Origin of the sequence: Tropicimonas sp. IMCC34011 (assembly GCF_003390865.1) — a bacterium.
Classification (GTDB): domain Bacteria; phylum Pseudomonadota; class Alphaproteobacteria; order Rhodobacterales; family Rhodobacteraceae; genus Tropicimonas_B.
Genome location: NZ_QMEJ01000002.1, coordinates 504,614 through 559,028 on the forward strand (window position 1 = coordinate 504,614; position 54,415 = coordinate 559,028).

Consider the following 54,415-nt stretch of genomic DNA (forward strand, 5'->3'; position numbering starts at 1 on the left):
TCCTGGTTCTGCCCCAGCGAGGACAAGCTCTGGCCAAGGCTCAGAAGCGCCTGCGGCGCGACGGAACTGCCCGGATCGGCGCTGAAGCTCTCGAGATAGGCCCGCGCGGCCGGAGCGGTTTCGCCGAGGCCCGCGAGGGCCTCGCCGCGGTAATAGTTCGCCTGCGCGTTCAGCGGTCCGCCGGGATAGGTTTGGGTGAAGGTCGCAAAGAGGTCTGCGGCGCTGCGAAAGCTACCGGAGTCGAGGGCCTCCTTCGCCCGGTCGAAGTCCTGCTGTTCGCCCACGGCAAGCTGTGCGCCGCCACTCTCCGCGCCGGACGCGGCCCCGCTACCGCCATCGATCGGCGAGGCGATGTCACCCGCCCCGATCTCACTGCCGCCGAAGGCCGGCGCACCCGCCGCGCCGCCGCCGGTCGCCGGCATGTCGCCGCCGCCGATGGTCAGCGTCTCGCCCACCTCGGAGATATCACAACCCGGCTCCAGCTCGCAGATCCGGAATTCGAGATCCCCGACGCGGTTGGTCCCGTCCGTGACGACGCGGTCCACCCGAAACTGGAGCTCCTCGGCGCGGGAGGTCAGGCTCTGGAGCTGCTGCTCCATCACGTCGACCCGCTCGAGGACGGAGGCCGGCAGGGTCTCACCGCCCGCGGCCCCGGTGGTGGAGAGCTCTCGCTGGAGGCGCTGGAACTCGACGAAGAGCACCGAGAGTTCCTGCCGGAGATCCGCCAGCGTCCCGGCATCGGCCTGTTGCGCGTGGCTCGCCCCCGGAAGGGCGAGCGCCGCGGAGAGCAGGAGGGCGGCTGCGAGCTTCATCGGATCAGAACCCCGCGCCGCCGCTTGCGTTCAGCACTGTGACTGCACGGCGGTTGCGGCTGTAGCAGGCTTCGGTCGAGCACACTTCGATGGGACGTTCCTTGCCGTAGGAGACCGTCTTCAGGCGCGATCCGGCGACGCCCTGGCTGATCAGGTATTCCTGGACCGAGTTGGCGCGGCGCGCGCCGAGCGCGAGGTTGTATTCCCGCGTGCCCTGTTCGTCCGCGTGGCCCTCGACGGTGGCGGCGTATTCCGGGTTGCGCTGCATCCACTGCGCCTGCTGCGTCAGGGTGTTGCGTGCTTCGCCCGTGAGCGTGGACTGGTCCACCGGGAAGAGAACCCGGTCACCGATCGTCTGCTGGAAATAGGCCGTGGAGGTCGGATCGTTCGCGCCACCGGCCAGCGGATCGACGACGGTGCCGGGTCCGCCCGGGCCGCCGCCCATGGTCCCGTCCCCGAAGCGATCCGCGTTCTGGCAGGCCCCGAGGCCGAGCGCGCTGAGGATCACCAGCGCTTTGATCGCCGTTCTCGCCATCCCGTTTTCCTTCTCTTTTCTATTATCGGGCGGCGCCGGTTTCTGCCGGCGGCCGCGTCCCGATCACGTTAACAACTCCCCCCGGTGCCGCCTAGGCGCCGCCGGGGGCATTTCGCCAAATCAGGGCAGAAGCGGCGACCAGGCCGGGTCTGACGCCGCGCCGGGCGTGGAGACCTGCTTGAGGTTCCGGCCCGAGATGTCCACCGAGAAAAGCTGCGCCGTACCGCCGGCACCGGCGCTCTCGCGGGTGAACATGATGACCCGCCCGTTCGGCGCCCAGGTCGGACCCTCGTCGAGGAAGGAGGCCGTCAGGAGCCGCTCCTCGGAGCCATCGGTGCGCATCACGCCGATGTGGAAACGGCCCTCGTTCTGCTTGGTGAAGGCGATGTAATCGCCCTGCGGGGACCAGACGGGCGTTCCGTAGCGGCCCGGGCCGAAGCTGATCCGCTGCGCTTCACCGCCGGAGGCGGGCATGATGTAGAGCTGCTGACTGCCGGAGCGGTCGCTTTCGAACACGATCTGCGAGCCGTCCGGCGAGAAGCTGGGCGCCGTCTCGATGGCCGGTGTGCTCGTCAGGCGGATCGGCTGACCGCCACCGAGATTCATCGCGTAGATGTCGGTGTTGCCGCCCTGGCTGAGCGAGAAGACGACCGAATCGCCGGAGGGCGAGAAGCGGGGCGAGAAGGTCATCGCATCGCCCGGCACCGGGATCCGCTGACGCTGCACCGAGCCCACGTTGAGCACGAAGATCTCCGGCTGGCCGGTCTCGTAGGATGTGTAGAGGACGCGGTCGCCGGAGGGCGAGAAGCGCGGTGCGAGCACGATGGACGCGCTGTCCGTCAGGTACTGCACGTTCGCGCCGTCGTAATCCATGACGGCAAGGCGCTTGCGGCGGGCATCCTTCGGGCCTTCCTCGGAGACGAAGACGACGCGGCTGTCGAAATAGCCGCCCTCGCCCGTGATCCGGGAATAGACCTGGTCGGCCACCTTGTGCGCGAGGCGGCGCCACGCATTCGATCCGCCGTCGAGCTGGAGCCCGTCGCCGAGCTGCGCCTCGGAGAAGACGTCGTAGAGACGGAACTTCACCGTGACGTTCCCGGCGCCGTCCACGTTGACCGCGCCCGTGACGAGCGCCTGCGCGTTGATCGCCTTCCAGTCCGCATACTGGATCGTCTGATCGAATGCCGAAACGCCGGAGATATAGGCGCTCTGCGGGATCTCGCGGAACAGCCCGGTGCCGGTCAGGTCCGCCGACACGACGCGGGTGAGGTCCGCGGCCAGCTGCTCGGCCGCCGGGCTTTCCGCGATGAAGGGCGGGATCGCGACGGGGAGCGGCTCGATCACACCTTCGGTGATCTCGATCCGGAGCGGACCGCCCTGGGCGTTTGCCGGAGCGGGAAGGCCCGGCATCGCCAGCGCGGCCGTGATGGCGAACGAGGCAAGAAGTCGCGAGAGGGTCATGGACGGGCCTTTCCTGATGCGGGCCGAACGAAGAACGCGAAGAGGGGCTGGGGCCATTACCTGACCCTCATGTTGTCGGGGTTGAATACCATTTCGATCTCCGCCCAGGCCCCATACTTTTCGGCCGGGAGGGAGAAGCCGGACGCGCCGCAGCGGATGATCGCGCGGCGTGCCGCCTCGAATGCCTGCCGCGCGGCTGTTTCGCTGCCGCCGGAGAAGTCGGTCATGCGGATCGTGCCCGTGTCCGGCGTCGAATCCTCGTTCATCGTGACGAGAACGGTCACCGTTGTGCGGAGCGCCTCGGTCGAGAGCGAGCCCACGTTCCAGCAGCGCTGCACCGCCACGCGCAGCGCATCCTTCTCGCCGGCGGTCATCGGCGGGCCGCTATACTCGGACGGAGACGGGGACGGCGCAGGGGCGGCATCGCTGACGGCGTCGGCCACGGCATCGGCGATCGCGTCGGCCATCGGGTCGGCGGCGGGCTCCGGCTCATCCTGCGTTTCGGGTTCGGGCTCGGCGGCCGCAACCTGCTCGGGTTCGGGTTCGGGCTCCGGCTCGGGGGTTGGTGCCGGCTGCGCGGGGCGGGTGCGAGGACGCGGCGAGCCTGCGGGCGCGAGCGCGGCCACGACCTCCCCGGCCTCCTGCGGCTCGTCCGCCTCCGTCACCGTCTCTGTCGTCGCCTCCTCGGGAGCGGTCGCGTCCTGCGCCTCCTCCACGGGGGTTTCGGGCTCCGCCTCGGCATCGGGGTCGACCGCGGCCTGCACGGTGTCCGACACCTCTGCCTGGGCGTCGGGCTCTGGCGCGGCGAGGGGCGCGACACGTGGCGCCTCGCGGGGCACAGGCGTCTCGTCCGGGGCGAAGGTCACGGCGGCCCCGTCGGGGCTGTCGGGGGCGGGCTGCTGCCCGGGGGCGTCCGGCTGGACCTCGGCCTGGGGCGCTGCGACGCCGCTGACATCGGGCGCCGGGTCCGGATCTTCCGCCGGCGTCGCCTCGGGGGCGGGCTGCGGCGCGGGCGCGCTGTCCGCGGCGGGCACCTCCGGCGCCTCCGCGGCCTCCTCCGGCGCGGCCGGAGCCGCGGGCTCCTCGCCCACCTGGGGCGCATCGGGCGCGCCGCCGCCGGCGACCAGCGCGGCGAATTCCTCGCCGGAGATCACGGTCACATCGGTGAAATCCGCCTCGTCCGGACGACGGTCGGGAAGCCAGCCGCCCACGAGCAGCCAGACGGCGAGCGCGAGATGCCCTGCGCCGGAGATCTGGACGCCCCTGCGCATGGGTCTCAGCCGCCTCCGCCGTCGAAGGTGGGCCCGCCCGTCTCGGTCACGAGGCCTATGTTTGAGAAGCCGCCACGGTTCAGGGCGCCCATGACCTCCACCACGCGGGCATAGGGAATGGCCCCGTCCGCGCGGAGATAGATCTTGTCGTTCTCACGCTCGGCGGCGATTCCCTGCAGCCGACCGATCAGCTCGTCCGCCGCAACCTCGGTGGTCTGGATCGCGATCCCGCCATCGGCCGTCAGCGTCACCGCCAGCGGCTCCTCGGGATCCTGCGGAAGCGCCTCGGCGGCGGTCTTCGGAAGCTCGACGGGCACGCCAACGGTCAGGAGCGGCGCGGCCACCATGAAGACGATGAGGAGCACCAGCATCACGTCCACGAAGGGCGTGACGTTGATCTCGGACATCGCACCGGCCCGACCCCTGCGACGTCCGCGGCGCCGGCCGCCTCCGCCGCCGGCCGGTTTGATGACACCGGCTCCCATGTCAGGCGACCGCCTCGAGTTGCCGGGAGAGAATGGTGGAGAACTCGTCCGAGAAAGCCTCGTAGCCGCCGATCAGGTGGTCCGCGTCGGCATTCAGCTTGTTGTAGGCGATGACCGCCGGGATGGCCGCGAGAAGGCCGAGGCCGGTGGCGAGGAGCGCCTCCGCGATGCCCGGCGCGACGACTGCGAGCGACGTGTTCTGCTGTTCGGCGATCTCGACGAAGGCGTTCATGATGCCGAACACGGTCCCGAAAAGGCCGATGAAGGGCGCGGTGGACCCCACCGTCGCGAGGAAGCCGAGCTGTGAGTTCAGCTTCTCGGATTCGCGGGTGATGGCGACATCCATAGACCGCTCGATCCGGCTTTCGGCGCCGGGGATCAGCCGCCCGTCGGTGCGATGACTGCGCTGCCACTCGGTCATGCCGGCGGCGAAGATGCGCTCCGACGCGCCGGCCGGTTCGGGGCCGAGGCGCTCGTAAAGCTCGTCCAGCGGCTCGCCGGACCAGAACGCCTGGTCGAACTCCGCCTGCTCGGCGCGGGCTTTTCGGAACGCGATGATCTTCTGAATGATGATCGCCCACGCCCAGAAGGACGCGCCGATCAGCATCAGCATCACCAGCTTCACCGTGATCGTGGCGCGGAAGAACAGCGCCCAGAACGAAAAATCGATCTCGGAGGCCGCTTGAAGGGTCGAGGGGTCCATCTGCCTGCTCTGCTCTGCTTTGCCACTCTGGCGGTGGCACTGTTAGGCGTGTTTTTACAAGCTTTGCACGTGGAATGCCAACACGATGGCGTTATTCCGCTCAAAAGGGTCTGCGAGGCCCGATGCGCGGGCCACGGGCCCCATGCCCCGGGGGCATCCGCGCCACCGCAAAAGCCACTCAGGTGGCGCCGCTCAGGACATCCCGAAGCATGGCGGGAAGGCGCGTCGGGCGTCCGGATGGGCCCATGGCGACAAGGGTGACGCGGGCATCGAAGAGCACCGTCTCACCGCGCAGCACGCTCTGTCTCATGTCGCAGCGCGCGGGGCCGATGCTCCGGATGCGGGTCTCCACGACCAGATTATCGGCGAACCGGGCCGGAGCGAGGTAATCCGCCTCGATCCGCCTGACGGCGAAGACGGTGCCCGTTTGCCTCAGCGCCTCCTGGTCGATGCCGAGCTCGGCGATCCACGCGGAGCGGCCGCGCTCGACGAACTTGAGGTAATTGGCGTGATAGACGATGCCGCCCATGTCCGTGTCTTCGTACCAGACGGTCACGGGAAGCCGGTGCGCCGCACTCACCCTGTCGCTCCCATCCGGGCGAAGAGACGAAGGGCGTGCGCCGGATCGTCCGCCATGTCCGGCATGACGGGATCGTAGGCCGCCCGGATCACGTCCGCGATCTCGGGCCGCAGGATCGTGTGCCCGGCCTCGGTGCGTGCGAGCGGCGAGGTCCCCGCAAAGGCCGTGTCCGACCAGAGGAGAGCGGACTGGACGACCTGGCCAAGCGCGATTGTCTCGGCCGGCAGCTCCGCCAGATGCGCGTCCATGCGGATGAACGCGAAGCAGGCCCGGATGGCACCGGCGGCGTCGAAGCGGAAGACGCGGTACTGATTGGCCTCGGCCGACGTCAGCCGCGGCAGGAGGCCGCCCAGGTCCGGCACCAGGCGATCGAGGTCCGGCACGTCCGCCAGCTCGTCCCATCCGGAGACGAAGAACATCATCAGGTTGCTGCCGAGTTCGGGATCCGTCTCGGCGAGGGTCCGACCAGACAGTCGTGCCACGGCCTCGGCGGCGCCCTTGACGACCCCGAGCGTCGCATCGTCGGTGCCGAAGACCACCGGTGCGACGGGACGGCCCCACCGGGCGAATCGGTAGGAGCCATCGCTGCGGGTGAAGAGGGCCTGGATCTCGTCGGGTGTCATGAGCCCTACATGCCGGCTCGGCGTCCGGGCGTCCAGACGCCCTGCTCCTCCGCACCGCTTGACCGCGCGGGCGCCCTCCCCTACCCGGCGTGAACCTCAAGCCGCGGAGCCCCCGGATGCCGACTTATACCGCTCTCACCACCCTGCCCGGACAAGATCAGGCCGAGGCGCTCGGCGACGCGATGGAGCGGCTGGACCCAGAGCCCACGGGCGTCGGCGTCTTCGAGATGGAGGACGGGTCGGGCCTGTGGGAGATCGGCGGCTACTTCACCGAGGAACCCGACGAGACCGGCCTCGCCCTTCTGGCGGCGGCGTTCGGCGCGAAGCCCTTCGCGGTGTCCGAGCTGCCGCAGACGGACTGGGTGGCCAAGGTGCGGCGGGAGCTGACGCCAGTGAAGGGCGGGCGCTTCTTCGTCTATGGCAGCCACGATGCGGACCAGGTCCCGGAGGGGAGCGAGCCCCTGCTGATCGAAGCAGCGATGGCGTTCGGCACGGGGCACCATGGCACGACGCTTGGCTGCCTCGAGACGCTGGACGCGATGATCGAGGACGGCACGGCGCGGACGCCGGTTCTCGACGTCGGCTGCGGCACGGCCGTTCTGGCCATGGCGGCGGCGCGGGTTCTCGACGGGCCGGTCGTGGCCTCCGACATCGACGAGGTCGCGGTCGAAGTGGCAAAGGCGAACCTCGCGGCGAACGGGCTTTCGGAGCGCGTGACCTGTGTCGAGGCGGCGGGCCTCGGCCATCCCGACATCGCGGCCCATGCGCCCTACCGCCTCGTGCTGGCCAATATCCTGAAGGCACCGCTGATCGACCTCGCCCCCGATATCGCCGGCGCCCTCGAGACGGGCGGACACGCCGTTCTGTCCGGCCTGCTCCTGCGGCAGGCGGACGAGGTCATCGAAGCCTATGACGCGGCTGGGATGCAGCTTCGGTCGCGGCGGGAGATTTCGGGCTGGGCAACGCTCTGCCTCGAAAAGGTCTGAGGACAATCGGGACCCGGCGCTCCCCGCGCCGCTTGCAAAAGTCAAAGGCGCCGGATCCGATGATCCGACGCCTTTTTTTCGTGTCAGGCGACGTCCGCTGCGGCAGAGGGGCGGTTGGGGCTGCTCCCCCCGGCGCCCGTCTTTGCCGCCTCGGCGTCAGAGGCTGCGGATCGCGCGGCGCGGCATCGCTTCGATCTGGCCGCGGGTCAGGCCGATATCGTCGAGAGCGTCGTCGGACAGGGCAAGCAGATGCTTGCGTGTCACGGCGGCATCGCGCCAGGATCGGAAGGTTTCGAGGGCGTCCATGACGAACGGGCGGATGGAGATTGTTTCGCGCGGGGCGCGGGGGGTGAGAAGCGCGTAGGACATCTGGTGGTCGCCTGTGAATCGAAGTGTGTCGGGCCTGTTTCGGAGAGGCGCAGGTATCCGTGGCTCTACGCCCGTTCAAGAGGCATAAACGCCATATGTTAAAGGCCGGTAACGGTCCCTGGGAGGCCGCTTGGACTGGAAACGACACCCCGGATGTCGCTTTCGTTCTGCCGCGCCGCGGCATTGCCACGAAGCGTCGTTTTCGGACCGTACACGCCGCGCTGCGCGCTGGCCGATGTTCGCGCTTCGTGCTAGAAGGAAACAAAACGTGATAATAAAAGAGGCAGAGACATATGCGGGTCATCGGGATCGATCCGGGGCTGACCGCCCTGGGATGGGGCGTGATCGAGCAGGTGGGCAGCCGCCTCGTTCATGTCGCGAACGGCATTTGCCGCACCCAGCCGGGGGTGCCGCTGGCCGTCAGGCTCTGCGCGCTGCATTCGGGACTGACCGCCGCGCTGAGGGAGCACGCGCCTGACGCGGCCGCAGTGGAAATGACGGTGGTGAACCGGGACGGCGCGGGGACGCTGAAGCTCGGCCAGGCCCGCGGGATCGCGATGCTGGTGCCGGCGCAGGCCGGGCTCGACGTCGGTGAATATGCGCCATCCGCCGTCAAGAAGGCGATGGTCGGCACCGGCCGCGCGGCGAAGGCCCAGATCGACCACATGGTCCGCCTGCAGTTCCCCGGCATCGAGCTGGCCGGCGCCGATGCGGCCGACGCCCTGGCGATTGCCGTCTGTCACGCGCACCACCTGCAAACGGGCGGCAAGCTCGCAGCCGCGATGGCCCGCGCATGATCGGGCGCGTTGCCGGCCGGGTGGTGCACAAGGGCCTCGACCACGCGATGATCGACGTGGGTGGCCTCGGCTATGTCGTCTATTGCCCCGAGCGGGTGCTGGCAGGGCTCGCGGTCGGTGAGGCCGCGGCGCTCTGGACCGAACTTGCTGTCAGGGAAGATGCGCTGACGCTCTACGGCTTCCCGACCCTGCTGGAGCGCGAATGGCACCGGCAGCTGATCTCCGTGTCCGGCATCGGCGCAAAGGCCTCGCTCGCGATCCTGGGTACGGTGGGCGCCGAGGCGCTCGGCCGGGCCATCGCCACGGGGGACTGGGCCATGGTGAAAGCCGCGCCCGGGATCGGCCCCAAGATCGCCCAGCGGGTGGTGAACGAGCTGAAGGACAAGGTGGGGCATGTCATGGCGATGGGGGGCCTTCTGGAAAGCGAGGCGCCCGCGCTGGTTGCGTCCACGCCCTCACAAAGCGCCCCCACCCCTGCGGATCCCGCGCCCGCCTCTCGCGGGGCGTCCGAAGCGGATGCCCTGTCGGCCCTCGTCAATCTCGGGTATGGGCGGAGCGAAGCGGCCGGGGCGGTGGCGAGCGCCGCGGGAGACGATCCCGAGGCCGGGGCCGCCGGCCTGATCCGGTCCGCGCTGAAGCGGCTTGCGCCGAAGGAATGACCCCGTGACGGACGACCCCGACCCGATCCTGCGCCCGGAGCCGCTCGAAGACGACGGCCCGGCCCTGCGCCCGCAATCGCTGGATGACTTCACCGGCCAGGCGGAGGCGCGGGCGAACCTGCGCGTCTTCGTCGAGAGCGCGAAGCGGCGCGGCAAGGCGATGGACCACGTCCTCTTCCACGGCCCTCCGGGTCTCGGCAAGACGACGCTGGCCCAGATCGTCTCGAAGGAGCTCGGCGTCGGCTTCCGCATGACCTCCGGACCCGTCCTCGCGCGGCCGGGCGACCTCGCCGCGATCCTGACCAACCTCGAGGCGCGGGACGTTCTCTTCATCGACGAGATCCACCGCCTGAACCCTGTGGTCGAGGAAGTCCTCTACCCGGCGCTCGAGGATTTCGAGCTCGATCTTGTGATCGGCGAGGGGCCAGCGGCCAGGACCGTGCGGATCGAGCTCCAGCCGTTCACCCTCGTCGGAGCGACGACGCGGCTTGGCCTTCTGACGACCCCGCTGCGGGACCGTTTCGGAATCCCGGTGCGCCTCGATTTCTACACCGAGGACGAACTCGCGAGCATCGTCGCCCGCGGGGCGCGCCTGTCCGGGATGGGCGCCGATCCGGACGGAGTGCGGGAGATCGCCCGGCGCGCTCGCGGCACGCCCCGGATCGCCGGGCGGCTCTTGCGCCGCGTGTCCGATTTCGCGCTGGTCGAAGGGGACGGGACCATCACCCGCGCGCTCGCGGATCGCGCCCTCACCCGCCTCGGCGTCGATGCGCGCGGCCTTGATGGGGCGGATCGGCGTTATCTGAAGCTCATCGCCGAGCATTACGAGGGCGGGCCAGTCGGAATCGAAACGATGTCGGCCGCCCTGAGCGAGAGCCGCGACGCACTCGAAGAAGTGATCGAGCCCTATCTGCTGCAACAGGGGCTCATCCAGCGCACCCCCCGCGGACGCATGCTGACACAGGGGGCATGGTTGCATCTGGGGCTTCCGGCCCCCACCCCCGAAGCGCCGCCCCGGCAGGGCGGCCTCTTTTCGTGACGGTTTCTTAACCCAACACTGTCAGTTTCGGGGAACATCGGCGCGCGAGACCACTTGTCGATGAAGGAGCCCTTAGCCGACAGGAGCGGCCGATGACCCAAGTCGATCGCCTGAACCGGCTGGCAGAGGATGCCGGCCGAGCCTTCGCAAGATTTCCGGGCGATGCGCCGATGGAAGCGCTGGCTCGCCACCTGCTCCTGCTGAAATCCCGCGCGGAGTGGTTTCCCGAAACCGCCGAGACCGACATCGCTACGGACCCTCACTGAGCCGTTCCGCCGGCGAGTGATGCGCGGGCGCGACCAGCGCGCGCCTCATCTCGTTTTGCGGGGTTACTTAAGCCCTCAGGACACGCCGACGCCGGTGCCCACCGGGCAGGTCACTCCGGTGCCGCCGATGCCGCAATAGCCGCCGGGGTTCTTGTTCAGGTACTGCTGGTGATACTCTTCCGCGAAGTAGAAGGTCGGCGCCGGGACGATCTCCGTCGTGATCCCGTCATAGCCCTTCTGCACCAGCTCCTCACTGTAGGCCTTCCGCAGGCGCCTCGCCGCTTCGGCCTGCGCGTCGTTGAAGGTGTATATGCCGGAGCGGTATTGCGTACCGGCGTCATTGCCCTGCCGCATCCCCTGCGTCGGATCGTGGCCTTCCCAGAACGTCTTCAGAAGCTGCTCGTAGCTGATCACGGCCGGATCGTAGACCACGCGGACCACCTCGTTATGGCCCGTCATGCCCGTGCAGACCTCCTCGTAGGTCGGGTTCGGCGTGTAGCCCCCGGCGTAACCGACCATGGTCGAATGCACGCCCGGCAGTTTCCAGAAGATGCGCTCGACGCCCCAGAAACAGCCCATGCCGAACATCGCCTGCTCGAGCCCCTCCGGAACCTCGTGCGCCATCTTCGTGCCGAGAACGGTGTGGGTACCGGGGTTGGTGATCGCGGTGTCGCGGCCGGGAAGCGCATCGGCTTCGCTGACCATCTCCATCTTCTTGCGCTGGAAGAGAAACATCGGGGACTATCCTCCTGAGGGCCTTGGCACCGGATATAAGGCGCCCCGGGCGGATTTACAGCCGCCGCCCGGCTCACCGCCGCGTCAGTAGAAGCTCTGCGGATCGATATCGACGGCGAGGCGCAGGTTCGTCGGCAAACGGAACTGCGCCACCCACTCCGCCACGGCCGGCTGGAGCGGCGCGCCCTTCGCCGCCTTCACCAGAAGGCGCACCCGGTGCCGCCCCCTGATCCGCGCGATCGGAGCGGGCGCCGGCCCGAAGACCTGTGCCCCGATCTTCCTGAGAGGCCCGTCCTGCCGCGCCATCGCCGCCCCGAGGTCGAACACGGACGCGACATCGGGGGAGGACAGCACGATCCCCGCCATGCGGCCGTAGGGCGGCATGCCGGCGGCGCGCCGCTCCTCCGCCTCCGCCTGCCAGAACCCCTCCTCGTCCCCCGACAGGATCGCCCGGATCACCGGATGCTCCGGCTGCCAAGTCTGAAGGAGCGCGGCCCCCTCGCGGCCCGCCACCCGCCCGGCGCGCCCTGCGACCTGACGCACCTGCTGGAACGTGTGCTCCGCCGCGCGCAGGTCCGACCCCTGCAGCCCCAGATCGGTGTCGATGACGCCGACGAGGGTCAGGAGCGGAAAGTTATGCCCCTTCGCGACGAGCTGCGTGCCGATGATGATATCCGCCCCGCCCTCGGCAATGTCCGCCACGCGGGCCTTCAGCGCCCGCGCCGAGCCGAAGAGGTCGGAGGAGAGAACGGCGATCCGCGCTTCGGGCCAATGCGCCGCGGCTTCCTCCGCCAGCCGCTCGACGCCGGGACCGACCGGAGCGAGCTTGCCCTCGACCTCGCAGGCGGGACAGGCCGGCGGGATCGGCTTCGTCTCACCGCATTGATGGCAGACGAGACGCTTCTGGAACCTGTGCTCCACCATCTTCGCGTCGCACTGATCGCATCCGATCTGGTGCCCGCAGGCCCGGCAGACGGTCACCGGCGCATAGCCCCGGCGGTTGAGGAAGAGGAGCGCCTGCTCTCCCTTCTCCAGCCGCGCCGCGACGGCACCCTTGAGCGACGGAGAAATCCAGCTGGACGCCTCCATCGCCTCGGCGCGCATGTCGATCGCGTCCAGCCGGGGCATCCGCGCTTCGCCGTGACGGGCGGCGAGGTCGAGCCGGTCGTACTTTCCCGCCTCGGCGTTCGCCCATGTCTCGAGCGACGGCGTCGCCGAGGCGAGGATCACGCGTGCACCGTTCAGCGAGGCGCGGAGCACCGCCATGTCCCGCGCATTATAGAGGACGCCGTCTTCCTGCTTGTAGGATCCGTCATGCTCCTCGTCGACGACGATGAGGCCGAGGTCATGGAACGGCAGGAAGAGCGCCGAGCGCGCGCCGACCACCAGCGAGGCCCCGTTCGCCGCGACCATCCGCCAGACGCGGCGTCGCTCGGTCTGCGTCACACCCGAATGCCACTCCGCCGGCTTCGCTCCGAACCGCGCCTCGACGCGGGAGAGGAACGCGCCCGTCAGCGCGATCTCCGGGAGAAGGACGAGCGCCTGCCGCCCCCGCGCGAGGCATTCGGCCACCGCTTCGAGATAAACTTCCGTCTTGCCGGACCCGGTGACCCCCTTCAGGAGGGTCGTCCCGTACTGCCCCGAGGCCACCCCCTCGCGCAGTATCCCGGACGCCGCGGCCTGCTCCGCGCTCAGCTCCACGCCCGGTCGGCTCGGATCGAGCGTCGGGAACGGCCCGTCCCGCGGCGTCTCCACCTCGGCGACGACGCCCTGCTTCACCAAGCCCTTCACGACGCTCGTGCCGCAGCCCGCAAGCTGTGCGAGTTCGCCAAGGGCGAACGGCAGCCCGCCATATTCGTCCAGCACATCCAGAACGCGGCCGCGGGCCTCGGTCATCCGGTCCGGCTCGCCCTCGCCCCGGACATAGACGCGCTTGAGCGCCTCCCCCTCCCCGAGGCCCGGCGCACGGGTGGCAAGCCGGAGCATCGAGGGAAGCGGTGTCAGCGTGTAGTCCGCGGCGCGGGCGATGAACTCTCGCAGCTCGGTCCGCACCGGCTCCGCCTCGAGACAGCCGGAGACAGGGCGCAACCGGGCGCGATCGACCTCCCCCGTCCCCGGGCCCCAGATCAGACCCATCACCTGGCGCGGCCCGAGCGGCACGGAGACGAACGCGCCGAGGGTGCAGCCGCCCTCCGGCGCGAGATAGTCGAGCGGACGTCCCAGGGGCTGGGTCGTCAACACCGACACCGGAGCGCCGGCCGGGAAATGCCGCTGATCGTCGTCGTGGGAGCGCAAGGCGGGTCGCCCTCCGGCCGCATGGGGGATGGGAACGGCGAAAATGCGCCCCGTGAGGCCGGACCGCAACCGCCTGCGGACGCCGCCGGGGGTTTTTATGCCCCGGCGATTGCGCTACCTCCAGACGGGAAACGGCGGCGCCGACGGCGTGTCGCCGATACGACAGGAGTACCCGAGATGAAATTCTTCGCCGACACCGCCGACGTCGACGCGATCCGCGAGCTGAACGATGCAGGTCTGCTCGACGGCGTGACCACGAACCCCTCGCTGATCATGAAATCCGGCCGGGACTTCAAGGAAGTCGTGACCGAGATCGCGGGCTTCGTCGAAGGCCCCGTCTCCGCCGAAACCGTCGCCACCGATCACGAGACCATGCTGGCCGAGGGCCGTGAACTGGCCAAGATCGGCGACAACATCGCGATCAAGGTGCCGCTGACCCTCGACGGCCTGAAGACCTGCAAGGTGCTGTCGGGCGAGGGCCGCATGGTCAACGTCACGCTGTGCTTCTCCGCCAACCAGGCCCTCCTCGCGGCGAAGGCCGGCGCGACTTTCATCTCCCCCTTCATCGGGCGCCTCGACGACATCAATCTCGACGGCATGGAGTTGATCTCCGACATCCGGACGATCTACGACAATTACGGATTCGAGACCCAGATCCTGGCCGCCTCCATCCGCACGGTGAACCACGTCACCGAGGCTGCGCGGATCGGCGCCGATGTGGCGACGATGCCACCCGAGGTGATCAAGAAGCTCGCCGACCACCCGCTGACGACCAAGGGGCTGGACACGTTCCTCGCCGACTGGGAAAAGACCGGCCAGAAAATTCTCTGACCTGTCGGCCTCTTGACGGGCGGAGTTGAAGCGATGGACGAGATGGGTGACAGCATGACGGACCCTGCGGTCGATCTGGGGGAGCTGCGCGACCGGATCATCGACGCGCCGGACGTGATCCTTGAGGATCGCGACATCATGCGCGCCCTCATCGCTGCCAACGAAAAGAGCATGGGCCACAACATCGTGGATCTGCGCGGCATCGCGATGGAGCGGCTCGAGGCGCGGCTCGACCGGCTGGAGGATACCCACCGGTCGGTCATCGCCGCGGCCTACGAGAATCTCAGCGGCACCAACCAGATCCACCGTGCCGTTCTGGCCCTGCTCGCCCCGGCCGATTTCGAAGGCTTCCTCGCCGCTCTCGGCGGGGAGGTCGCGGCGACCCTCCGGGTGGACGCCGTCCGTCTCGTTCTCGAGAGCGCGTCCGAGGAAGGCGACGCCGCGATCCAGCGCCTCGACGATGTGCTGACCGTGGTGCCGCCCGGGTTCATCGAAGGCTACGCCTCCGGGCGAGGCTCCGCCCCCGTCCGTCCCGTCACCTTGCGGCAGGCCCGCCCCGAGGAGGGCACCCGGCTCTATGGCGGCACGGCGGAGTGGATCAATTCCGAGGCGCTGCTGCGGCTCGATCTCGGCCCCGGCCGCCTGCCGGGCATGCTCGCCCTCGGCGCCGAGGACCCGCACCAGTTCAAGCCGAGCCAGGGAACGGATCTCCTCGGCTTCCTTGCCAGCGTCTTCGAGCGGCAGATGCGCCGCTGGCTGGGCTGACACACCACGCCCTCTCCCCCGCCCTGTCGGACGCGCTCGTCCGCTGGCTGGACCATCTCTCCGCCTCCCGCGGCGCGGCCGCCCATACCGTCACAGCCTATCGCAGAGACGTCTCGCAGTTCCTCGGTTTCCTCGCCGGGCATCTGGGCGGCGCTCCGGGCCCGGCGGATCTGGAAACGCTGCGCACCGCCGATATCCGCGCCTTCATGGCGCACGAGAGGGAGCGAGGGACCGGCGCCAGAAGCCGCGCCCGCGCCCTCTCCTCGGTCAAGAGCTTCGCCGGCTGGCTGGCGGAGCGGGAGGGGCTGGACCTGACCGCCATCCTCTCCGCCCGCGCCCCGGCCCATCGCCGCCGCCTGCCTCGCCCGCTCGAAGAGGAGGCCGCGAAGACCATGCTGTCGGCCATCGGGGACGACGCCGCGGAGCCCTGGATCGCCGCGCGGGACATCGCCGTCGTGACCCTTCTCTACGGCTGCGGCCTGCGGATCTCGGAGGCGCTCTCCCTTGTGGCCGCCGAAGCGCCGCTCGGTGAAACGCTGCGCATCCGCGGAAAGGGCGGCAAGGAGCGGGTCGTTCCCGTGCTGCCCGCTGCCCGGGACGCGGTCGAAGCCTATCGCCGCCTCCAGCCCTTCCCGCTCCGGGCCGCGGACTACCTCTTCCGCGGGGCCCGCGGCGGCCCGCTCAATCCCCGTATCCTGTCGGGCGCCATGGCCCGGACCCGCGCCGCGCTCGGCCTGCCCGCCACCGCGACGCCGCACGCCCTGCGGCACAGTTTCGCGACCCACCTGCTCTCCGCCGGCGGCGATCTGCGGGCGATCCAGATGCTGCTCGGCCATGCCTCCCTGTCCACCACGCAGGCCTATACCGCCGTGGACACCGCCCGCCTGATGGAGGTGTACGACGCCGCCCACCCGCAGGGCCGCAGGGACTGAGCCTCCCGCAAGGGGGCCGAGTTGCTGCCATTGTGGTTTGCACAGCGTTCCGCTTTCCTCCATGACAACGGGATGACATCAGCCGCCAGAGCCGCCCTCAGCGTCCACCTTCTCACCGCCACCGGCGCGGTCTTCGCCATGCTGGCGATGCTCGCCGCAACCGTGGGGGACTGGTCCACCATGTGGACATGGCTCGTCGTCGCCTTCGCGGTAGACGGCATCGACGGCCCGCTCGCGCGGAAATACGACGTGAAGACCAACGCACCGCAATATGACGGTGTGCTGCTCGACCTGATCATCGACTACCTGACCTACGTCTTCATCCCCGCCTACGCGCTCTTCATGTCCGGCCTCCTGCCGGGCTGGACCGGATGGCTCGCGATCATCGTGATCACCTTCGGATCGGTGGTCTATTTTGCCGACACGCGGATGAAGACGACGGACAATTCCTTCGCCGGCTTCCCGGGCTGCTGGAACATGATGGTCCTCGTGATCTTCGCGGTGGAGCCGAACTTCTGGGTGATCCTGGGGCTCGTCATCGCGCTCACCGCGGCGATGTTCACCAACCTGAAGTTCATCCACCCGGTGCGGACGAAACGCTGGCGGGCCGTGTCGCTGCCCGTCGCGCTCGCGTGGACGGCGTTTGGCGCGTGGGCGGCTTGGCTGGACTTCACCCCCGGAAGCTGGGCGTCCTGGGGGCTGGTCGCGACGTCGGTCTACCTGATCCTCGTCGGGATCGTGCAGCAGATCGTTCCCGAACGCCGCGCCTGACGCCGGCCCGTTCATCTTTCCATAAATACCCCGGGGGAGCCTGCCGCGGCAGGCGGGGGCAGCGCCCCCTCCCCGGCACCGCCCTAGTCGGCGCGTGCGAGCCGGATCGGGCCGGTCGCGGATACGGGATCTGCGGAGACGCCCTTCTGCGTCGCCCTGAGTTCACCCCCGCTCACGAGATCGCCCGCCACCCGGCGCACGTCCTCCATCAGGGGGCGCCAGTCGGACGCCATGGCCCGCGCGACCTCCGAGGGGCAGAACGTCTTGTCCGCCCCCCGCTCCCGCGCCAGCCGGCGCAGCTCCGCCGCGATGGCCGCATCGTCCGCCTTGCTCAATACCCAAGCTCGGTCAGGGCGGCGTCGCACCGGCCGCAGACGCCGGCATGGTCGTGCCCGCCGACATCGGGCAGCACCTTCCAGCACCGTCCGCATTTCGCGCCATCGGCCCGGACCACCTCGACGCCCACGCCCGGCACGTCCTCGGAGCGGAACGCGTCCTGCGGCGCGGGATCGGTGGTCAGGCGAACGCCCGAGGTGATGCAGTAATCCGCGAAGAGCTCGGGATCCGTGACCTCGGACGCGTAGTCCTCGCTCAGGTGGACGATGGGGGCCGCTTCCAGCGAGGCGCCGATCTCCTTGTCCCGGCGGGCGATCTCCAGCGCGCCCGTCACCGTGCGGCGCGCGGCGCGCAGCTTGCGGATATGTGCCGCAAGGGTTTCGTCCTGCCAGCCCTCGGGAGTGTCCGGCATGTCGACGAGGTGCACGGAGCTGTCCTCGCCCGGATGCCGCTCCAGCCAGGCCTCCTCCATGGTGAAGGTCAGGATCGGCGCGAGCCAGGTCACGACGCGGTCGTAGATCGCGCCCAGGACCGCCTCACACGCCCGGCGCCGCTCGGAGGACGGCTCATCGCAATAGAGCGCGTCCTTGCGCACGTCGAAGTAGAACGAGGACAGGTCGAGGGTGCAAAGCTCGAAGACGCTCCGCCACGCCCGCTGGAAATCGTAGGCGGCATAGGCCGCGCGAACGTCCCGGTCCGTCTCCTGAAGCCGGTGAAGCACGAAGCGTTCGAGATCCGGCAGTCCGGAGATGTCCTCGGGAAGCGCCGGCACGTCCTCGGGCAGCGAGCCCAGGACGAAACGCAGGGTGTTGCGCAGGCGGCGATAGGCGTCCGCCGTGCCCTTCAGGATCTCGGGCCCGATGCGCTGGTCCGCCGTGTAGTCCGACTGGGACACCCAGAGACGCAGGATATCGGCGCCGTACTGGTTCACCACCTGCTCGGGCAGGATGGTGTTGCCGAGCGACTTGGACATCTTCATGCCCTTCTCGTCCAGCGTGAAGCCATGGGTGACGACGGCGCGATAGGGCGCCCGGCCCTTGGTGCCGCAGGCCTGCAGGAGGGAGGAGTGGAACCAGCCGCGATGCTGGTCCGTGCCCTCGAGATAGACATCCGCAATCCCGTCGGGGCTGCCATCCTCGCGATCGCGCAGCACGAAGGAGTGGGTCGAGCCACTGTCGAACCAGACGTCGAGGATGTCGAACACCTGCTCGTAGTCGTCCGGATTCGCCGCATCGCCGATGAACCGCGCCTTGGCGCCCTCCTCGTACCATGCATCGGCGCCCTCGGCCTCGAACGCCTCGACGATGCGCGCGTTCACGCTTGCGTCGCGCAGCAGGAAATCCGGATCGTCAGGCTTGGCGCCCACCTTGACGAAGCAGGTCAGCGGCACGCCCCAGGCGCGCTGGCGCGACAACACCCAGTCCGGCCGGGAGGAGATCATGGAGTGGAGGCGGTTGCGGCCCGTCTTCGGGGTCCATGTCACCAGCTCGTCGATGGAGGTCAGCGCACGCTCGCGGATCGTCTGACCGTACTCGTCGAGCCCGTCGCCGACCGGACGGTCGATGGCGGCGAACCACTGCGCCGTGTTGCGGAAGATCAGCGGCGCCTTGGAGCGCCAGCTGTGCGGGTAGGAGTGCGTGAGCTTTGCCCGCGCGACCATCCGCCCCTCGGCGGCGAGGCGCTTGATGACGGCCTCGTTCGCGCCGCCCTCCTTGCCGTTCGGCTTCACGATGACCTCGCCGCCGAAGAGCGGCAGATCCTCGCGGTAGGAGCCGTCCTCCATCACGTTGTAGGTCATCGGCAGACCGTGTTTTAGGCCGACCTGGTAATCGTCGTCCCCGTGGCTCGGCGCCGTGTGGACAAAGCCCGTGCCGGCATCGGAGGTGACGTGATCCCCCGGCAGGAGCGGCACATCGAAGTGCCACTCGCCGCCAGCCTCCTCGACGTTGCACAAGGGGTGGCCGAGGGAGATGCTGCGCAGCATGGCGGGGGTGATGTCCCGGACCTTCTTCCAGCCCGTCACCTTGGCCGCGGCGAAGGTGGCCTCCGCCAGATCGTCGGCGAGCATCACCCGCCGCCCGGTCTCGATCCAGTTGCCCTCGGGCGCCTCGGTGACCTCGTAGAGACCGTAGGCGATGTCCGGACCGTAGCAGACGGCGCGGTTCTGCGGGATGGTCCAGGGCGTCGTGGTCCAGATCACGACGGAGGCCTGCTGGAACTCCGCCGCAAGATCGGTGAGCGCATCCACCGGGTCCTCGCCGGTGACGGCGCCCGTCTCGATCAGCTCCTTGAAGGAGCCGTCCACGTCGGCGAAGTACCAGATCGGGAAGGCGACCCAGATCGCCGGGCTCGTCCGCTCGTGGTACTCTACCTCGGCCTCGGCCAAGGCGGTCTTCTCCACCGAGGACCACATCACGGGCTTGGAGCCCTGGTAGAGCGTTCCGTTCATCAGGAACTTCTGGAACTCCGCCGCGATCACCGCCTCGGCATGGAAGTCCATCGTGAGGTAGGGCGCGTCCCAGTTGCCGGTGATGCCGAGGCGCTTGAACTCGCCCCGCTGAATGTCGATCCAGCCTTCCGCGAAGGAGCGGCATTCGCGGCGGAGGTCCAGAACCGGAACCTCGTCCTTGCTCTTGCCCTTCGCGCGGTAGGCCTCCTCGATCTTCCACTCGATCGGCAGGCCGTGGCAGTCCCAGCCGGGAACGTAGCGCGCATCGCGGCCCATCATCTGCTGCGACCGGACGATCATGTCCTTCAGGATCTTGTTCAGGGCGTGACCGATATGCAGATGGCCGTTCGCGTAGGGCGGGCCATCATGCAGGATGAAGGGATCGCGCCCCGCGGCGCTCGAGCGCAGACGATGATAGACGTCCAGCCGCGTCCAGCGGTCGAGCCATTCGGGCTCCCGCTTCGGCAGGCCGGCGCGCATCGGGAACTCCGTCTGCGGCAGGTTCAGCGTGGATTTGAAATCGGTCTCGGGGGTCGTGGTCTCGGCGCACATCGGGCGGCGTCCTCGGATCTGTCGGGCGAAGGTAGGGCGAAGAGAGGCGCGGCTCGTAGGCGCGCCGAACGGGTCCCGGCGGCTGGATCAGCGCGCCGGGCCGATAATTCGCCGAAATGCGATCTGCTGCCCTGTCATGCGCCCCTCTTAATCGCGCCGCATCCAAGGGTCCAGCCTTGCTCAGTGGCCGAAAAGAAGCCCCGCCGCGATGGCCCACATCACCGCCGCGACGAGCAGGTCGAGGACGCGCCAGGCGGAGGGCCTCGCGAAGAGCGGCGCGAGGAGCCGTGCGCCGTAGCCGAGCGAGGTGAAGAAGACGAGCGAGGCGGACATCGCACCGAGCGCGAATTCGAGCCGCTGCCCCTCGAACCGCGCGCTGACCGAACCGAGGAGCACCACCGTGTCGAGGTAGACATGCGGGTTGAGCCAGGTCAGAGCGAGGCAGACGCCGATCGCGCGCAGTCGCGAGCCCGTCCCCTCCTCTGCCGCCTCAAGGGCCCCGGTGCCGCGAAGGGCGGATCGCAGCGAGAGCGCACCGTAGACGACAAGGAAGGCCGCCCCGCCGAGCCGCGCCACGGTGGCGAACCAGGGCGCGAGCTCCAGTATGGCGGCAAAACCGGCGACGCCCGCCCCGATCAGGGCCGCGTCCGAGAGCGCACAGACCGCGACCACCGAGAAGACGTGCGCGCGCCGCAGGCCCTGCCGGAGGACGAACGCATTCTGAGCCCCGATCGCCAGAATGAGCGACAGACCGATCGCGAACCCCTGAAGCGCGGCATTCATGCAGGATCAATCCTCTTCAGAACCTGTCATCCGATCCCGGGCGCCACCCGTGGTTCGGGCGGCATTCCCGCATGGCCGTGGGCGTCTCCGGCATCGAGGCGGCTTTATAGACAGCCCCGAAGCGGTGCATCTCGGGAGATTGCCCCGGCACAGTGACGCGAGTCAAAACGGCGGGCCGTAGCCCGCCGCGGTGATAGGTCGTGCCGCGCGGGAACGCCTCTCAGAGCTGCGCCATCACCTCGTCCGACACTTCGAAATTCGCCGTGACGCGCTGAACGTCGTCGTCATCCTCGAGCACGTCGATCAGCTTCATGAGCTTGGTGGCGCCGTCGAGGTCGAGCTCGGTGGTCGTCGTCGGCTTCCAGACGAGCTTGGTCGACTCGCTCTCCCCCAGCTCTTCTTCCAGCTTGGACGAGACGTCGTTGAGGTCCGTATCGGCGCAGTAGATCACGTGCCCCTCCTCGGAATGCTCGACATCCTCGGCGCCGGCCTCGATCGCGGCCATCATCACCGTGTCCTCATCGCCGGCGGCCGCGGTGTACACGATCTCGCCCTTGCGCTCGAACATGAAGGAGACGGAGCCCGTCTCACCGAGATTTCCGCCATGCTTGCCGAAGGTGGAGCGCACGGTGGAGGCGGTGCGGTTGCGGTTGTCGGTCATCGCCTCGACGATCACGGCAACGCCGCCGGGGCCGTAGCCCTCGTAGCGGATTTCCTCGTAATCGTCGCCGTCGCCGCCGGTCGCCTTGTTGATCGCGCGGTCGATCACGTCCTTGGGGACGGAGTTCGACTTGGCTTCCTTCACCGCGAGGCGCAGACGGGGGTTCTTCTCGGGATCGGGATCGCCCATCTTCGCGGCGACGGTGATCTCCTTGGAGAGCTTGGAGAACAGCTTGGACCGCGCGGCGTCCTGACGACCCTTGCGGTGCTGGATGTTGGCCCATTTGGAATGGCCGGCCATGGATGCCTCCCGAACTCGTGCCGATGAGAGAAGTTTGTGCGAGAGCGTCCTATACCGGCGAGTGGCCGCTTGGGCAATATGGCGCTGCGCCTGCCCTCACATCGGCCAGATCAGCGGGATGAGAACGCTCGCCGAACAGGCCAGCAAGAGGTTGAGCGGGATACCGACCTTCAGGAAGTCCGCAAAGCGATATCCTCCGGGGCCGTAGACCATCATGTTGGTCTGGTAGCCGATGGGGGTCGAAAAGGCGGACGACGCGGCGAACATGACCGCCACCACGAGGGGACGCGGGTCGAAGCCGAGCGCGAGCGCCACCTCGATGGCGATGGGTGTGACGATGACGGCCACCGCGTTGTTCGAGATCGTCTCGGTCAGGATCGATGTGATGATGTAGACCGCGAAGACCACCGCCATCGGCGGCAATCCGGTCAGCCAGGGCTCGATCCCGCCGACGAGATACGCCACAGCGCCGGACGCCTCGAGCCCCGCACCGACGACGAGCATCGCGAAGATGAGGGCGAGGAGGCGTCCGTCCACGAAGGAGAAGGCCTCCTCGGCATCGACGCAGCGCGCCAGAAGGATCAGCGCGACGGCGCCGAGGGCGAGGACCAGGATCGGCGCGACCCCGCTGGCGGCCAGGAGCACGACGCCCGCAAGTGCCCCGACCGCGATCGGCCAGTGACCGCGGCGGAAGGCGCGTTCGGTCGGCCTCGAGACGTCCACGAGGTCCATGTCCGCGGCGAGCCGCTCGATATCCGCCGGCGCCCCTTCGAGCAGGAGCGTGTCACCGACGCGGACCACCACATCGTCCAGCTTCCGGCCGATGTTCTGGCTCCGCCGGTGGACCGCGAGGGGATACACGCCGTATCGGCGCCTGAGGCGCATGGCGCCGAGCGACCGGCCGACCATCCGCGCGCCGGGCTGGATCAGCACCTCCACCGTCTGCGTCTCGGTCGAGGACAGCTTGTCCAGCGCCCGGAGCTGCTTGTTCTCCTGAAGCGAGAGGAGTTCCGCCATCTCGGTCCTGAGAACGACGCGGTCGCCGACCTCCAGGACGACGGCGGCCATGTCCCGGCGGAGGGAGGCATCGCCGCGCAGCACGTCCACGAGGCGGACGCCCTCGCGGCGGAACGCATCCACCTCGACCGCATGCTTGCCGATGAGGGGGCTGCCCTCCGGCAGGGCGACCTCGGTGAAGTAGCGCATCTTCCGGCGGTTCGCGAGGGTGCCGCCAAGGGACGTCCGCTCGGGCAGGATCCGCCGCCCGACAAGGGCAATGTAGAGCAGACCGAGCGCGAGCTGGACGAGGCCGAGGGGCGCGATCTCGAAGATGCTGAACGGCTCCATTCCCCGCTGCCGCGCGACGCCGTCCACGAGGAGGTTCGTCGAGGTGCCGATGAGCGTTATCGTGCCGCCGAGGATCGCGGCATAGGACAGCGGGATCAGGAGCTTGGACGGCGCGACGCCGAGGCGGTGGGCGACCTGGACGAAGACGGGGATCATCACCACGACGACGGGGGTGTTGTTCATGAAGGCGCTGCCGAGCGCGACGCAGACGATGAGCCCCGCCAGCGTCACGATGGGTCGCGCATCCACCTGCCGCTCCGCGAGCTGGGTCAGCGCCTCCAGCGAGCCGGTGCGCACGAGGCCGCCCATCACCATGAACATCAGGAGGATCGTCCAGGGCGCGGGGTTCGCCAGCGTTTCCCGCGCCGTCTCGTAGGGCACGATGCCGGTCAGCAGCATCGCCGCGGCGCCGCCCAGCGCCACGACCTCGGCCGGAAAGCGCTCCCGCAGGAACATCACGAACATCGACGCGACGATCACGCCCGCGAGGATCGCCTCCCCCGGACCCGAAAGGAGATCGGCGATCACCCGCGCCTCCGGACGCCCGGGCCGGGCGGACGCGTCATGGACCGGCCGGCGGCAGGAGGCCGCCCTGCCGCACCATCTCGACCCGCGTGGCGGCGCCGGTGCGGTCGTCCGTTTCGACATAGAGACCGGAGAGGGTCGCCTCCCCCGCCGCGGGCTCGAATCGGCCCTTGGACATGCCGGAGATGAAGCGCCGCATCGGCTCGTCCTTCTTCATGCCGATGACGCTGTTGTAATCGCCGCACATTCCCGCGTCCGACAGGGCCGCGGTGCCGCCGGGCAGGATCCGCGCATCCGCGGTCGGAACGTGGGTGTGCGTCCCGACGACGATGCTCGCCCGGCCGTCGCAGAAATGGGCGACGCCCATCTTCTCGCTCGTGGCCTCGGCATGGATGTCGATGAGGGAGGCCTGCACCATTCCGCCGCGCGGGTGCTTCGACAGGACGGCATCGAGGGCGGAGAAGGGGTCGTCGAACGGCCGCTTCATGAAGACCTGCCCCAGCACCTGCGCCACCAGCACCTTCTTGCCGCCGGCGGCGGTAAAGACCCGCGCGCCGACGCCGGGCGCCGTCTTTGCGTAATTGATCGGGCGGATGATCCGCGGCTCCTGGTCGACGTAGCGGAGCATGTCGGACTGGTCGAAAGCATGGTCGCCGAGTGTGACGCAGTCGGCCCCCGCCTCGAAGATCCCCTTCGCATGGTCCGCGGACAGGCCAACGCCGTGGGTGGCATTCTCGCCGTTGACCACGACGAAATCGAGCTTCCACGCTGCCCTCAGGCCAGGCAGCCTTTCAGTGATCGCGGCGCGCCCCGCGCGCCCCATGACATCGCCAAGAAATAGAATACGCATGATCCATCCAGACCATGCGCCTGCCGCATTGGCAACCTGAGGCGCGCCGTGGACGCGACAGGCGTGGCACGGGCGCCCCGCCGGCCCCCAAGAGCGTCAGAGGCCCTTGGCGCGGTAGCTCTGGGCGATCCGGTCGATCGAGACGAGGTAGGCCGCGACGCGCAGGTCCGGTACGTCCTCCCGGCTGTGCCAGACCTGCCGCATGGCCTGATATGCCGTGCGCATGGTGTCATCGAGGCCGGACCGGACCAGTTCCAGCTCGTCCGCGCCGCGCAGGTAGCGCTCCTTGAAGCCGGGGCTCAGGGTCCAGCCGACGCCGCTGTCGGCCGACAGGCGTTCCAGCTCGTCCACGATGACCTGGTGCCGCGATTCCTCCTGCCGGCGTTGCATCCGGCCGAACCGGATATGGGACAGGTTCTTCACCCATTCGAAGTAACTGACCGTGACGCCGCCGGCATTGGCGTACATGTCCGGAATGATGATCGTGCCGCGCTTGCGCAGGATCTCGTCCGCACCCGCGGTAACGGGGCCGTTCGCCGCCTCGATGATCAGAGGTGCCCGGATACGCTCGGCGTTGGACAGGTTGATGACGCCTTCGAGGGCGGCAGGGATCAGGATGTCGCACTCCGTCTCCAGCACCGCCGCGCCGTCCTCGACATAGGTGCCAGAGCCATAGCCGCGCACCCCGCCATGAGCCCCGATCCAGTCCCTGAGTGCTTCGATGTCTATGCCGTCGGGATCGGTGATCGCGCCGTCCCGCTCAATCACGCCGACGATGAGCGCGCCGTCTTCCTCCGACAGGAACTTCGCGGCGTGGTAGCCCACGTTGCCGAGGCCCTGAACGACGATACGCTTGCCCGCGAGCTGTCCTGAAAGCTGAGCGATGGCGACATCCTCGGGATGCCGGAAAAACTCCCGGAGAGCGTATTGCACGCCCCGTCCCGTCGCTTCCACGCGGCCCTTGATGCCGCCGGCATGGATCGGCTTGCCGGTGACGCAGGCATTGCCGTTGATGTCGGTGGTGTTCATCCGGCGGTACTGGTCGGCAATCCAGGCCATCTCCCGCTCGCCGGTGCCCATGTCCGGCGCGGGGACGTTCTGGCTGGGATGGATCAGGTCGCGCTTGATGAGCTCGTAGGCGAAGCGGCGGGTGATGCGCTCCAGCTCGTGTTCGTCCCACTCGCGCGGATCGATGCAGAGCCCGCCCTTGGAGCCGCCGAAGGGCGTTTCGACCAAGGCGCACTTGAAGGTCATCAGCGCCGCCAGCGCCTCGACCTCGTCCTGGTTGACGTCCATCGCGTAGCGGATGCCGCCTTTCACGGGCTCCATGTGTTCCGAATGGACGGAGCGGTATCCGGTGAAGGTGTGGATCGAGCCGCGGAGCCGGACCCCGAAGCGCACCGTGTAGGTCGCGTTGCAGACCCTGATCTTCTCCTCGAGGCCGGGGGAGAGGTCCATCAGCGCGACAGCGCGGTTGAACATCAGATCCACGCTCTCGCGGAATGTCGGCTCCTTAACGTCGCTCATCTCGTTCTCCTCCTGCCACCGACCGTTCAGGTAGACGCCGCCCGGTCCGGGTCCAGCGTCCGAATCGGCACGGCCGGGGACGGCATACCACCCTTGTGGAGATGAATTGCAAATCTTGCGTTAAACCTCCGCGGTCATTTGCCGGAAAGTCGGGCCGATACCGGGGTGTTTTCACCCGCTCTCCCCACCCGTGCCGCAATTTCGAACGGTTTCACCGATCTAGAGACACTCGTGGAAGAGTATCCGCCGATCAGAGTGCAGGTGATCCATGGCCAAGGGGCCCACCAAGACCAGTGACGAGAGTTCCGTTCTCCGCCGCGCCCTCGCGCGGTTCGTCGGGGAGCAGCATGGCGGGCTCGTGATCTTCTCGCTTTTCCTGCTCTCGGGCATGTTGCTCGCGGTCAGCGTCGGCCTCGACACCATGAGGTTCGAGCTGCGGCGCACCCAGCTTCAGAACACCCTCGACAACGCCGTCCTCGCCGCCGCCGATCTCGACCAGACCCTCGAGCCGCAGGACGTGGTGCGGGATTATTTCGACCGCGCCGGCCTCGACAATCTGTCCGTGGACGTGAGTGTGGAAGAGGGGCTGAACTACCGCTCCGTCAGCGCCTCCACCAGCGACGAGATCCGCACCCTCCTGATGCGCCTCGTCGGGATCGACACGCTGAAGACCCCGGCCGCCGGGACCGCGAACGAGACGATCATGAAGGTCGAGATCTCGCTCGTTCTCGACAATTCAGGCTCCATGGGGAGCTACGGCCGCCTGAACCTGCTGAAGGATGCGGCGAAGGACTTCGTCGACACCGTCCTCGGCAAGGCCACCGAGCAGGACCGCATTTCGATCAACATCGTGCCGTTTGCCACGCAGGTGAATGCCGGGGAAGATCTGCTGAAGCACTACAACGTCTCGCAGGAGCATCGTTACTCGTGGTGCGTCGACTTCCGCAGCGAGGACTTCACGACGCCGGCGATCCTTCCCAATCAGCGCCTCCAGCGCACCGGGCATTTCGAGATCTCCACCTACAGCAAGCCGCCCGACCCCAACATGTTCGTATGCCCGATCCTCGAGAGCCGGGAGATCACCGTGATGGAGAGCGATATCCAGGCGCTGCACGACCGGATCGACAGTTTCTGGGCGCAGGGCAACACCTCGATCGACATCGGCGCCAAGTGGGGGGCTGCGCTGCTCGATCCCGCTACCCGCCCGATCATCGCCGACATGATCGGGGACGGGGCGGTCTCGAGCCAGTTCAACGGACGCCCCTACAACTACGACGAGGAGGACGCGCTCAAGGTCCTCGTCGTCATGTCCGACGGCGAGAACACCAGTCAACATTACCTCAGGGACGAATTTTCGTCCGGCACGGCCGACATCTACTACGACCGGACTAACGGACGGGAATCGCTCTACTACCGCTATTACGGCAATAACTACTGGTACTGGTTCACCGACGGGGATTGGCATTCCGCTCCCTACCGGAACTGGGACCGTGCCCGCACGATGACCTGGCCCGAGCTATGGGCGAGCCGTTCCGTGGCCAACTACGCCTATTACGACCGGACTGAAGCGCTCGGCGGCAACTGGCGCAACTACTACGACGAGGTCTATTCCTCCATCGGCACGAACACCAAGAACAGCCGGACCTCGGCAATCTGCGAGGCGGCGAAGAATGCCGGCGTCGTCGTGTTCACCATCGGCATGGAGACGCGCGGCAACGGTGACGATACGCTGAGCGATTGCGCCTCCACCACCTCCCACTTCTTCGACGTCAGGGCGATCGAGATCGCGCAGGCTTTTTCCTCGATCGCGCGCCAGATCAACCAGCTGAGGCTGACCCAATGAGCGCCGCGCGACCCCGGCACTCCGCGCTGCGGCATGCCCTGCACCGCTTCGCCCGGGACGAGACCGGGACGGCGACGATCGAGTTCGTCATCCTCTTCCCGATCTTCATGGTCGTCTTCCTGTCCACCCTCGAGGGGGGGTTCCTCCAGGTGCGCCAGGTCATGCTGGACCGCGCGACGGACCTGTCCGTGCGGGAGCTGCGCCTCGGCCTCGAGGCCAGCCCGACCCATGAGAAGCTCCGCGACCGCATATGCGAGTATGCCACCGTCATCCCGGATTGCCGAAACAGCCTCGTGGTGGAGCTGACGCGGGTCAGCAAGGACGACTGGACGGCGGGCACGAGCGGCGTGCGCTGTGTGGACAAGGAGGAGGACGTCGCCCCCGTCACTGCCTTCGTGCCCGGCGGACAGCACGACATGATGCTGCTCAGGGTCTGCGCCGTGGTCCGGCCGATCTTCCCGACCACCGGCCTCGGCCTTGCCCTGCAGCGACAGACCGAGGATTACTACGCCCTCGTTGCCCGCGCCGCCTTCGTCAACGAGCCCCGCTCATGACCGCCCGCCCCTGCCCCGCTGGCCGATCTCGGGCGCGCCTCGCAGTCGCGCGCGTCCGGGCCGCCATGGCCGCATTCGCCGCCGATTGCCAAGGCTCGCTTTCGGTGGAGGCCGTGCTCGCCCTGCCGCTCCTGTGCTGGTTCTACGTCGGCTCCTTCGTCTGGTTCGACGCGTACCGTGCCCAGACGACGAACGCCCGCGCCGCCTACACCATCGCGGACATGATCAGCCGCGAATCGGGCGTCGATACCGGCTATCTTGCCGGCCTCGTGAACGTCTTCGACTTCATGACGGTGAAGGGCGGGCCGCCCACCGTGCGGATCAGCTCCGTCCGCTGCCGGGGCAATTGCGACGATCCTTCCGGCCGTCAGCTGGATGTCTGCTGGTCCTGGGTGAACCGCGAGGGGAGGGCCGGACTCGGCAGCGGCGATCTTGCGGGCCTCGACGGTCGCATCCCGATGATGCCGCTCGGTGACACGCTGATCCTCACCGAGACCGCGCTGTCCTACGAGCCGGCCTTCAACGTGGGATTGCCGACGTTGGATCTCGAGCAGTTCGTCGTGACCCGCCCCCGCTTCGCGCCCGAGGTCGAGAACGGCAGCGAGAGCTGCTACTGAGCCGTCCGCTCGGCCACGAGGAGAGACAGCCCCTCGGCCATCGCCTTGGTGCGCGACGGTGCCGTCAGTCCGCCGACGCCGACGCGCCGACCGACCCGCCACCACAGGCCGGGGGACCAGTGCATACCGCCCGGCTCCGACAGCCGCACCAGGAAGCCGTTCGACGGCTTCACAGCAAGGACGCCCCGGTCCACGCCCACCACCTTGGAGACGCGGAAGATCTCACGCCCCTCTCCGTCGGTCAGCGCCTCCCGCGTCAGGATCAGCTCCGCCCGGCCCGCGCGGAAAAGTGCGACGGCGCCTGCGAGCGCTCCCGCGGCAAGCGCGATCACGAAGAGCCGCCCGACGAGCGACAGGGCCGGTTCCGAGAGCGCGAGCCAGAAGCAGAGCGCCGCGAGGACGCCGAGGGTCGCCGTGCCGAACAGGGCCCGCGGCCGCGATGCGCTCGTCCGCGCGAGGATCTCGCTCTCCATGCCTGTCTCCCCGGTCTGGCCCGCGGCAGGTATGACCCGCGCGGGCGGCGGCGCGCAAGCTCCGCGGTCTGGACGGCACGGGCCCGCGCGGGGTACCTTCGCCCCGCCGACGCCCGGAGTGCCCGCTGATGCCTGTCCGATCGATCTCCCTCGCGCTCGCGCTCCTCGCCGGGGCCGCCTGCGCCCCCTTCCCGGATCTCGATGCGGTCACCAGCGATCAGGCCCGCGCCGCGCCCTACCCTTCCCTCGTCGCCCTCGATCCCATCCTCGCCGAGGCGCGCGCGGCCCGCGCCGGCACCGATCCCGGCCCGATGACCGCCGCCGAGGCGGAAGCTCTCCGCCGCCGGGCGGAGCGCCTCGATGGCCCGGTGGTCGACGCAGAGACCAAGCGGCGCATGGCCGAGGCCCTAGACCGGCGGGACGGCTGAGGCGACGCCGCCCGTCTCACTCGCCCCGGCCGCCCCGCGTTGCGCCCCCTTCCCGAACCGGCTATCCCCTCCGCGCCTGTAGATTTCGGGGCCAGGCGCCCCTGCACGACGAGAGGATCACTGCCATGACCGAGCCGCTTCGACTGGGAATCGCCGGGCTCGGGACCGTCGGCGTCGGCGTCGTGCGGATCCTGCGCCGCAATGCCGAGATGATCGCCGCCCGGGCCGGCCGCCCGGTCCAGATCGTCGCCGTCTCGGCCCGCGAGCGCGCCCGCGACCGGGGCGTCGCTCTCACCGGGTATGACTGGGAAGACGATGCCGTCGCCCTCGCCCGGCGGGACGATATCGACGTCTATGTCGAGCTGATGGGCGGATCGGACGGACCGGCGAAGGCCTCCGTCGAGGCTGCGCTCGACAGCGGAAAGGATGTCGTCACCGCAAACAAGGCGCTCCTCGCGGTTCACGGCCTCGACCTTGCGGGCCGCGCCGAGGCGGCCGGCCGCACCATCCGCTTCGAGGCCGCCGTCGCCGGCGGCATCCCGGTGATGAAGGCGCTGACCGAAGGCCTCGCGGGCAACGAGATCACCCGCATCATGGGTGTGATGAACGGCACCTGTAACTACATCCTGACCCGGATGGAGAGCGCCGGCCTGCCCTACGAGGCCGTCTTCGAGGAAGCGAATGCACTGGGCTATCTCGAGGCCGATCCGACGCTCGATGTCGGCGGGATCGACGCCGCGCACAAGCTCACCCTTCTCGCCGCGGTCGGCTTCGGCGCCCGCGTGCCCTTCGAGGCGGTGCAGATCGAGGGGATCGAGCGGGTCTCCATCGAGGATATCGAGGCCGCCGCGCGCATGGGATACCGCGTGAAGCTGCTCGGCGTCGCGCAGATGACCGGACGCGGCCTCGAGGCCCGCATGTCGCCCTGTCTCGTTCCCGCCAATTCGCCGCTGGGCGAGCTCGACGGCGCAACGAACATGGTCGTCCTCGAGGGCGATGCGGTGGGCCAGATCGTGCTTCAGGGCGCCGGCGCCGGCGAAGGGCCGACCGCGAGCGCGGTCCTGTCTGACATCATCGACCTCGCGCGCGGCCTTCGCGTGCCGACCTACGGCGCGCCGACGAAAACACTGGGAGAGCTGAGGACCGCCGCCGCCGCCTCCCCCGCCCCCTACTATCTCAGGATGCGCCTCGAGGACCGGCCCGGCGCCCTCGCCCGGATCGCGACCGCCCTCGGTGAATGCGGCGTCTCCATCGACCGGATGCGCCAGACCGGACATGACGACATTTCCGCGCCCGTTCTCATCGTCACGCACAAGGCAAGCGCGGCGGACCTGCAGGCGGCGCTCGAGGCGTTCAAATCCACCGGCGTGCTGATTGGCGAGCCGGTCGCCCTGCGCATCGAGGACGTCTGAAGGGGGGGCGCCTGCGCCCCCCTCCTCCTCCCTCAATCTCGCACCCGCCCGAGGCGGACAAGCGGGACTGGCGGGTCTTCGCCCCGATCCTTTGCGCCCCCGTTTCCACGGGCTCCGCTTGCGGCTAGTCTGCACGAAAATCAGGGGCGGAGAGCAGACCCATGACCTTCACGAGACGTATCTTCCTCGCCGGCGCCGGCGCCGCGACCCTCGCCGGTTGCGGCGGCCCAGCAGGCCTCATGACGCGTGCGGCGGTGTCCGACGAGTACCGCCCGGTGCCGAACGCAGGCTTCGACCGCTGGCTCGCGGCATATCGCGGCCGGGCCGCCGCGCGCGGCATTCCCGAGGCTGCCATCGCGGCGGGCCTGCGCAATGCGGGCTACCTTCCGGGCGTGGTCGAGCGGGACCGGGGGCAGACCGAGTTCAAACGCTCCTTCGAGGATTACATCGCCATCGTCGCCTCCGAGGAAAAGGTCGCGGCGGGCCGTGCGGCGTTCGCGCGCCAGCGCAGCACGCTTCAGGCCATCGAGGCGCAGTACGGCGTGCCGGCCGAGACCGTCGCCGCGTTCTGGGGTGTCGAGAGCAGCTTCGGCACGCGCCGCGGGGACATTCCCGTGACGTCCGCCGTCGCGACCCTCGCATTCGACGGTCGCCGCGGAGCGTTCTTCGAGGACCAGCTCGACGCCGCGCTGCGCATTCTCGCCCGGGGCGACACGACGCCTGCGAACCTCACCGGAAGCTGGGCCGGCGCGATGGGGCACACGCAGTTCATTCCGACCTCCTACCAGGCCTACGCGGTGGACTTCACCGGCGACGGCCGCCGCGACATCTGGTCCGAGAACCCGGCCGACGCGCTGGCCTCCACCGCCGCCTATCTCACCCGCTCCGGCTGGCAGCGGGGCGCCATTGCCGCGGTGGAAGTGCCCGCAGGTACCGGGGGACGGACGGTGCAGCCCGACGGGCGCGGTCCGGTCTTCCGGCTCGGGCCGAATTTCGACGTCATCAAGCGTTACAACAATTCCAACAGCTACGCTCTCGCCGTCGCCTATCTCAGCGGCCGGATCGCCGGACAGGGCCCGCTGTCCGCCTCCTTCGGACCGGACGCGACCGGCCTCACTCAATCCCAGCGGCGGGACCTCCAGCAGCGCCTGACCGCCCGCGGCTTCGACACCGGCGGCACGGACGGGGTGATCGGGCCGAAGAGCGAGGAAGCGATCCGCGCCTACCAGCAAAGCCGTGGTCTCGAGGCCACCGGGCGCCCGTCGCCGGCGCTCCTGTCCTCGCTGAGATAAGTTTTCTCGCCATGGCAGCGCTCACATCCGGAGCCGGCCCTTCCCCCCTCGGGCGCCGGGCGGTAGGTCTTTGCGGAACTGTGAACTTCCCCGAGGACAGGTGAATGACCGATCAGCCCGAATTCCACGACCGAATGCTCTCCCTCGGCCTCGCCCGGGTGTCGGAGGCGGCGGCGATCGCATCGGCCCGCCTGATCGGCCGCGGGGACGAGAAGGCAGCGGACCAGGCCGCCGTCAACGCCATGCGCGAGCAGCTCAACAAGCTCGACATCGCCGGCGTCGTGGTGATCGGTGAAGGGGAGCGGGACGAGGCGCCGATGCTCTTCATCGGCGAGGAAGTCGGTACCGGAAACGGACCGGCGGTGGATATCGCGCTCGACCCCCTCGAAGGCACCACGCTCACCGCCAAGGACATGCCGAACGCGCTGACCGTGATCGCCATGGGCCCCCGCGGCACGCTGCTCCACGCGCCGGACGTCTACATGGATAAGCTCGCCGTCGGGCCGGGTTACCCGCAGGACGTTGTCAGCCTCGAGATGTCTCCCGCCGAGCGGATCCATGCGCTGGCGACCGCGAAGGGCGGCACGGCACACGACATCACGGTCTGCGTGCTCGACCGTCCCCGGCATCAGGAGATGATCGACGAGATCCGCTCCACCGGTGCGGCGATCCGCCTGATCACCGACGGCGACGTCGCCGGGATCATCCACTGCGCCGAGGCCACGCGGACCGGCATCGACATGTACATGGGCGCCGGCGGCGCACCCGAGGGCGTCCTCGCCGCCTCCGCCCTGAAATGCATGGGCGGACAGATGTGGGGCCGCCTGACCTTCCGCAACGACGACGAACGCGGCCGCGCCGCGAAGGCCGGCGTCACCGATCTCGACCGGATCTATGCCCGCGACGACATGGTGACCTCGGACGTGATCTTCGCCGCGACGGGCGTGACGGACGGCTCGATCCTGTCCGGCATCCGGCGCGAGGTCGGGTATCTCACCACCGAGACGATCCTCATGCGCTCCAAGACCGGCTCCGTCCGGCGCATGAGCTACCGCAACCCCACGAAGCCGGTGCAGGACTAGGATCTCTCGCGGCGCCACCGCTCGGGCGGCGCTGCGCGGGAAAGAGGAACCGGGCGCTGGCGTTTTCGCAACGGCGCGCCTCCGGGACGGCCGCCGCGGCTTTCCAGTCGCGGCGGCGCGCCCTATAGGGTGGCCGGGCCAGTTTTCCGGGAGACCTGTCATGCGGCGCGCCGAGATCAGCCGAGAAACCAGCGAGACGAAGATCACGGTCGCCATCGACCTCGACGGCACCGGACTCTACGACAATCGCACCGGGATCGGCTTCTTCGATCACATGCTCGACCAGCTGTCCCGGCATTCGCTGATCGACATGGAGATCCGCGCCGAAGGCGATCTGCATATCGACGATCACCACACGGTCGAGGATACCGGCATCGCGCTCGGCCAGGCGCTCGTCCAGGCGCTCGGCGACAAGGCCGGAATCCGGCGCTACGGCGCGTGCCTCCTGCCGATGGACGATGCGCTCGTGCGCGCCGCGCTCGATCTGTCTGCACGTCCCTACCTCGTGTGGGACGTCGAATTGCCGTCAGCATCCATCGGAAGCTTCGACAGCGAGCTCGTGCGGGAGTTCTTCCAGGCGCTCTCCACCCATGGCGGGATCACGCTGCATGTGAGCCGGCTCGCCGGGATCAATTCGCACCATATCGCCGAGGCTGCCTTCAAGGCGGTGGCGCGGGCGCTCCGGGAAGCCGTCGAGCCGGACCCGCGGAAGCCGGACGCAGTGCCCTCGACCAAGGGCGCGCTCTGATGGCGCGGACGGTTCTGATCGATGCGGGCTTCGGCAACCTGCACTCCGCCGAGAAGGCCTTCCAGCGCATGGCGCGGGAGACGGATGGCGGGGAGATCGTCGTGAGCGGGACCGCCGAGGACATCGCGGCCGCGGACCGGCTCGTCCTGCCGGGCGACGGCGCCTTTCCGGCCTGCATGCGCGCCCTGCGCGGTCCTCTTGAGGAGGCCCTTCGGGAGGCCGTGGAGCAGCGCGCGATCCCGTTCCTCGGCATCTGCATCGGGATGCAGCTCATGGCGCGCGAAGGGCATGAATACGAGACGGTGCCGGGCCTCGGCTGGATCGACGGTCACGTGGTGAAGATAGAGCCGTCCGAGCCCGCGCTCACCGTGCCGCACATGGGCTGGAACGACCTCGTCATCGAGCGGCCGCACCCGCTGCTCGACGGGATCGCGACCGGCGACCACGCCTACTTCGTGCATTCCTACCACATGGCGATGGACCGTGACGGCGAGCGGCTGGCTCATGTCGATCACGGCGGGGACATCACCGCCATCGTTGCAAAGGACAATGCCGCCGGGATGCAGTTCCACCCCGAGAAGTCCCAGGAGGCGGGCCTGCGTCTCATCGCCAACTTCCTCGGCTGGGCGCCCTGACGCGGGCGCCCAGTTCAGGTCACTGGACGCGCACCCAGTTCTGGCCGCGACAGATCGGCCCGACGCAGCCCGAGACCTTCAGCGAATTGCCGGAGAGCTCCATCTTCGAGCGATAGACCTTGTCGCGGTCGGGCGCCCAGATCTTGCCGCCCGAATAGGAGCCGCCGCCATCGGCGGTCATGTCCCAGATCATCCGCGCGCCAATGTTCTTCGACTGGATCTCGGTTCCTCCGGCGTCGAAGCCGCGGGCGATCACGCCGCAGATATTGGCACCGCAGGGCCGGATGACCACGTGGGCATAGGCGCCATCGTCGCCGGGTTCGGTCTTCCACGTGCCTTCCACCGGGTCGGCGAAGGCAGCGACGGCAGACAGCGCGAGGGCCGCGGCCGCGAAAGCTAGTCTCTTCATCGGGTTCTCCTCCCTAGATCTCCCTGCCGGCAAGTGTTCTCCATGTCCGGCCCCCACGGCAATCCTGACGTACCGTCGCTTGATGCCGCGCATGCGCCGGAGGTGCGCTTGGCAGCGGGGCGGAGCCGTGGCATCACGCGCGCGATCCCGCGATGAGAAGGAAACGCCCGCATGATCCTCTACCCCGCCATCGACCTGAAGGACGGCCAGTGCGTGCGGCTGCTCAGGGGCGAGATGTCCGAAGCGACGGTGTTCGGCGAGGATCCCGCGGCGCAGGCGAAGACCTTTGCCGAAGCCGGCTGCGAATGGCTGCATATCGTCGATCTGAACGGTGCCTTCGAGGGCAAGCCGGTGAACGGCGCGGCGGTCGAGGGGATCCTCGGCGCGGTGGAGATCCCGGTGCAGCTCGGCGGCGGCATCCGTGACCTCCGGACCATCGAGTTCTGGCTCTCCCGCGGGGTCGGCCGGGTGATCCTCGGGACGGTCGCGGTCGAGGAGCCGGATCTCGTGCGCGAGGCGGCGAAGGTGTTTCCGGGGCAGATCGCCGTGGGTCTCGATGCGCGAGGCGGAAAGGTCGCGACGCGGGGATGGGCGACCGAGACGGACATGGAGGTGACCGACCTCGCCCGGGCGTTCGAGGATGCCGGGATCGCAGCGATCATCTACACCGATATCGACCGGGACGGCGCGATGGGCGGGCCGAACGTGCCGGCGACCGCCGCTCTTGCCGGTGCCGTCGACGTACCGGTCATCGCCTCCGGCGGCGTCTCCTCCCTGGACGATCTCATGGCTCTCCGCGATGCCGGGGGGATCGCTGGCGCGATTTCGGGCCGGGCGCTTTATGACGGCAAGCTGGATCTTTCGGAGGCCCTCGCGGCGCTCCGCGGCTAGCGCGGAACGCGGAGCCGGCGGCTCAGCCCGCCGCCGCGCCCGTGAGAGTGTCCAGAGCGTCCTCGATGCTCTCGATATAGGCCGCGTCATCGTCGATGGTCAGATCGCCGAACATCTCCTCCGGCTCTTGCCAGAGAATCACGGTCTGACCGGCATCGTCGTAGACGAGAACGCGGAGAGGCAGGACAAGGCCGGCGCGGATGTCGTCCTGCATGGCTTGCGTGCCGAGTTCGGGGTTGCCGAAGATCAGCACCTCCGCGTCCGGCAGCTCCATGCCAACGCCCGCCGCGCCTTCGGCATGGTTCACGCGCGCGAACACGGTGGCACCGGCGCCTTCGACGGCGGAGACGAGCCGGTCCATCGTTTCGCCCACGCCGTCATCCGAGGTGCGGCTCTCCCAACCCGCGAGCGCGGGGGACGCGGCAAGCGCCAGCGCGGCGGCGGCGAGTGTCTTGCGGATCATGCTTCGGTCTCCTCTCCCATACCGGGGGCGAACCGATGCCCTCCCCGCACGGTTCCGGCTGGTCAAATCACGGGGGCGTCTGTAAGCCTCCGCCCATGCTGAAGACCCGGATCATTCCCTGCCTCGACGTCGCCGACGGGCGCGTGGTCAAGGGCGTTAACTTCGTGGACCTTGTGGATGCCGGGGACCCGGTGGAAGCCGCCCGCGCCTACGATGCCGCCGGTGCCGACGAGCTGTGTTTCCTCGACATTCGCGCCACTCACGAGAATCGCGGCACGTTGTTCGACCTGGCGACCCGCACGGCCGAGCATTGCTTCATGCCGCTGACCATCGGCGGCGGCGTCCGCAGCCCCGAAGACGTGCGCGCGCTGCTCCTTGCAGGGGCGGACAAGGTCTCGTTCAACTCTGCCGCCGTGGCCGATCCGGACGTCGTGGCCCGCTCCGCCGACCGCTTCGGCAGCCAGTGCATCGTCGTTGCGATCGATGCCAAGCGCGTCGAGGACGGTCGCTGGGAGATCTTCACCCATGGCGGGCGGAAGGCGACCGGGATCGATGCGCTGGACTTTGCGACCAGAATGGCCGCGAAGGGCGCCGGCGAGATCCTCCTCACGTCCATGGACCGCGATGGCACCCGCGCCGGCTTCGACCTCGAACTGACCCGCGCCGTGGTGGATGCGGTGCCGGTTCCCGTCATCGCGTCGGGCGGCGTCGGCACGCTCGACCACCTGTCCGACGGCGTTCTGAAGGGCGGCGCGAGCGCGGTTCTCGCCGCCTCGATCTTCCATTTCGGCACCCACACGATCGGCGAGGCGAAGGCGCACATGGCGGCCGCCGGCATTCCCGTCCGCCCCACCTGAGGAGCGCCCCCATGTCCGACGGCAGCACCATAGCCCGCCTCTCCGACCGAATTGCCGAGCGCGCCGGGGCCGATCCCGAAAGCTCCTGGACGGCGAAGCTCCTCGCCCGCGGCCCAGAGAAATGCGCCGAGAAATTCGGCGAGGAATCGGTGGAAGCGATCATCGAGGCGGTGCGCGGCGATCGTGAGAAGCTCGCCAGCGAAGCCGCCGACGCGATCTACCACCTCCTCGTCATGTGCCGCGCCAGGGACGTATCCCTTGCGGACATCGAAGCCGTCCTCGAGGCGCGCGAAGGCCGGTCCGGGATCGACGAGAAGGCCGCACGCAAGTCAGGCGGCTAACGCTCAGCCCTCGATCTCGTCCACCCGAATGGTGCCGAAGAGGCGCGGGTAATCGATCGCGGGGCAGCGGTCCTCCACGACATCGATGCCGCGGGACCGGGCAAGCTCGGCCGCCTCGGCATTCATCACGCCGAGCTGCATCCAGATCGTCTTGAGCTTCGGCAGGACGTTTAACGCCTCCTCGACCACCGGCAGGACCGCATCCGAGCGGCGGAAGATGTCGAGAAAGTCGATCTCGGCGCGCGCCGCGGCCTCTTCCATGGAGGACGCCACCGGCTCGCCGTAGAGCTCCGTCCCGGCCTGCCCCGGATTGACCCCGATCACGCGATAGCCGCGCTCTGCGAGGAAATGGCCCACGCGGTAGCTTGCCCGGTCGGGCTTCGGCGAGGCGCCCACGAGACAGATCGTGCGGGCGCGGGCGAGGATGCGACGGATGTCGTCGTCGGTCTGGTTGATGCTCATGTGCGAAGACATAGCCCCTATGCTGGACAAAAAAACGCCCGGTCCTCTAGGGGGCCGGGCGCCAGTCACGGAACGAGGGACAGTGAAGCGAAACACGACTGTTCCGGTGTCGTATTTCCTGACCCACCAACTAAGCATGCTCCCATTTCGTTCCAGACTGAGGCGATTTTGCCTCGGTCACTTAAGCGTGACGGCCCTCAGGAGAGCGTAGAGGACTGAGTTCGCGGGACAATCTGGATTGTCGCCCGAAGGCACCGGACAAAATTTTCTCTCCCGGATGGGCCATATTGGCTGCGGCGACCCCATCCGGTCAGGCAATCGGCGCGTTTTGACAGGCCCCGCTCACGTCGCCGGACGGCGCTGCGCCAGCCAGACCGTGTGCCCGGTACAGTCCGGATCCTCCGCCACATGGTTCACGACGTCGAAATCGTGACGGCCCAGAAGCTCGCGATATTCCTCTGGATCGAGACTGGAATGATAGAGCGGATCACCCTCGAGCGTCCCCATTGCCTCACCGAAGGCGGGGCCGCTGGTGAAGAGAAGTGGGGCCCCCGGTTTGGCATGGCTCCGAAAGACGGCGAACATCCCGCGCTGATCGTCCGGCGTGAGGTGGAAGAAGCTGTCCCAGGCGATCAGTCCGTCGAATGTCCGTCCCAGCTCGAGGGATCGCATGTCGGCCAGCTGTGCCGCCTGGTCCGGCAGATTGACGCGAAAGCGCGCGATCATCTCGCTAGACGCGTCGACGCCGGTCACCCTGCACCCCTGCCCGGAAAGATGGCGGGCAATGGGCACGCCCGCTCCGCACCCGATGTCCAGCACGGAAGCCTCCGGCCGCATCATGCCTGCGAACCTGTCCAGCCACACCCCTTCCGTCAGCCTCGTTCCCCGCATCGCGATCCATGCGCCTGCATGGCGGCGATAGAGGTCGATGATGTCGGCGGCGGCGTCGGTCATGGTGGCAATTGTTCCACTGGCCCACGCGCAAAGCCCGCCAGGCCGCTAAGAAACTTTATGATCAAAAGCCCGCCCAGGCTTGGCCAGAACAGGTCAGCGCGGGCGGGTGGCATAGAGTGATACGGCGGCGGCGTTCGAGACGTTGAGCGAGCCGAAGGCCCCCGCCGCCTCGATCCTTGCAAGTATGTCGCAGGTCTCCTTCGTCAGGGCGCGGAGCCCCGGCCCCTCGGCCCCCAGGACGAGACCGAGTGGACGGTCCGACATCTCCGAGGCGGCATCGGCAAGGCCGGTCTCCGCCTCACCGTCGAGTCCGATGAGCCCGTATCCGAGGCCCCGCAACTCTTCCATGGCCCGCGCGAGATTCGGCACGCGGAGGTAAGGCTGCCGCTCCAGCGCACCCGAAGCCGTCTTGGCCAGTGCCCCGGTCTCTGGCGCCGCGTGACGCGCAGGGGCGATGACCGCCCGTGCCCCGAAGACCTCCGCCGAGCGAAGTATGGCGCCGACATTGTGCGGATCGCTCACCCGGTCGAGCAGGACGACGCGCGGAGTCTCGGCGGACGGCGCGCAGACATCGGCGAGAGAGCCCCAGTCCAGAGCGCGGACTTCGAGCGCGGCCCCCTGGTGTACGGAGCCGGGATCGAGCGGCACGGGGAACTTGCGCGGATCGGCGATCTCTGGCTCGGGGCCGTGCGACAGCGCCTCCCCCAGCCGATCGGCCGCGTTGCGCGTCACCACGAGACGGAGTTTCTCGCGTCGCGGATTGAGAAGGGCGTCGCGAACGGCATGCAGTCCGAACAGCCAGAAACTGGCCCGGGCCTCCCCGCGCTTCGCCTTTTCCTTGTCTATGACCCAGGTCGGTTTCTTCATGCCCCTGCCCTGCCCTCACGGCGCGACAAAGGCAAGACATTCACCGCTTGACCCCTCCGCCCCGCTTCGATATCTCGCCCCAGCGTCGGGCGACGTGCTGCAAGGTGCGGCAGCGGACTGTAACTCCGCCGGGGAGACCCACGCCTGGTTCGATTCCAGGGTCGCCCACCATTCTCCCCCATCTCGACGAGCCGGCCGCGCCGGTGCCGGCACACCGGTGGACACCCTCCGGGTTGCACAAAGCGCTGACGGCGTCCGCCCCCCGAGGCTGACTCTGTCGCCGGGTAAGCGAATCTTAGTCTCTCCGTGGGATGGTTTCGCCATCGCAAAGGTGGAGGCCTCGATGGAGACGAAGCGTAAGGGAATTGTACTGGCCGGCGGATCCGGAACGCGCCTCTGGCCGATCACGATCGGCCTCTCGAAACAGCTTCTGCCCGTCTACGACAAACCGATGGTCTACTATCCAATCTCGGTCCTGATGCATGCGGGGATCCGGGAGATCGCGATCATCACCACCCCGCAGGACGCGGCGCAATTCCGGCGGATGCTGGGCGACGGCGCCCAATGGGGCATCGAGATCACGTGGCTGGAGCAGCCCCGCCCGGACGGCCTCGCCCAGGCCTACCTGATCGCCGAGGCGTTCCTCGACGGCGCCCCCTCCGCGATGGTCCTCGGCGACAACATCTTTCACGGGCCGGACCTCGCCCGCCTCGCAGGCCGCGCAGCGCGGAAGGCGCGAGGCGCCAGCGTGTTCGCCCGCCGCGTGTCGGACCCCGAGCGCTTCGGCGTGCTGTCGTACGATGCGGCGGGGCGCCCCGCCGCCATCATGGAAAAGCCGCCGATCCCGCCGTCGAACGACGCGGTGACGGGGCTGTATTTCCTCGACGGCACGGCGCCCGAACGCGCCCGCGCCGTTCGCCCCTCGCCCCGGGGCGAGCTCGAGATCACCAGTCTGCTGGACACCTATTTCGCCGATGGATCCCTCGATGTGCTGCATCTCGATGGTGCGCATGCCTGGATGGATGCCGGCACCCATGCCAGCCTCCTCGACGCGGGGAACTTCGTGAGGGACGACATCGCCCGCACCGGCCGGCAGGTCGCCTGCCTCGAGGAGATCGCTTTCGAGCAGGGCTGGATCGGGCTCGACGACCTTGCCGACCACGCGCAGCGCCACGCCAAGACCGAGTACGGGCGCTACCTTGCGCGTCGTCTCATGGACGCGCAGACGGACTTGCCCCTCTCGGATAGTGGACGTGCCCCGGCCTTCGGAGCAAAGGTGGCCTGACACAGGCTTCGCGGTCGCGAAAACGTTGCGTGTCAGCGCGGCGCGCGACCTTGATGGACACGCCGCCCGGCTTAAAATTCTTCCATGAGCCACATCCCAGATCAGCCTCGTTCCGCACCACTCTCCGCCCGCGTGGTCCGCCCGGCATACAGCCGTGCCGAACAGGTATCCGACGGCGTTGTCCACGTCATCGGAGTTGCCGCGGCGGTGGCCGCCGTTCCGGTCCTTATTACGCTCACGGCATTCTGGCGCGGTGACGTGACAGCGATTGTCGGCATATCGATCTATGGCGGGACATTCATCGCCATGCTGCTCTGCTCGGCGCTCTACAACATGCTGCCCGCGCAGCGCTGGACGCCCGTCCTCCGCGGGCTGGACCACTCCGCCATCTACTTCAAGATCGCCGGCACCTACACGCCCTTCACCCTGCTGTCAGGATGGCCCGGCGCCTACCTCCTCGGGGGCCTCTGGACAGCCGCAATCGCCGGCAGCTCGCTGCGGATCCTGGCGCCGGAACGCTTTCGGCCCGTCGCCATCGGGCTCTACCTCGTCATGGGATGGGCTGGCCTCTTCGGCGGATGGGCCCTCCTGCAGACGCTTTCCCCGGTCGTGCTGTCGCTGATCGTGATCGGCGGGCTGATCTACACCACCGGCGTCGTCTTCTATCTCACGGACAGGTTGCCCTTCCACACGACGATCTGGCACGTCTTCGTCCTCGTCGCCTCGTTCGTTTTCTACGCCGCCGTCCTGACGCACGTCGCGCAAACCTCCTGAGGCGACGCCATCCCGTCGGGCGGCCTCAATCTGCCAACGTCCTCCCATCGATCACGGAGTGTGGCGCGATCTACGGGCCCTAGCCGGGCGCGGATCGATCCACGTGCGGTTCCTCTCGAGCAAGCGACGCTTTCCGCATCTCGTTGCCACGACGTCCGCTCCCGACTCGACACCCAGGATGAACCGGGCAACCAGACGGGAGCGAGATGTTACCCTTCGCCGGCGCGCGCAAGGAGGGAGACGTTTCCGCCGGCCGCCGTCGTATCGATGCAGACATGCCGCTCGAGCCGGGCACGGGCGGCCAGGTCCTCTTCGGCCCAGAGCGGCAGAACGGCCCCTTCCCGGCCGGCGAGCGCCACGCGGATCGCGCGGAGCCGCGCCTCGTCCTCGCTCCAGCAGGCCACGCCGGCGAATCCCGTGAGCCGCCCGAGCGCCTCGGCGGACAACCGGCCCTCCACGGCATCCGCCCCCGTCGCACCCGGTGTGACGAGTACGGCCGCGCAGCCCGCCCTGCGGACAATCTCCGCCTGCTCCGCCGACGCCTCGCGCCCCGGACCAAGACAGAGCACCGTTCCGCGGCCGAGGGTCGTCAGGCGGTTGGTCTCCCCGGTCGGCCCCGGCATCTCCCGCACCTCGGCCTTGCGGCCTTCCGGCGGGCGGGCGGCATCGATCGCAGCCTGAACCGCGGCTTCATCGGCGACCGGCCCCTCGACCTCTACTGCCGCCCGGCGTCCCGGATCCGCAAGACGTGCGACATAGGACGGTCCGCCCGCCTTCGGACCGGTTCCCGAAAGCCCCTCGCCACCGAAGGGCTGCGAGCCCACCACCGCACCGATCTGGTTTCGGTTGACGTAGGTATTGCCGACCCGGATCCGCTGCAGGACCTCCTGAACGCGGTTGTCGATCCGCGTATGCAGTCCGAAGGTCAGACCGTATCCGGCGCCGTTGATATCCTCGATCACCCGCTCGAGATCGTCGGCCTTGAACCGGGCCACGTGCAGCACCGGGCCGAAGACTTCCCGCTCCAGGCTCCAGATTCCGCCGACCTCGATGACGGCCGGCCCCACGAAATGCCCGCCTTCCGGCGCGGCGACTTGCTTGAGCAGGCGCCCGTCCCTGCGCGCGGCCTCGATATGGGCCTCGATCCCGGCCTTGGCCTCCGCTCCGATGACCGGCCCGACATCGGTCCGGATGTCCGACGGATCGCCGAGTCGAAGCAGATCCATTGCGCCGAAGAGCATGTCGAGAAGGGCATCGGCCACATCGCTCTGCACGTAGAGGATGCGGCACGCCGAACAGCGCTGGCCGGCGGACTGGAAGGCGGAGGTGATGATGTCCCGGACGGCCTGCTCGTGCAGCGCTGTCGAATCGACCACCATCGCGTTCAGTCCGCCGGTTTCCGCTACGAGAGGCGACGTCGGGGCGGCATGGGCGGCGAGCGCCCGGCCGATCGATTGGGCCGTTCCGGTCGAACCGGTGAAGAGCACGCCGTCCACCCGCGGATCGGACACCAGGGGCGCGCCGAGCGCGGCGCCGGTGCCGGGCAAAAACTGCAGCGCACCTCGCGGCACGCCGGCCTCGTGCAGAAGGTCAACGGCGAGCGCGGCGATGAGCGGCGTCGCTTCGGCGGGCTTGGCGAGAACCGCATTGCCGGCAGCAAGCGCCCCGGCGATCTGGCCGGTGAAGATCGCAAGCGGGAAGTTCCACGGGCTGATGCAGACGATCCGGCCGCGCGGGGGACCCGCAAGTTCGGTTCCCCGACGGGCGTAGTAGCGCAGGAAATCGACGGCCTCGCGCAGCTCGGCGATCGCGTCGGCGCGTGTCTTTCCGGCCTCGCGTGCGAGCAGATCGAAGATCTCCGCCGCCTGCGCCTCCATCAGGTCTGACGCTCTGACAAGCACCTCGGCGCGGCGCTCCGCCGGAGCGTCCCAGACAGTGGCCGCCTCGAATGCGGCCGTCGCCTCCTCCGGCGTCGCTTCACGCACGGACCCGACGCGAGCGCCTGTCGCGGGGTTCGTGATGTCGATCGGGACGGGCCCGCCCATGGGCTCGATCGCCAGGCGCGGGCCTGACTCGGGCTCGGCCTTCGTCTCCGCCACGGCGGCTTCCAGCGCCTGCAGTGCGGCCCGGTCCTCGAGGTCCCATCCTTTGGCCGCCCGGCGATCCGGAGCGTAGATGTCGGCAGGCCGAACCACGGCGCGGTTCTCGCCGGCCACCTCGACGGCCGCAAAGGGATCCGCCGCGACCTTCTCCGGAGCGACGGATTCGTCGGTGAGCTGGTTCACGAAGGAGCTGTTCGCACCGTTCTCCAAAAGGCGCCGGACGAGATAGGCGAGCAGATCGCGGTGCGCCCCGACCGGAGCGTAGATGCGGCATCGCGTCCCCTCGCGCGCCATGACCGCATCGTGGACGGCGCTGCCCATGCCATGAAGCCGCTGGAATTCGAACCCGTCCCGATCGTTCCCGGCCATCTCCACCACGGTCGCGATGGAGTGCGCGTTATGGGTGGCGAATTGCGGGTAGATCCGGTCACGTGCCTCAAGCAGACGATGGGCACAGCGCAGCCAGGAGACGTCGCTGGCCGGCTTGCGGGTGAAGACCGGGAATGTGTCCAGCCCGAGCTCCTGCGCCCGCTTGATCTCGGCATCCCAGTAGGCCCCCTTCACAAGACGCACACAGATCCGTCGCCCGGCCGCTTCGGCCGCATCGTGCAGCCAGTCGATCACGGGGCCGGCGCGCAAACCGTAAGCCTGAGCCACGAATCCCAGGCCATCCCATCCCGACAGGGCCGGTTCGGTGAGGAGCGCGCCGAAGACGTCCAGCGTCATCTCGAGGCGCCCCGATTCCTCCGCGTCGATATTGAGGCCGATCCCGGCGTTCGCGGCATCCCCTGCAAGCTCCGCCACGCGGGGAACGAGCGCCGCGACGGCGGCCTCCCGGTGGGTTTCCTCGAAGCGCGGGTGAAGCGCGGAGAGCTTGATCGAGATGCCCGGATCCTCGGTCGGACCGCGTCCCTTCGCGGCGCGGGCGATCCGGTCGATGGCGGACTTGTAGGACGCGAAGTAGGCATCGGCATCCGCCTGCGTCATCGCGGCCTCGCCCAGCATGTCGAAGCTGTGTGTATAGCCTTGCCGTCCCTGCGATTTCGCGCGGGACAGAGCTTCGTCGATGTCCCGGCCGAGGACGAACTGGGCGCCCATCACGCGCATCGCCTGCCGCGCGGCCCTCGAGATGGCAGGTTCACCCAGCCGCCTCACGGCGCCGCGCAGGGTCCCTGCGATCCCGCCGCCGTCATCGTCCCTGAGGATACGTCCGGTGAGCATCAGCGCCCAGGTCGAGGCGTTGACGAGCGAAGAGGATGAACGGCCAAGATGCGTTCCCCATTCGGACGGCGCGATCTTGTCCTCGATAAGCGCATCCATGGTGGGCGAGTCGGGCACGCGCAGAAGCGCCTCGGCGAGGCACATGAGCGCCACGCCCTCCTGCGTCGAGAGGCCGTATTCGGCGAGCATGGCCTCCATCAGGCCCGGATCGCCGTCCGAGCGGACCTTGCGGACGAGGTCGGCGGCGCGGGTTTCGGCCCGGGCGAGCAGGTCGGACGGGAGCGGATCGCGCGCCGCGAGATCGGCCAGGACATCCACTTCGGTCTTGCAGTGGGCGGCGCGAATCGTGTCCCGCCCCGGAAGTGTCATGTCTCTATCGAGGGCCATCGGTCACGCTCCTGTCCGCTTTGGTCAGGCGGCATCATCGGGGCGGGCGTGCTCGCGGTCAAACAGCTATTTTACCCCGGGGCAGCCTGGGTCTTCAGGCCCCCTCGGACGGCTCGGACATCTCCAACAAAACCTCGCGCAGCGCCGCCTTCCAGTCCGGCCGCTCGAGGCCGAAGCGATGGAGTGTGCCGCAGTCGAGCCGGGAGTTCATCGGACGCCGCGCCGGCGTCGGATAGTGCGATGACGGGATCGGCGTGACGGTGACGGACCGCCCCGACTGACGGAAGATTTCTTCGGCAAAGCCGGCCCAGCTGACATCGGGCGCACCGCTGAAATGATACGTTCCGGCGAGGGACGGATCGCGCGCGAGCTGGGCCGCGATGGTCAGGCAGGCCTCCGCGATGGCGCCGGCGGGGGTCGGCCCGCCGATCTGATCGCCGACGATGGAGAGCGTGTCCCGCGTTGCGGACAGTCGCAGCATGGATGCGACGAAGTTGCCGCCATGAGCGCTGAAGACCCAGCTCGTGCGTAGGATCGCGTGGACGCCGCCGGCCGCCCGGACGCCCTCCTCGCCGGCCAGCTTGGTGCGGCCGTAGGCGCCGAGAGGGGCGGTGTCGTCCTCCGGCGTGAACGGCCTCTCGCCGTCGCCTGCGAAGACGTAATCGGTGGAGACGTGAACGAAGGGGCAGCCGACGTCGGCGGAGGCGCGGGCCAGGGCGGCAGGGGCATCCGCGTTGATGCGGCGGGCCGTGTCCTCGTCGCTCTCGGCGCGGTCGACGGCGGTATAGGCGGCGGCGTTGATGACGGCGGACGGCCGGTGATACCGGATCAGTCGCGCGCAGCCCTCGGGGCGCGTCAGGTCGGCATCCTCGCGGCCGAGGCAGAGGGCATCCGGCGCCCGGCGGGCAATTTCACGGGCGAGTTGTCCCGACTTGCCGAAGACGAGGATCATGCTGCCATCCCCATCCGCTCCCCTGCCCCGCTTCTGGTCATGAGCGGGCGCCACCAGTCCTCGTTCACGATATACCACCGAACCGTCTGCCGCAGCCCCTCCGCAAGGGAGATGGACGGCCGCCACCCGAGCTCCTCGCGGATCCGGGCGGGATCGATCGCGTAGCGTGCATCGTGGCCGGGACGGTCCTCCACGAACCGGATCAGGGAGGAGTGCGGCGCCCAGGCGGGGCGCTCCTCGTCGAGGATGGCGCAGATCGTGTGGACGAGGTCGATATTGCGGGCCTCGTTCTCGCCGCCGATCGCGTAGCTCCGTCCGTCCTGCCCCTCGCTCAGCACCTCGAGGAGCGCGTCGGCATGGTCCTCCACGTGCAGCCAGTCCCGCACGTTGCGTCCGGCGCCGTAGACCGGGATCGCCTCCCCCGCCAGCGCCTTGAGGATCACCACGGGGATCAGCTTGTCGGGAAACTGGAAGGGACCGTAATTGTTGGAGCAGTTGGTCAGGACCATGGGCAGACCGTAGGTCTCGTGCCAGGCGCGCACCAGATGGTCCGACGCTGCCTTCGTCGCCGAATAGGGCGATCGGGGATCGTAGCGGGTATCCTCGGTGAACGCCCCTGTGGCGCCGAGGGAGCCGAAGACCTCGTCGGTCGAGACGTGGTGGAACCTGAAGCCCTCCGGCCTGCCCCTTTGGATCCAGTGGCCGCGGGCGGCCTCGAGGAGATGAAAGGTGCCCATCACGTTCGTCTCGACGAACGCGCCCGGCCCGTCGATGGAGCGGTCGACATGGCTTTCGGCGGCGAGATGCATCACCGCGTCCGGGCGATGCTCCGCGAAGATCGCATCGAGGCGTCCGCGATCCCTGATATCGGCGCGCTCCAGCGTGTAGCGCCCGGTTTCGGCGGCACGGCCCGTATTCGCTTCGCAGGCCGCGTAGGTCATCGCGTCCACGTTCACGACCTCATGCCCGCGGGCGACGGCGAGGCGCACGACCGCCGATCCGATGAAGCCCGCACCGCCCGTGATCAGGATCCTCATGCCGGCACTCCCGCATGGACGAACGGCGACTTGAAGGCGTTGAACCGCACGGCTGCCGCATCCTTTTCCGACAGAAGCGGCGCCAGACCCGTCTTCGGCCATTCGATCCCGCAGCTTTGCCAGTGCACCGTGCCATCGCAGTCCGGCGCGTAGTGATCGGAGCACTTGTAGACGATCTCGGTATCGTCCTCGAGCGACATGAAGCCGTGCAGGAAGCCCTCCGGGATGAACAATTGCAGACCGTTCTCGAAGGACAGCTCATACCCGACCCATTGACCGTAGCTCGGCGAGCCCGCCCGCGCGTCGACGGCGACGTCGAACAGGCGTCCCTTGCCGCAGCGCACCAGTTTGGCCTGCGCATGGGGCGGCGACTGGTAATGCAGCCCCCTGACCGTCCCGGCAGCGTGGGAAAGGGAATGGTTGTCCTGCACGAACTCCGTCTCGATCCCCGCCTTGCGCAGCGCGTCGCGGCGATAGGTCTCGGCAAAGAACCCCCGGACATCCCCGAAGCGCTTCGGCGCCAGGAGGAAGACCCCGTCCAGTTTCGTCCGCATAACGTCGACCACAGCGCGACCCTCCATCCGTTCTCGGACCGAGCCATCGCACGACAGAGCTTACAGCGAGGTTAACCGCTCCGGACTTTCAGCTGGTGCGCTGCGGTCGGCGTGAGGGTTCTCCCCGGACCACGGCCTGCGTCTGACCCTCAGGTCAGTCCGGAAGCGCAGGTCGCTCCGGCGAAGGGCGGCGCGCATCGATGACAGGTCGGGGCGCGGCATCTGCGAGAGCCGTCGCTTCGGGCGCAAGGGCCGTCATCGCCTCGTGATGGGACAGGAACACCGTTCCGCCCAGATGCTCGATGAAATCGGTACGGGCGAGCCGATCCATGACCGGCCCCTTCACTTCGGACAGATGCAGCGCGATCCCCTGATCCGCAAGCCGCGCGCGCGACCGCTCGAGGCTTTCGAGCGCGCTGGCATCGACACTGTTCACCGCGGCGCAGTTCAGGACCAGGTGCCGCAGCTTGTCGCGCCCCGCCACCGCATCCTGCAGGACGTCTTCCACCGCCCGCGCATTGCCGAACCAGATCGAACTGTCGATCCGCAGCGACAGGACGGCCGGGTCCATCGCCACGTCGTGCCTCAGGCGATTGCGGAAATGCCGCGTCCCCGGCACCTGCCCGATCTCCGCCACGTGCGGCCGGGAGCCGCGCCAGAGATGCAAGAGAAGCGAGAGCGAGACGCCGGCGAGGATCCCTGCCTCCACACCGACCCCGAGCGTCACGAGAATCGTTCCGGCCATGGCGATGAAGTCGATCCGGGAATAGCGCCAGGTCCGCAGGAGGGCGCCGAAATCGACCAGCGACAGCACCGCCACGATGATCGTCGCGGCGAGGACGGCGACGGGCAGGTTCCGCAGAAGCGGCGTCAGGAAGAGCGAGGCCAAAGCGATGCCGACGGCGGTATAGGCACCGGCGGCCGGCGTCTCGGCCCCAGCATCGTGGTTCACGACCGAGCGTGCGAAGCCGCCCGTGACGGGGTAGCCGGCCGAGATTGCCGCGGCGAGGTTCGCCATGCCGATGCCGATCAGCTCCTGATCGGGCCGGATCGACTGCCGCTTCTTCGCCGCGAGCGTCTGGGCGACGGAGACCGACTCGACGAACCCCACCACGGAGATGAGGAACGCCGCCGGCAGGAGGCGCGCCCAGAGCGCAAGGTCCGCCGATGGCAGGGACAAGGGCGGCAGGCCCCGCGGCACGTCCCCCACGACCGCGACGCCCCTTCCGGCAAGGCCCAGGACGATCACCGCGAGGATCGACAGGACCACCGCCACCACCGGCGCCGTCCGGGCGAGGAGCGCCGCACGCCGCTCCGGCATCCCGGCCCGCCTCAGCACGGGCGAGAGGCGGGACCGCGCGTAGAAGAGAAAGCCGATCGTCGCCCCTCCGATGATAAGCGTGGGCCAGTTCGTCTCCGGCAGGGCCACGAGAAGCGCCAGGATCGTTTCGGGAAACGTCCCGCCACCGGCGGAGACGCCGAGGATATGGCGCACCTGCGATGCCGCAATGAGAAGACCGGACGCCGTGATGAACCCCGAGATCACCGGGTGGGACAGCAGGTTCGCGAGAAACCCGAGACGAAAGAGCCCCATCGCCAGAAGGATCGCGCCCGACAGGAGCGCCAGCGCCACTGTCGCCTCGATATAGGCCGCGCTTCCGGGCACCGCGACGGCCCCCGCAGCGCTCGCCGTCAGGAGCGAGATCACCGCAACCGGCCCGACCGCGAGGGAGCTTGATGTGCCGAAGATCGCGTAGAGCGCCAGCGGCAGGATCGAGGCGTAAAGGCCCACCACCGGCGGCAGCCCCGCGAGCATGGCATAGGCCAGCGATTGCGGGATCAACATGATCGTGACGATCACCGCGGCCACGAGATCGCCGGTCAGCGCCGCGCGGTCGTAGCGGCGGCCCCAGTCGAACACGGGCAGGTACCGGGCGAGGCTCATCCGGGGATCAGAACTTGTTTACGGGGATCTTGAGGTAGGACGCCCCGTCCGCCTCCGGCTCCGGCAAGCGACCGCCGCGCAGGTTGATCTGGAGCGCGGCGAAGATCCGGTCTGGCAGCGCCAGCGTGGCATCGCGCGCGTCTCGCCGGTCGATGTAGTCCTGCCTCTTCGTGCCGTCCTTAACATGCGGATTGCGCGCCTTGTGCTCAGCGACCGTCGCCTCCCACTCCGGCTCCCGCCGCTCGGAGGTGCCGTAATCGTGGCCGACGAAGCAGCGCGTCTGCGGCGGCAGGGCGAGGATCGCCTGGATCGAGTCCCAGAGCTCCTCTGTCGTGCCGCCCGGAAAATCGGCGCGGGAGGTCCCCACGTCCGGCTGCATCAGCGTGTCATGCGTGAACGCCGCGTCCCCGCAGACATAGCTGATCGAGCCGAGCGTATGGCCGGGCGAGAGCATCACCTGCATCTCCAGCTGTCCCAGCGGGATCCGTTCTCCTTCGACGAAGAGCCGGTCGTAGTCCCGCGTGACGTCGAACGCGCCGGGTGTATTGTAGATGCCCTCCCAGATCTTGGCGATCCGGGGGACGAGGGCGCCGATACCGGTCGGCGCGCCCGTCCGTTCGCCCGCGATCGCGGAGGCCGTGACGTGATCGGCATGGGGGTGCGTGTCGAGCACCCAAGTAACGTTCAGCCCCTCCCGCCGGGCCAGCGCGAGCACCTGATCCAGGCTCTCGGTGGAGAAGCGGTAATGCTTGGGATCGAGGTTCCAGACGATGTCGATCAGTGCCGCGTCCTTCGTCGCGGGATCGGCGCAGACATACTGGATCGACCCGGTATCGGGTTCGTAGATCCCCCAGACATCGGGGCTGCCCGCCCCGCGGCTCGGCGAATGCCGGACGATACGCTCTTTGAGGGGAGAGGTCATGCGTGGGTCTTTCGTGACGAGGAGGAGAGAGCGCCCGCCCGTGCGCCGAGCCACAGGCCGATCAGCATGGAGGGCACGAAAAGGAGCGTGCCGGGCGCGCCGAGTGGCAGCGCGGTGAGGGCGGGTCCGGGACAGAAACCGCCGATCCCCCAGCCGAGCCCGAAGAGCGCGGAGCCCGCGATCAGGTTGCGGTCGATGCCGCTTGTGGCGGGAATGTCGTACTCCGTGCCGAGGAGGGGCGACGGTCGTCGCAGGACGAGGCGGTAGCCGATGAAGGCGGTCGTCATCGCTCCGCCCATGACGAAGGCGAGGGACGGGTCCCACGTTCCGAAGAGATCGAGGAAGTTGAGGACCTTTGCCGGGTCCGCCATGCCCGAGACGATCAACCCCAGGCCGAAGATAAGGCCTGTGATGAACCCGAAGACGGGACGCATCACGCGGCTCCCAGGGCGTGGCGGAGGACGAAGACCGTGGCGAAGGCGACCGCCATGAACGTTCCCACCGCCGCGAGGGACCGCCGGGAGAGCCGCGCCAGGCCGCAGACGCCGTGTCCGGACGTACAGCCGGATCCGAGCGCCGTTCCGACCCCAACGAGAAGGCCCGCGAGGATCATCGGAAAGGGCGCCTCCGGCACCGTCTGCGGCACTCTTCCGCCCGCGACCATCACGAGGACCGGCGCTGCGAGGAGCCCCAGGAGGAACGCCGCGCGCCAGTCGCGACCGTCCGATCCCCCTGCCCCCGGAAGGATCACCCCGAGCGTCCCGCGCGTGATCCCGGCAATCCCCGCGATCCGGCCGAACAGCGCCATGACCATGACCGCAGCAAGCCCGATCATCACTCCGCCCCCGAGGGAGGCAAGGGGTGTGAAGGGGGTGATCGTGCCTGTTTCCATGTCGTGTCGCTCCAGACTTGCCCTTCCGGACTGCGACAGCTATCTATTAGCAGACCCTAAATAAGTCAACGCTAATATGACGCTCCCTTGCAGCCCTTCCATCGACGCTCTCGAAACGCGTGCGGACCACGTTGCCGCACGCCTGTCGCTCATGGCGAACACCAAGCGGCTGCTGATCCTGTGCGAGCTGTCGAAGGGGGAGCGCACGGTGGGCGCCCTGCAAAGGACCGTGGGCCTCAGCCAGTCTGCCCTCTCCCAGCACCTTGCGAAGATGCGCGAGGCGGGCATGGTCGCCACCCGCCGCGAGGGGCAGGCCATACATTACCGCATCGACGATCCGCAGATCGAAGCCGTGATGGCCGCGCTTTACGAGACGTTCTGCGGCGGTTGACCACGCCCCCCTGCGCCAAGGCGGCATCGGCCCCTGAAGCGCCTGCTGGCCCCGCATCCTAAGCAGTGCGGAGCCAGACGGTGGTTCGGATCACCGAAGGACCGGGTTATCCGAGCGTCGGCATGGAGAACTCGGCATCGGTGCGAACGCCGGTCGGCCAGCGCATCGTCGTGGTCTTGATCCGGGTGTAGAAGCGGACGCCCTCCATCCCGTGCATGGCATGATCGGAGAAGATGGAGTCCTTCCAGCCGCCGAAGGAATGGAACGCCATCGGCACCGGGATCGGCACGTTCACACCGACCATGCCGACTTCGATGTCCTGCGCGAACCGGCGTCCCGCATCGCCGTCGCGGGTGAAGATCGCCGTCCCGTTGGCGTAGTTGTGCGCGTGGATCAGATCGACCGCCTCCTGGTAGGACGCGCGACGCACCATCGACAGGACCGGCCCGAAGATCTCCTCCTTCCAGACGTCCATCTCCGGCTCCACCCGGTCGATCAACGTCCCGCCGATGTAGTAGCCGTTCTCGAAGCCCTGCTTGTCCTGGCGGAAGTCGCGCCCGTCGACGACGATCTGCGCGCCTTCTTCCTCGCCGCGTCCGATCAGGCCGCGCACCTTCTCGAGATGCTCCTTCGTCACGAGCGGGCCCATCTCGGAGGCGCTGTCCGTCGAGGGACCGATCTTCAGCGCCTCGATCTTCGGCACCAGTTTCTCGATCAGCGCATCGGCGACCGCGTCCGTCACCGGAACCGCGACGGACACCGCCATGCAGCGCTCCCCGGCGGAGCCGAAGGCAGCGCCCATCAGGGCATTCGCCGCCATGTCGAGATCGGCGTCGGGCATGATCACGGCATGGTTCTTGGCGCCGCCCAGAGCCTGCACCCGCTTGCCGTTCGCGGTGCCCGTGCGGTGGATGTACTTCGCGATGGGGGTGGAGCCGACGAAGGAGATCGCCCTGACATCGGGATTCTCAAGAAGCGCGTCGACCGCCTCCTTGCCCCCCTGCACCACATTGAAAACGCCGTCCGGCAGGCCCGCTTCGGTCAGCCATTCGGCGATCAGGAGCGACGCCGACGGGTCCCGTTCCGACGGCTTGAGGACGAAGGTGTTGCCGCAGGCAAGCGCGACCGGGAACATCCACATCGGCACCATGGCCGGGAAGTTGAACGGCGTGATCCCGGCGACGACACCGAGGGGCGAGCGCACCGAGTAGCTGTCCACGCCGGAGCCCACATTGGCGGAGAAGTCGCCCTGCAGGTGGGTCGGGATGCCAACGGCGAACTCGACCACCTCGAGGCCGCGCGTCACCTCGCCGAGCGCATCCTCATGGGTCTTGCCATGCTCGGCGGAAATCGCCTCGGCAAGCTCGGCCATGCGCTCCC

At 68.6% G+C, this 54,415-nt stretch carries 57 protein-coding genes and 1 tRNA gene (2 of these 58 cut by a window edge); 25 read left to right on the top strand and 33 right to left on the bottom strand.

What is annotated here, in order from left to right; translation table 11 throughout:
* The 8 genes from ybgF to DQG15_RS08800 all read right to left on the bottom strand — a co-directional run.
* Positions 1 to 812: the 5' portion of a tol-pal system protein YbgF gene (ybgF, locus tag DQG15_RS08765; protein WP_116084481.1), read on the bottom strand. It extends 97 nt beyond the left edge of the window; 812 of the gene's 909 nt are visible here — the first part of the coding sequence; its start codon is at positions 810 to 812; the stop codon falls past the left edge of the window.
* 4 nt (positions 813 to 816) lie between these two features.
* A complete protein-coding gene (gene pal / locus DQG15_RS08770; RefSeq protein WP_116084483.1) occupies positions 817 to 1,347 on the bottom strand; it encodes a peptidoglycan-associated lipoprotein Pal in 531 nt (176 codons plus the stop codon).
* 120 nt (positions 1,348 to 1,467) lie between these two features.
* The gene (gene tolB, locus DQG15_RS08775; RefSeq protein WP_116084485.1) at positions 1,468 to 2,808 is read right to left on the bottom strand and encodes a Tol-Pal system beta propeller repeat protein TolB; all 1,341 of its coding nucleotides are present in this window, start codon (positions 2,806 to 2,808) and stop codon (positions 1,468 to 1,470) included.
* Between the two features lie 56 nt (positions 2,809 to 2,864).
* Positions 2,865 to 4,079 (bottom strand): energy transducer TonB, encoded by a 1,215-nt coding sequence (locus DQG15_RS08780; protein ID WP_116084486.1) that lies wholly within the window; start codon positions 4,077 to 4,079, stop codon positions 2,865 to 2,867.
* A 5-nt stretch (positions 4,080 to 4,084) separates the two neighbouring features.
* Positions 4,085 to 4,564 carry a protein TolR gene (gene tolR / locus DQG15_RS08785; RefSeq protein WP_116084488.1) on the bottom strand — a complete coding sequence of 160 codons (480 nt, stop codon included), beginning with the start codon at positions 4,562 to 4,564 and terminating at the stop codon, positions 4,085 to 4,087.
* Between the two features lies 1 nt (position 4,565).
* Positions 4,566 to 5,267, bottom strand: a complete 702-nt coding sequence (tolQ, locus tag DQG15_RS08790) for a protein TolQ (RefSeq protein ID WP_116084490.1) — start codon at positions 5,265 to 5,267, stop codon at positions 4,566 to 4,568.
* A gap of 178 nt (positions 5,268 to 5,445) precedes the next feature.
* On the bottom strand, positions 5,446 to 5,847 hold the full coding sequence (gene ybgC / locus DQG15_RS08795; RefSeq protein ID WP_255415123.1) for a tol-pal system-associated acyl-CoA thioesterase: 402 nt from the start codon (positions 5,845 to 5,847) through the stop codon (positions 5,446 to 5,448).
* Complete coding sequence (locus DQG15_RS08800) at positions 5,844 to 6,470, bottom strand: hypothetical protein (protein ID WP_116084492.1); 627 nt, start codon at positions 6,468 to 6,470, stop codon at positions 5,844 to 5,846. The genes ybgC and DQG15_RS08800 overlap by 4 nt, the downstream gene beginning before the upstream one ends.
* A gap of 116 nt (positions 6,471 to 6,586) precedes the next feature.
* Here DQG15_RS08800 and DQG15_RS08805 point away from each other — a divergent pair, with 116 nt between their 5' ends.
* On the top strand, positions 6,587 to 7,456 hold the full coding sequence (locus DQG15_RS08805; protein ID WP_116084493.1) for a 50S ribosomal protein L11 methyltransferase: 870 nt from the start codon (positions 6,587 to 6,589) through the stop codon (positions 7,454 to 7,456).
* A 156-nt stretch (positions 7,457 to 7,612) separates the two neighbouring features.
* Here the strand turns inward: DQG15_RS08805 and DQG15_RS08810 are convergent, their stop codons facing one another.
* On the bottom strand, positions 7,613 to 7,825 hold the full coding sequence (locus tag DQG15_RS08810) for a DUF1127 domain-containing protein (RefSeq protein WP_116084495.1): 213 nt from the start codon (positions 7,823 to 7,825) through the stop codon (positions 7,613 to 7,615).
* 293 nt (positions 7,826 to 8,118) lie between these two features.
* On the opposite strand from DQG15_RS08810, the gene ruvC reads away from it, so the two are divergent.
* The 4 genes from ruvC to DQG15_RS18165 all read left to right on the top strand — a co-directional run bounded on the left by ruvC (position 8,119) and on the right by DQG15_RS18165 (position 10,586).
* A complete protein-coding gene (gene ruvC, locus DQG15_RS08815; RefSeq protein WP_116084497.1) occupies positions 8,119 to 8,622 on the top strand; it encodes a crossover junction endodeoxyribonuclease RuvC in 504 nt (167 codons plus the stop codon).
* Positions 8,619 to 9,281 carry a Holliday junction branch migration protein RuvA gene (gene ruvA / locus DQG15_RS08820; protein WP_116084499.1) on the top strand — a complete coding sequence of 221 codons (663 nt, stop codon included), beginning with the start codon at positions 8,619 to 8,621 and terminating at the stop codon, positions 9,279 to 9,281. The genes ruvC and ruvA overlap by 4 nt, the downstream gene beginning before the upstream one ends.
* A 4-nt stretch (positions 9,282 to 9,285) precedes the next feature.
* Positions 9,286 to 10,320 carry a Holliday junction branch migration DNA helicase RuvB gene (gene ruvB, locus DQG15_RS08825; protein WP_116084501.1) on the top strand — a complete coding sequence of 345 codons (1,035 nt, stop codon included), beginning with the start codon at positions 9,286 to 9,288 and terminating at the stop codon, positions 10,318 to 10,320.
* 92 nt (positions 10,321 to 10,412) lie between these two features.
* Positions 10,413 to 10,586, top strand: a complete 174-nt coding sequence (locus tag DQG15_RS18165) for a hypothetical protein (RefSeq protein WP_157968944.1) — start codon at positions 10,413 to 10,415, stop codon at positions 10,584 to 10,586.
* Positions 10,587 to 10,661: 75 nt separating this feature from the next.
* On the opposite strand, the gene msrA is transcribed toward DQG15_RS18165, so the two are convergent.
* Positions 10,662 to 11,321: a peptide-methionine (S)-S-oxide reductase MsrA gene (gene msrA, locus DQG15_RS08830; protein ID WP_116084503.1), complete on the bottom strand. Its 660-nt coding sequence runs from the start codon at positions 11,319 to 11,321 to the stop codon at positions 10,662 to 10,664.
* Between the two features lie 84 nt (positions 11,322 to 11,405).
* Entirely contained in the window at positions 11,406 to 13,616 is a 2,211-nt protein-coding gene (locus DQG15_RS08835; RefSeq protein WP_198665113.1) for a primosomal protein N', read from the bottom strand.
* 177 nt (positions 13,617 to 13,793) lie between these two features.
* Between DQG15_RS08835 and fsa the strand changes: the two genes are divergently transcribed.
* The 4 genes from fsa to DQG15_RS08855 all read left to right on the top strand — a co-directional run bounded on the left by fsa (position 13,794) and on the right by DQG15_RS08855 (position 16,915).
* Positions 13,794 to 14,447, top strand: a complete 654-nt coding sequence (gene fsa, locus DQG15_RS08840) for a fructose-6-phosphate aldolase (protein ID WP_116084505.1) — start codon at positions 13,794 to 13,796, stop codon at positions 14,445 to 14,447.
* Positions 14,448 to 14,480: 33 nt separating this feature from the next.
* A complete protein-coding gene (locus DQG15_RS08845) occupies positions 14,481 to 15,212 on the top strand; it encodes a DUF484 family protein (protein ID WP_232830772.1) in 732 nt (243 codons plus the stop codon).
* Entirely contained in the window at positions 15,209 to 16,144 is a 936-nt protein-coding gene (locus DQG15_RS08850; RefSeq protein WP_116084748.1) for a tyrosine recombinase XerC, read from the top strand. Before DQG15_RS08845 ends, DQG15_RS08850 begins: the two co-directional genes overlap by 4 nt.
* Before the next feature lie 72 nt (positions 16,145 to 16,216).
* Positions 16,217 to 16,915: a phosphatidylcholine/phosphatidylserine synthase gene (locus tag DQG15_RS08855; protein WP_116084506.1), complete on the top strand. Its 699-nt coding sequence runs from the start codon at positions 16,217 to 16,219 to the stop codon at positions 16,913 to 16,915.
* Between the two features lie 83 nt (positions 16,916 to 16,998).
* On the opposite strand, the gene DQG15_RS08860 is transcribed toward DQG15_RS08855, so the two are convergent.
* The 7 genes from DQG15_RS08860 to DQG15_RS08890 form a co-directional block, all read right to left on the bottom strand.
* A complete protein-coding gene (locus DQG15_RS08860) occupies positions 16,999 to 17,250 on the bottom strand; it encodes a DUF3253 domain-containing protein (protein WP_232830773.1) in 252 nt (83 codons plus the stop codon).
* A complete protein-coding gene (gene ileS, locus DQG15_RS08865; protein ID WP_116084510.1) occupies positions 17,247 to 20,252 on the bottom strand; it encodes an isoleucine--tRNA ligase in 3,006 nt (1,001 codons plus the stop codon). Before ileS ends, DQG15_RS08860 begins: the two co-directional genes overlap by 4 nt.
* Before the next feature lie 180 nt (positions 20,253 to 20,432).
* A complete protein-coding gene (locus DQG15_RS08870) occupies positions 20,433 to 21,035 on the bottom strand; it encodes a LysE/ArgO family amino acid transporter (RefSeq protein ID WP_116084511.1) in 603 nt (200 codons plus the stop codon).
* Positions 21,036 to 21,255: 220 nt separating this feature from the next.
* Positions 21,256 to 21,996 carry a YebC/PmpR family DNA-binding transcriptional regulator gene (locus tag DQG15_RS08875; RefSeq protein WP_116084513.1) on the bottom strand — a complete coding sequence of 247 codons (741 nt, stop codon included), beginning with the start codon at positions 21,994 to 21,996 and terminating at the stop codon, positions 21,256 to 21,258.
* A 96-nt stretch (positions 21,997 to 22,092) separates the two neighbouring features.
* Complete coding sequence (locus DQG15_RS08880) at positions 22,093 to 23,871, bottom strand: SLC13 family permease (protein ID WP_232830774.1); 1,779 nt, start codon at positions 23,869 to 23,871, stop codon at positions 22,093 to 22,095.
* A gap of 34 nt (positions 23,872 to 23,905) precedes the next feature.
* A complete protein-coding gene (locus DQG15_RS08885; RefSeq protein ID WP_116084515.1) occupies positions 23,906 to 24,718 on the bottom strand; it encodes a TIGR00282 family metallophosphoesterase in 813 nt (270 codons plus the stop codon).
* A gap of 96 nt (positions 24,719 to 24,814) precedes the next feature.
* Complete coding sequence (locus DQG15_RS08890; RefSeq protein WP_116084517.1) at positions 24,815 to 26,245, bottom strand: Glu/Leu/Phe/Val dehydrogenase; 1,431 nt, start codon at positions 26,243 to 26,245, stop codon at positions 24,815 to 24,817.
* Positions 26,246 to 26,513: 268 nt separating this feature from the next.
* Between DQG15_RS08890 and DQG15_RS08895 the strand changes: the two genes are divergently transcribed.
* From DQG15_RS08895 to DQG15_RS08905, 3 genes are all read left to right on the top strand, one after another.
* The gene (locus DQG15_RS08895) at positions 26,514 to 28,088 is read left to right on the top strand and encodes a VWA domain-containing protein (protein WP_116084518.1); all 1,575 of its coding nucleotides are present in this window, start codon (positions 26,514 to 26,516) and stop codon (positions 28,086 to 28,088) included.
* Positions 28,085 to 28,642 (top strand): TadE/TadG family type IV pilus assembly protein, encoded by a 558-nt coding sequence (locus DQG15_RS08900; protein ID WP_116084520.1) that lies wholly within the window; start codon positions 28,085 to 28,087, stop codon positions 28,640 to 28,642. The genes DQG15_RS08895 and DQG15_RS08900 overlap by 4 nt, the downstream gene beginning before the upstream one ends.
* A 65-nt stretch (positions 28,643 to 28,707) precedes the next feature.
* Positions 28,708 to 29,259 carry a TadE/TadG family type IV pilus assembly protein gene (locus DQG15_RS08905; protein WP_157968945.1) on the top strand — a complete coding sequence of 184 codons (552 nt, stop codon included), beginning with the start codon at positions 28,708 to 28,710 and terminating at the stop codon, positions 29,257 to 29,259.
* Here the strand turns inward: DQG15_RS08905 and DQG15_RS08910 are convergent.
* On the bottom strand, positions 29,253 to 29,732 hold the full coding sequence (locus tag DQG15_RS08910) for a hypothetical protein (RefSeq protein WP_116084524.1): 480 nt from the start codon (positions 29,730 to 29,732) through the stop codon (positions 29,253 to 29,255). The genes DQG15_RS08905 and DQG15_RS08910 overlap by 7 nt on opposite strands.
* A 128-nt stretch (positions 29,733 to 29,860) precedes the next feature.
* Between DQG15_RS08910 and DQG15_RS08915 the strand changes: the two genes are divergently transcribed.
* From DQG15_RS08915 to hisH, 6 genes are all read left to right on the top strand, one after another.
* On the top strand, positions 29,861 to 30,160 hold the full coding sequence (locus tag DQG15_RS08915) for a hypothetical protein (protein ID WP_116084525.1): 300 nt from the start codon (positions 29,861 to 29,863) through the stop codon (positions 30,158 to 30,160).
* 125 nt (positions 30,161 to 30,285) lie between these two features.
* Entirely contained in the window at positions 30,286 to 31,572 is a 1,287-nt protein-coding gene (locus DQG15_RS08920; RefSeq protein WP_116084527.1) for a homoserine dehydrogenase, read from the top strand.
* 161 nt (positions 31,573 to 31,733) lie between these two features.
* A complete protein-coding gene (locus DQG15_RS08925; RefSeq protein WP_116084529.1) occupies positions 31,734 to 32,864 on the top strand; it encodes a lytic murein transglycosylase in 1,131 nt (376 codons plus the stop codon).
* A gap of 104 nt (positions 32,865 to 32,968) precedes the next feature.
* A complete protein-coding gene (gene glpX / locus DQG15_RS08930; protein WP_116084530.1) occupies positions 32,969 to 33,946 on the top strand; it encodes a class II fructose-bisphosphatase in 978 nt (325 codons plus the stop codon).
* A 160-nt stretch (positions 33,947 to 34,106) separates the two neighbouring features.
* The gene (hisB, locus tag DQG15_RS08935) at positions 34,107 to 34,694 is read left to right on the top strand and encodes an imidazoleglycerol-phosphate dehydratase HisB (protein WP_116084532.1); all 588 of its coding nucleotides are present in this window, start codon (positions 34,107 to 34,109) and stop codon (positions 34,692 to 34,694) included.
* Complete coding sequence (gene hisH / locus DQG15_RS08940; protein ID WP_116084534.1) at positions 34,694 to 35,329, top strand: imidazole glycerol phosphate synthase subunit HisH; 636 nt, start codon at positions 34,694 to 34,696, stop codon at positions 35,327 to 35,329. The genes hisB and hisH overlap by 1 nt, the downstream gene beginning before the upstream one ends.
* 19 nt (positions 35,330 to 35,348) lie before the next feature.
* Here hisH and DQG15_RS08945 read toward each other — a convergent pair whose 3' ends face one another.
* Complete coding sequence (locus DQG15_RS08945; RefSeq protein WP_116084536.1) at positions 35,349 to 35,738, bottom strand: DUF2147 domain-containing protein; 390 nt, start codon at positions 35,736 to 35,738, stop codon at positions 35,349 to 35,351.
* A 171-nt stretch (positions 35,739 to 35,909) separates the two neighbouring features.
* Here DQG15_RS08945 and hisA point away from each other — a divergent pair, with 171 nt between their 5' ends.
* On the top strand, positions 35,910 to 36,629 hold the full coding sequence (gene hisA, locus DQG15_RS08950) for a 1-(5-phosphoribosyl)-5-[(5-phosphoribosylamino)methylideneamino]imidazole-4-carboxamide isomerase (RefSeq protein ID WP_116084537.1): 720 nt from the start codon (positions 35,910 to 35,912) through the stop codon (positions 36,627 to 36,629).
* A 22-nt stretch (positions 36,630 to 36,651) separates the two neighbouring features.
* On the opposite strand, the gene DQG15_RS08955 is transcribed toward hisA, so the two are convergent.
* On the bottom strand, positions 36,652 to 37,092 hold the full coding sequence (locus DQG15_RS08955; RefSeq protein ID WP_116084539.1) for a DUF302 domain-containing protein: 441 nt from the start codon (positions 37,090 to 37,092) through the stop codon (positions 36,652 to 36,654).
* Positions 37,093 to 37,187: 95 nt separating this feature from the next.
* Here DQG15_RS08955 and hisF point away from each other — a divergent pair, with 95 nt between their 5' ends.
* Positions 37,188 to 37,949 carry an imidazole glycerol phosphate synthase subunit HisF gene (gene hisF, locus DQG15_RS08960; protein ID WP_116084540.1) on the top strand — a complete coding sequence of 254 codons (762 nt, stop codon included), beginning with the start codon at positions 37,188 to 37,190 and terminating at the stop codon, positions 37,947 to 37,949.
* Between the two features lie 11 nt (positions 37,950 to 37,960).
* Entirely contained in the window at positions 37,961 to 38,290 is a 330-nt protein-coding gene (locus DQG15_RS08965) for a phosphoribosyl-ATP diphosphatase (protein ID WP_116084542.1), read from the top strand.
* 3 nt (positions 38,291 to 38,293) lie between these two features.
* On the opposite strand, the gene DQG15_RS08970 is transcribed toward DQG15_RS08965, so the two are convergent.
* The 3 genes from DQG15_RS08970 to DQG15_RS08980 all read right to left on the bottom strand — a co-directional run bounded on the left by DQG15_RS08970 (position 38,294) and on the right by DQG15_RS08980 (position 40,573).
* Positions 38,294 to 38,752, bottom strand: a complete 459-nt coding sequence (locus DQG15_RS08970; RefSeq protein ID WP_116084752.1) for a CoA-binding protein — start codon at positions 38,750 to 38,752, stop codon at positions 38,294 to 38,296.
* 342 nt (positions 38,753 to 39,094) lie between these two features.
* On the bottom strand, positions 39,095 to 39,706 hold the full coding sequence (locus DQG15_RS08975; RefSeq protein ID WP_116084544.1) for a trans-aconitate 2-methyltransferase: 612 nt from the start codon (positions 39,704 to 39,706) through the stop codon (positions 39,095 to 39,097).
* A gap of 93 nt (positions 39,707 to 39,799) precedes the next feature.
* On the bottom strand, positions 39,800 to 40,573 hold the full coding sequence (locus DQG15_RS08980) for an RNA methyltransferase (RefSeq protein ID WP_116084545.1): 774 nt from the start codon (positions 40,571 to 40,573) through the stop codon (positions 39,800 to 39,802).
* 87 nt (positions 40,574 to 40,660) lie between these two features.
* Between DQG15_RS08980 and DQG15_RS08985 the strand changes: the two genes are divergently transcribed.
* From DQG15_RS08985 to DQG15_RS08995, 3 genes are all read left to right on the top strand, one after another.
* Positions 40,661 to 40,744: transfer RNA gene (locus DQG15_RS08985), tRNA-Tyr, on the top strand.
* Positions 40,745 to 40,916: 172 nt separating this feature from the next.
* Positions 40,917 to 41,858, top strand: coding sequence for a glucose-1-phosphate thymidylyltransferase RfbA (rfbA, locus tag DQG15_RS08990; protein WP_116084547.1), 942 nt, complete (start codon positions 40,917 to 40,919; stop codon positions 41,856 to 41,858).
* Between the two features lie 84 nt (positions 41,859 to 41,942).
* Positions 41,943 to 42,632 (top strand): hemolysin III family protein, encoded by a 690-nt coding sequence (locus DQG15_RS08995; RefSeq protein ID WP_116084549.1) that lies wholly within the window; start codon positions 41,943 to 41,945, stop codon positions 42,630 to 42,632.
* Positions 42,633 to 42,841: 209 nt separating this feature from the next.
* Here the strand turns inward: DQG15_RS08995 and putA are convergent, their stop codons facing one another.
* From putA to DQG15_RS09035, 8 genes are all read right to left on the bottom strand, one after another.
* Positions 42,842 to 46,324 carry a bifunctional proline dehydrogenase/L-glutamate gamma-semialdehyde dehydrogenase PutA gene (gene putA / locus DQG15_RS09000; RefSeq protein ID WP_116084754.1) on the bottom strand — a complete coding sequence of 1,161 codons (3,483 nt, stop codon included), beginning with the start codon at positions 46,322 to 46,324 and terminating at the stop codon, positions 42,842 to 42,844.
* Positions 46,325 to 46,436: 112 nt separating this feature from the next.
* The gene (gene rfbD / locus DQG15_RS09005) at positions 46,437 to 47,294 is read right to left on the bottom strand and encodes a dTDP-4-dehydrorhamnose reductase (RefSeq protein WP_116084550.1); all 858 of its coding nucleotides are present in this window, start codon (positions 47,292 to 47,294) and stop codon (positions 46,437 to 46,439) included.
* Entirely contained in the window at positions 47,291 to 48,331 is a 1,041-nt protein-coding gene (gene rfbB, locus DQG15_RS09010; RefSeq protein ID WP_116084552.1) for a dTDP-glucose 4,6-dehydratase, read from the bottom strand. Before rfbB ends, rfbD begins: the two co-directional genes overlap by 4 nt.
* Entirely contained in the window at positions 48,328 to 48,885 is a 558-nt protein-coding gene (rfbC, locus tag DQG15_RS09015; protein ID WP_304466042.1) for a dTDP-4-dehydrorhamnose 3,5-epimerase, read from the bottom strand. Before rfbC ends, rfbB begins: the two co-directional genes overlap by 4 nt.
* 154 nt (positions 48,886 to 49,039) lie before the next feature.
* A complete protein-coding gene (locus DQG15_RS09020; protein WP_116084555.1) occupies positions 49,040 to 50,830 on the bottom strand; it encodes a SulP family inorganic anion transporter in 1,791 nt (596 codons plus the stop codon).
* Positions 50,831 to 50,837: 7 nt separating this feature from the next.
* Positions 50,838 to 51,752 carry an MBL fold metallo-hydrolase gene (locus DQG15_RS09025; RefSeq protein WP_116084557.1) on the bottom strand — a complete coding sequence of 305 codons (915 nt, stop codon included), beginning with the start codon at positions 51,750 to 51,752 and terminating at the stop codon, positions 50,838 to 50,840.
* Positions 51,749 to 52,186: a DUF6691 family protein gene (locus tag DQG15_RS09030; protein WP_116084558.1), complete on the bottom strand. Its 438-nt coding sequence runs from the start codon at positions 52,184 to 52,186 to the stop codon at positions 51,749 to 51,751. Before DQG15_RS09030 ends, DQG15_RS09025 begins: the two co-directional genes overlap by 4 nt.
* Positions 52,186 to 52,644: a YeeE/YedE family protein gene (locus DQG15_RS09035; protein ID WP_116084560.1), complete on the bottom strand. Its 459-nt coding sequence runs from the start codon at positions 52,642 to 52,644 to the stop codon at positions 52,186 to 52,188. The genes DQG15_RS09030 and DQG15_RS09035 overlap by 1 nt, the downstream gene beginning before the upstream one ends.
* A 76-nt stretch (positions 52,645 to 52,720) precedes the next feature.
* Here DQG15_RS09035 and DQG15_RS09040 point away from each other — a divergent pair, with 76 nt between their 5' ends.
* Entirely contained in the window at positions 52,721 to 53,035 is a 315-nt protein-coding gene (locus tag DQG15_RS09040) for a helix-turn-helix transcriptional regulator (protein ID WP_116084562.1), read from the top strand.
* A gap of 106 nt (positions 53,036 to 53,141) precedes the next feature.
* On the opposite strand, the gene DQG15_RS09045 is transcribed toward DQG15_RS09040, so the two are convergent.
* Positions 53,142 to 54,415, bottom strand: the 3' portion of a protein-coding gene (locus DQG15_RS09045; RefSeq protein ID WP_116084755.1) for a CoA-acylating methylmalonate-semialdehyde dehydrogenase. It continues 229 nt past the right edge of the window; 1,274 of the gene's 1,503 nt are visible here — the last part of the coding sequence; its start codon lies off the right edge, out of view — the gene reads right to left on this strand; the stop codon is at positions 53,142 to 53,144.

What these genes read in the sequence shown, in the direction of transcription:
- pal (WP_116084483.1), bottom strand. Translation starts at nt 1,347, where the DNA reads ATGGCGAGAACGGCGATCAAAGCGCTGGTGATCCTCAGCGCGCTCGGC.
- DQG15_RS08925 (WP_116084529.1), top strand. Translation starts at nt 31,734, where the DNA reads ATGACCTTCACGAGACGTATCTTCCTCGCCGGCGCCGGCGCCGCGACC.
- rfbA (WP_116084547.1), top strand. Translation starts at nt 40,917, where the DNA reads ATGGAGACGAAGCGTAAGGGAATTGTACTGGCCGGCGGATCCGGAACG.
- tolR (WP_116084488.1), bottom strand. Translation starts at nt 4,564, where the DNA reads ATGGGAGCCGGTGTCATCAAACCGGCCGGCGGCGGAGGCGGCCGGCGC.
- DQG15_RS08910 (WP_116084524.1), bottom strand. Translation starts at nt 29,732, where the DNA reads ATGGAGAGCGAGATCCTCGCGCGGACGAGCGCATCGCGGCCGCGGGCC.
- DQG15_RS08845 (WP_232830772.1), top strand. Translation starts at nt 14,481, where the DNA reads ATGGACGAGATGGGTGACAGCATGACGGACCCTGCGGTCGATCTGGGG.
- DQG15_RS08905 (WP_157968945.1), top strand. Translation starts at nt 28,708, where the DNA reads ATGGCCGCATTCGCCGCCGATTGCCAAGGCTCGCTTTCGGTGGAGGCC.
- rfbD (WP_116084550.1), bottom strand. Translation starts at nt 47,294, where the DNA reads ATGATCCTCGTCTTCGGCAAGTCGGGACAACTCGCCCGTGAAATTGCC.
- DQG15_RS09040 (WP_116084562.1), top strand. Translation starts at nt 52,721, where the DNA reads ATGACGCTCCCTTGCAGCCCTTCCATCGACGCTCTCGAAACGCGTGCG.
- msrA (WP_116084503.1), bottom strand. Translation starts at nt 11,321, where the DNA reads ATGTTTCTCTTCCAGCGCAAGAAGATGGAGATGGTCAGCGAAGCCGAT.
- DQG15_RS08980 (WP_116084545.1), bottom strand. Translation starts at nt 40,573, where the DNA reads ATGAAGAAACCGACCTGGGTCATAGACAAGGAAAAGGCGAAGCGCGGG.
- fsa (WP_116084505.1), top strand. Translation starts at nt 13,794, where the DNA reads ATGAAATTCTTCGCCGACACCGCCGACGTCGACGCGATCCGCGAGCTG.
- rfbC (WP_304466042.1), bottom strand. Translation starts at nt 48,885, where the DNA reads ATGCGGACGAAACTGGACGGGGTCTTCCTCCTGGCGCCGAAGCGCTTC.
- hisH (WP_116084534.1), top strand. Translation starts at nt 34,694, where the DNA reads ATGGCGCGGACGGTTCTGATCGATGCGGGCTTCGGCAACCTGCACTCC.
- DQG15_RS09020 (WP_116084555.1), bottom strand. Translation starts at nt 50,830, where the DNA reads ATGAGCCTCGCCCGGTACCTGCCCGTGTTCGACTGGGGCCGCCGCTAC.
- rfbB (WP_116084552.1), bottom strand. Translation starts at nt 48,331, where the DNA reads ATGAGGATCCTGATCACGGGCGGTGCGGGCTTCATCGGATCGGCGGTC.
- hisF (WP_116084540.1), top strand. Translation starts at nt 37,188, where the DNA reads ATGCTGAAGACCCGGATCATTCCCTGCCTCGACGTCGCCGACGGGCGC.
- putA (WP_116084754.1), bottom strand. Translation starts at nt 46,324, where the DNA reads ATGACACTTCCGGGGCGGGACACGATTCGCGCCGCCCACTGCAAGACC.
- DQG15_RS08955 (WP_116084539.1), bottom strand. Translation starts at nt 37,092, where the DNA reads ATGATCCGCAAGACACTCGCCGCCGCCGCGCTGGCGCTTGCCGCGTCC.
- DQG15_RS08945 (WP_116084536.1), bottom strand. Translation starts at nt 35,738, where the DNA reads ATGAAGAGACTAGCTTTCGCGGCCGCGGCCCTCGCGCTGTCTGCCGTC.
- glpX (WP_116084530.1), top strand. Translation starts at nt 32,969, where the DNA reads ATGACCGATCAGCCCGAATTCCACGACCGAATGCTCTCCCTCGGCCTC.
- DQG15_RS08780 (WP_116084486.1), bottom strand. Translation starts at nt 4,079, where the DNA reads ATGCGCAGGGGCGTCCAGATCTCCGGCGCAGGGCATCTCGCGCTCGCC.
- ruvA (WP_116084499.1), top strand. Translation starts at nt 8,619, where the DNA reads ATGATCGGGCGCGTTGCCGGCCGGGTGGTGCACAAGGGCCTCGACCAC.
- DQG15_RS08970 (WP_116084752.1), bottom strand. Translation starts at nt 38,752, where the DNA reads ATGAGCATCAACCAGACCGACGACGACATCCGTCGCATCCTCGCCCGC.
- tolQ (WP_116084490.1), bottom strand. Translation starts at nt 5,267, where the DNA reads ATGGACCCCTCGACCCTTCAAGCGGCCTCCGAGATCGATTTTTCGTTC.
- DQG15_RS08975 (WP_116084544.1), bottom strand. Translation starts at nt 39,706, where the DNA reads ATGACCGACGCCGCCGCCGACATCATCGACCTCTATCGCCGCCATGCA.
- DQG15_RS08810 (WP_116084495.1), bottom strand. Translation starts at nt 7,825, where the DNA reads ATGTCCTACGCGCTTCTCACCCCCCGCGCCCCGCGCGAAACAATCTCC.
- DQG15_RS08915 (WP_116084525.1), top strand. Translation starts at nt 29,861, where the DNA reads ATGCCTGTCCGATCGATCTCCCTCGCGCTCGCGCTCCTCGCCGGGGCC.
- DQG15_RS18165 (WP_157968944.1), top strand. Translation starts at nt 10,413, where the DNA reads ATGACCCAAGTCGATCGCCTGAACCGGCTGGCAGAGGATGCCGGCCGA.
- DQG15_RS08995 (WP_116084549.1), top strand. Translation starts at nt 41,943, where the DNA reads ATGAGCCACATCCCAGATCAGCCTCGTTCCGCACCACTCTCCGCCCGC.
- ruvC (WP_116084497.1), top strand. Translation starts at nt 8,119, where the DNA reads ATGCGGGTCATCGGGATCGATCCGGGGCTGACCGCCCTGGGATGGGGC.
- ileS (WP_116084510.1), bottom strand. Translation starts at nt 20,252, where the DNA reads ATGTGCGCCGAGACCACGACCCCCGAGACCGATTTCAAATCCACGCTG.
- DQG15_RS08875 (WP_116084513.1), bottom strand. Translation starts at nt 21,996, where the DNA reads ATGGCCGGCCATTCCAAATGGGCCAACATCCAGCACCGCAAGGGTCGT.
- DQG15_RS08800 (WP_116084492.1), bottom strand. Translation starts at nt 6,470, where the DNA reads ATGACACCCGACGAGATCCAGGCCCTCTTCACCCGCAGCGATGGCTCC.
- DQG15_RS09035 (WP_116084560.1), bottom strand. Translation starts at nt 52,644, where the DNA reads ATGGAAACAGGCACGATCACCCCCTTCACACCCCTTGCCTCCCTCGGG.
- DQG15_RS08890 (WP_116084517.1), bottom strand. Translation starts at nt 26,245, where the DNA reads ATGAGCGACGTTAAGGAGCCGACATTCCGCGAGAGCGTGGATCTGATG.
- hisA (WP_116084537.1), top strand. Translation starts at nt 35,910, where the DNA reads ATGATCCTCTACCCCGCCATCGACCTGAAGGACGGCCAGTGCGTGCGG.
- DQG15_RS08900 (WP_116084520.1), top strand. Translation starts at nt 28,085, where the DNA reads ATGAGCGCCGCGCGACCCCGGCACTCCGCGCTGCGGCATGCCCTGCAC.
- DQG15_RS08920 (WP_116084527.1), top strand. Translation starts at nt 30,286, where the DNA reads ATGACCGAGCCGCTTCGACTGGGAATCGCCGGGCTCGGGACCGTCGGC.
- DQG15_RS08870 (WP_116084511.1), bottom strand. Translation starts at nt 21,035, where the DNA reads ATGAATGCCGCGCTTCAGGGGTTCGCGATCGGTCTGTCGCTCATTCTG.
- hisB (WP_116084532.1), top strand. Translation starts at nt 34,107, where the DNA reads ATGCGGCGCGCCGAGATCAGCCGAGAAACCAGCGAGACGAAGATCACG.
- DQG15_RS08965 (WP_116084542.1), top strand. Translation starts at nt 37,961, where the DNA reads ATGTCCGACGGCAGCACCATAGCCCGCCTCTCCGACCGAATTGCCGAG.
- tolB (WP_116084485.1), bottom strand. Translation starts at nt 2,808, where the DNA reads ATGACCCTCTCGCGACTTCTTGCCTCGTTCGCCATCACGGCCGCGCTG.
- DQG15_RS08895 (WP_116084518.1), top strand. Translation starts at nt 26,514, where the DNA reads ATGGCCAAGGGGCCCACCAAGACCAGTGACGAGAGTTCCGTTCTCCGC.
- DQG15_RS08805 (WP_116084493.1), top strand. Translation starts at nt 6,587, where the DNA reads ATGCCGACTTATACCGCTCTCACCACCCTGCCCGGACAAGATCAGGCC.
- DQG15_RS09030 (WP_116084558.1), bottom strand. Translation starts at nt 52,186, where the DNA reads ATGCGTCCCGTCTTCGGGTTCATCACAGGCCTTATCTTCGGCCTGGGG.
- DQG15_RS08885 (WP_116084515.1), bottom strand. Translation starts at nt 24,718, where the DNA reads ATGCGTATTCTATTTCTTGGCGATGTCATGGGGCGCGCGGGGCGCGCC.
- DQG15_RS09025 (WP_116084557.1), bottom strand. Translation starts at nt 51,752, where the DNA reads ATGACCTCTCCCCTCAAAGAGCGTATCGTCCGGCATTCGCCGAGCCGC.
- DQG15_RS08855 (WP_116084506.1), top strand. Translation starts at nt 16,217, where the DNA reads ATGACATCAGCCGCCAGAGCCGCCCTCAGCGTCCACCTTCTCACCGCC.